Genomic DNA, 54,262 nt, shown 5'->3' with positions numbered 1-54,262 from the left:
TCGATGTGAGTAGTGGCGTTGAAGTCGAGCAAGGAATAAAAAGTTCTGATAGAATCTCGTTCTTCGTTGCTGCGGCACATGACGCAGACACGAAGTTGAAGGGTAGTTAGTAGTAGTTAGAATTAGTGCCAGGCTTGCGAGGCATGCGGAATTAATCTTCCAAATGCGTTGTGCAAGGGTGAAAAGACTTTAGCGAAACTAGGCTAAACCAATCCCCAAAGCGCATAAAACCGGCAATAAAAAATGCAAAAAATCTTCCAAGACGATTTGCATAGTTTAAAAAAGCACTATATAATTCTTCTTCTTTGCAGGCGGTTAGCTCAGCTGGTTAGAGCGCCACGTTGACATCGTGGAGGTCGTTGGTTCGATTCCAATACCGCCTACCAAATTCCTGCAAAGGTGTGTTCGATAGAGCTAGTCGGACACAGACCTGAAAAGCCGCGTAAGTCATATGACTTCGCGGCTTTTTGCATTTCTTCCCGATTTTCGCGCAGTATCTGGATCGGGTGGCGCATTTTTTGCCGCGTCCATTTTGCCGCGTCGGTGGCGGCTAACTGATTCGCGGTATGCAGGTTGATTACAAAAATGCCGCTTCAGAGGCGCGAAGATAATGCGCTACGGTTTGCTCCCTTATCAGCCAAACCAACAGGCATCATCGGCACCCCATCCCATACTGCCGGTATATTCCGTCCTTCCCCCATCAAAGCCCGCCCATGCATTCCACTCTGAAGGCGATACTTCTGGCCCATTTGCTGTGGCTGCCGGCCTGCGCAATCAAGGCACCGGCGCCAGCGCAGGCGCGTCCCGAGGAAGCGCCGATGTATGCCGGCGGCGATCGCCGCGCGGCTGCGGCGTTGCGGGCGGGCGACGAGCAGCAGGCCGTGGAGGCGACGAAAAAGTTCGGATCTCCGAGCGCGGCCGCGCAGGCGAAGATTGAGCAGGGATACCGCCTGCATCGCGAAAACCAGTCTGGCCTGGCCATGCGGCGCTTCAATCAGGCCTGGTTGCTGAACCCGGACAATCCCGAGGTGTATGCGGGCTTTGCGGCGTTGCTCGAAGACCAGCGCAAGGTATGCCAGGCGATGAGCATGATGGATCGGGCAATGAGCTTGAACCCGCCGACGTTTCGGGGCCTTTATGCGGATGCCGGCCGGATCGCGGCGCGTTGCGCGGCGGAGGACAAGACGCTGCCGCCCGAGGCCCGCATTGCGGCCACGGCGCGTTCGGACGAGTGGTATCGCAAAGGCGAGGCCGTGGAGCCGGACAAGGGCTATCTGTATGCCTCGTGGGCGACCGCCTACTACTCGCGCGGCCAGTTCGGCGAAGCGTGGGCCATGGTCCATAAATCGCGCGCGGCCGGGGGCAGCCCCAGCGCGGATTTCGTGCGGATGCTGCGCGCCAGGATGCCGGAGCCTGCCTCGTCGTGAGTCCAGCGCCGCGCCCGCGCGGGGCGGCAACGTGACCGGGCAATTGCGATATCCTGCACACCATCATGATGAGAGCACTTTGGTTATGCCTGGGCTGTCTGATGCTGGCCCTGGGCGTCATCGGCGCCTTCCTGCCGGTGATGCCGACGACGATCTTCCTGATCCTGGCAGTGGCCTGCTTTTCCCGCTCGTCGCCACGGCTCGAGAAATGGCTGCTGGATAGTCCGACGTACGGCCCGTCGTTGCGCGCGTGGCGCGAGCAGGGCGCCGTGTCGCGCAAGGGGAAGGCGTACGCTTGCGTGGGGATGGCGGCGGGCTATCTGCTGTTTTACTGGAGCGCGCATCCCTCGTTGGCGCTCGCCATCGGCGTGGGCATCTTCTTTCTGGCCAGCGCGGCGTATGTCGTCAGCCGGCCGAGCCCGAAGATCGACGGGTCGGCCGGCACGCGGCCAGGCGAGTAGCCTGCGCCCGTCGACCGACCCGGCATCCTCTTTCAATGTGAATGCCGCGGATCGCCGCGCGTCTCCACCACCTTCAAATAAAGGGTTGCAGCCTCCAGGCAGCCGCCCGTCGACAACTGCCCCACGGTCTGCCGGTACAGTTCCTGCCAGGGCGTCTGCGAGGGCGGCGCTTCGTACGGCGGATCCTGGCGACGCTTGTCCAATTCCGCTTCGTCCACCAGCAAGGTGACCGACCGCTGGTTCAAATCGACCCGGATCCTGTCGCCCGTGCGCAGCAGCGCCAATCCGCCGCCCACCGCGGCTTCGGGCGACATGTTCAGGATCGACGGACTAGCTGAGGTGCCGCTCTGGCGCCCGTCTCCCATGCAGGGCAGCGAGTCGATGCCGCGCTTGAGCAGGTGCGAAGGGGGCGCCATGTTCACGACTTCCGCGCTTCCCGGGTAGCCGACCGTGCCGGCGCCGCGGATCACCAGGATGCAATGCTCGTCGATATTCAGGGCAGGGTCCTCGATGCGGGCGTGATAGTCCTCCGGTCCCTCGAACACGATGGCCCGCGCCTCGAATGCGTTCTCCGAACCGGGTTCGGACAGGTAGGCGCGGCGGAATGCCTCGCCCACGACCGACATCTTGATGATGGCGCTGTCAAAGAAATTGCCCGACAGCACGATGAAGCCCGCGCGGTGCTTGAGCGGCGCGTCGCAAGTACGGATCACGTCGGCGTTGTGGGTCTTGGACGCGGCGGCGATCTCGCCGATGGTCTTGCCGGACACGGTCCGGCAGTCCGGATGCAGGCGGCCGGCGGCCTGCAGTTCATGCAAGACGGCCGGCACCCCGCCCGCGCGGTGAAATCCTTCGCCGAGGTGTTCGCCCGCTGGCACGCAATTGACCAGCAAGGGCACGTCTTCGCCCAGCCGCTGCCAGTCGTCCAGGCTCAGGTCGATGCCCGCGTGGCGGGCCATGGCGATCAGGTGGGGCGGGCAGTTGGTGGACGCGCCCAGGGCCGACGCGACGACGATGGCGTTCTCGAACGCCTGGCGGGTCATGATGTGGGACGGACGCAGGTCCTCGCGCACCAGGTCGCAGATGCGCATGCCGGTGGCATAGGCCATCTGGCCGCGCTCGCGGTAGGGCGCGGGGATGCTGGCGCAGGTGGGCAGGGACATGCCCAGCGCTTCGGCCAGCGAGTTCATGGACAGGGCGGTGCCCATGGTGTTGCAGTGGCCGATCGACGGCGACGAGGCGGTCGCCAGCGTCATGAAGCCTTCGTAGTCCAGCTTGCCCGCGGCCATCAGGTTGCGCGCGTGCCAGATGACGGTGCCCGATCCCACGCGCTGGCCTTCATGCCAGCCATCCAGCATGGGACCGCCGGACAGCACGATGGCCGGGATGTCCACCGTGGCCGCGGCCATGAGACAGGCAGGGGTGGTCTTGTCGCAGCCCGTGGTCAGGACCACGCCGTCCAGCGGATAGCCATGCAGGATCTCCACCAGGCCCAGGTAAGCCAGGTTCCGGTCCAGCGCGGCGGTGGGCCGGCGGCCTTGCTCGGCAAGGGGGTGCACCGGGAATTCCATGGGGATGCCGCCCGCGTCCCGGATGCCGGCCTTGATGCGTTCGGCCAGCGCCAGATGATGGCGGTTGCAGGGCGCCAGGTCGCTGCCGGTCTGGGCGATGCCGATGATGGGCCGCCCCGATTGCAGTTCCTGGCGCGTCAGGCCGTAGTTGAGATAGCGCTCGACGTAGATCGCCGTCATATCGGCGTGCGAGGGATCGTCGAACCATTTCTGGCTGCGCAGTCTGCGCGGTGTCTGGGACATGGCTGTCTCGCTTGCTTCGGTTGCATACAGGCCCGGACCGGCGTCCGGGCCGCCAGGGCTAGTTGCGCGCCTTCTGGATTTCGTCGTTCAACTGCTTGACCAGTTCCGGCCCGAGTTCCTGGGTGTACTTGTCGACCACGGGCTGCACCTTCTGGCGCATGCGGGCGACTTCCTCAGGCGAAACCGTGTTGATCTTCATGCCGTTCTTTTCCAGCGTGCCCATGGCCTTGGTGGAATCGGCGCGGCTGTCCTTGCGTTCGAAATCGCGCGACGCCGCCGCGGCCTGGCGGATGAGCTTCTGTTCGTCCGGCGACAAGGTGTCCCACCATTTCTTGGAAGCCATCACCACCCACGGCGTGTAGACGTGGCGCGTAATGGTCAGGTAGGGCTGCACTTCATAGAACTTGCTGCTCTGGATCGTGGTGATGGGATTTTCCTGGCCGTCCACCGTGCGGGTTTCCAGCGCGGTGAAGAGTTCCGAGAACGGCATCGGCACGGCATTGGCGCCCAGCGTGTTGAAGACGCCCAGCGCGATCTGGTTCTGCATGACGCGCAGCTTGATCCCCTCCAGATCTTCGGCGCGCGTGATCGGGCGCTTGGAATTGGTCATGTTGCGAAAGCCGTTTTCCCAGTAGACCAGGCCGACCAGCCCCTTGGCTTCGAGCTTTTTCAGGAGGTCCTGGCCGAGCTGCCCGTCCAGCACCGCATCGGCTTCCTTTTCGCTGTTGAACAGAAACGGCAGGTCGAACACGCCAAATTCCTTGACCATGCCGGCCAGGGGGGCGGTCGAACCCACCATCATTTCCTGCGCGCCGCCCACCAGCGCGCTTTGCATCTGCTCGTCGGAGCCCAGGTTGGCCGATCCGAAGGTCCTCATCTTGAGCTTGCCGCCGCTCGCTTTTTCGAGTTCCTGCGCCAGGTAGCGGGCCGCGCGGCCCTGCACGCTTTCCTCGTTCAGCCCGTAGCCGAAGCGGATGAGGCGCGGTTTGACGTCCGCGGCCGCGGCCACGCCGGCGACTGTGCAGGACAGCACCGTGGCCAGGACAAGAATGCGGGTCTTGAAATGCTTGATCATGGTGTTCCTCCTTGGGGTTTCAGGTGCCGCTAGTGCAGCCAGCGTGCGGGTACGGTGATCAGTTCGGGAAAGATCACCAGCAGGATCAACAGCAGGGTGTAGGCCACGACGTAGCGCCACACCCCTTTGCAGATGGTTTCCATATTGATGCGGGCGACGCCGCAGACGACGTTGAGCACCGTGCCCACCGGGGGCGTCAGCAGGCCGACGCTGCCGACCATGACGAACATGACGCCGAAGTACACGGGGTCGATGCCTGCCTTGGTGACCACGGGCATCAGCACGGGACCGAGGATCAGGATGGTCGGGGTCAGGTCCATCACCGTGCCCACCAGCGTCAGCAGGATCAGCAGCGCGAACATCAGCAGCTTGGGCTGGTCCATGACGGGCTCGAGCAGCGCGATCAGATCCTGCGGCAAATCGGCCAGGGTGATCATGTACGACGAGACCATGGCGGCGGCCACCAGAAACATGACGACGGCAGTGGTGCGCGCGGCGTTGATGAAAAGGCGGCCCAGGTCGCGCAGCCCGATCTCCCGATAGACGAAAAGGCTGACCAGAAGCGCATACACGGCCGCGACGACGGCGGCTTCCGTCGGCGTGAAGATGCCGCCCCGCAGGCCGCCAATGATGATGACCGGCAGCATGAGCGCCCAGAGGGAGCCGCGCAGCGCCTTCCAACGGTTGCTCCAGGGCTCGCGTGGCGAAGGCGTGATGCTGCCGTGCTTGCGCGCCACCCAGGTCCAGACGGTCACCAGCGTCAGGCCCATCATCAGGCCGGGCGCAATGCCGGCGAAGAACAGCTTGGTGATCGACACGTTGGTGGCGACCCCGAAAATGATGAATGAGATCGACGGCGGGATGATGGGGGCGATGATGCCGCCGGCCGCGATCAGGCCCGACGCCTGGCCGGCGTCATAGCCCTTGTCGCGCAGCATGGGGATCAGCAGCGAGCCCAATGCCGCCGCGTCGGCCACGGCCGACCCCGACAGCGAGGCGAGCAATACGCTGGCGAAGATGGCGACATAGCCCAGGCCGCCCTGGATGTGGCCCACGAAGGTGTTGGCCAGGTGAACGATGCGGCGCGAAATGCCGCCGGCGTTCATGACTTCGCCGGCCAGCATGAAGAGCGGCACCGCCATCAGCGTGAAGCTGTTGGCGCCCGACAACATGTTCTGGGCAAGGAGCTGGGTGTCGAAGAAATCCAGCTGGAACATCATGACGATCGCACTGATGATCAACGCGAACGCGATCGGCATGCCCAGGGCAATCAGCCCCAGCAGCACAACGAGGAAAATGGTCAGGATCATTGCAGGTATCCGGGCGGATGGTTGGAGGCGCGCGGGGAGGGCCGGGTCAGACGGCCGGGTCTTCCGGGCTGGACTCGGCCGGCAGCGGGCCGCCCGCGATCACGCGGACCAGATCGATGAGCGTCAGGATGCTCATGGCCACGGCGGCGTACAGCCCGGCCGCGCTGAACACCGCTACGGGCATGCCGGTGACCGGCAGCACGGTGTCCAGGCCAATGGCCGTCTGGACCCAGCTTCCCTCGGCCATCAGCCACAGCACCCACAGGATCAGCAACTGGCAGGCGATGTGCGTCACCCGGCGGGCGGCCGGGCCGAAGCGTTCCACCAGCATGGTCACGCCGATGTGCTGGTGTTCCCGCAGCGCGATCACCGCGCCCAGGAAAATCATCCAGACGAAGGCCAGGCGGGAGATCTCGTCGGAGACGTTGATGCCGGAGTTAAAGAGATAGCGCAGCGCCACGTTGCCGAACAGCAGCACGACCATGGCGCTCAGACAGACGACCATCAGCCAGGTCTGCAGCGCAAAGCACCAGTCCGCGGCGCGGGATAGCGGCGAACGGCCGGGACGCGTGGGTCCCGGCCGCCCCGAGGGGGAAGCTTGCATGTTTGTCTCCTTCCGTTTCCCGGATTTTTCTGGATTATGCTGGCAGGAATGTTAGCGCTAACATTTTCGCTTTGGCAACCCCTAATTTTTGCGTCAGACTACGCGCTTCCCACCCACCGCGAGGGTCCATGTCCGTCCGTAAACCCCGAAGCTCGCGCGCCGGCCGCGTCACCATGCAGGATGTCGCGCGCCGCGTGGGTGTCAGCGCGATCACGGTGTCGCGCGCCTTGCGCACACCGGACAAGGTGGCCGAAGACCTGCGCCAGCACATCGCTCGGGTCTGCCAGGAACTGGGCTACGTGCCGAACCACGCGGCCAGCGCGCTCGCCTCGGCGCGGTCGCAGACCATCGTGGTGCTGATCCCGTCGCTGAGCAACGTGGTGTTCGTGGACATCATCACGGGCATCAAAGAGGTGCTGGACACGCACGGCTACCACATGCTGATCGGCGTGACCGGCTACTCGCCCGACGAGGAAGAGGCCCTGCTGCGCAAGTACCTGCAGCATTCGCCCGACGGAGTGGTGCTGACGGGCATCGACCACAATCCGGGCGTCTGGAAACTGCTGCGTACGCAGGCGATTCCGACCGTGCACACGATCGAGACGCTGGACGGCGCCGAGGACATGAGCGTCGGGTTCTCGCAGTTCGACTCGGGCTACGCCGCGGGCCGCCACCTGGTCGAGCGCGGCTATCGCCGCATCGGCATCGTCGGCGCGCAACTGGACCCGCGCTCGCTGCGCCGTTGCGAGGGTTGCCGCCAGGCGCTGCGCGACGCCGGCCTGTACGACGCAACGCTGGAGATCATGACGCCGGAAAAGTCCTCCATCAGCCTGGGGGCGGCATTGATGGAAGACCTGCACACGCGCCATCCCGATTGCGACGCCGTGTTCTTCTGCAACGACGACCTGGCGCAGGGCGCGGTGTTTCAGTGCGGCCGCCAGGGGCTGCGCGTGCCCGAACAGATGGCGATCATCGGTTTCCACGACCTCGCGGGCACGGCCTGGACCACGCCGCCGCTGTCCACGATCGCGACTCCGCGCTACCGGATCGGCCTGTCGGCCGCGCAATTGCTGATGCGGCATCTGGCGGGAGAGACGGTGCTGGAACGGCACGTGGACCTGGGCTTCACGCTGGTCCAGCGCGAAACGAGCTGAGCCCGGCGGTCGGGCTCGAGGGCTCGTCACCCCGCCCGGCGCAGCGCCAGGAACACCCCCGATGCCATGATCAGCCCCATGCCCGCCAACGCCAGCGCGTCGGGCGGGCGCTGGAACCAGAACGTGCTGAAGCCCACGGCCAGCAGAAGCTGGAAGTAATTCAGCGGGGCAAGCGTCGCGGCCGATACGCGCTGGAAGGCGGCGATCAGCAGGATCTGCGCCAGTCCGCTGCAGGCGCCCAGGGCGATGATGATGGCCGTGTCGGCCGGTCCGGGCCACGGATCGGGCAGGAAGAACGGCGCCGGCAGCGCGGTCACGATCAGGCAGATGAAGGCCGTGTACGCGTACTGCACCGGCCCGGGCACCTTGTTGGACAGCTTGCGCGTCAGCACCTGGAAGATGGCGTAGCTGACGGCCGACACGGCCATCAGTAGCGTCCCCAGCAGCGGCAGGTCGGCGCCCGGCCGCACGATCAGCAGCATGCCGGCAAAGCCGGCGGCGACGGCGCCCCATTGCGCCGGGCGCACGCGTTCGCCCAGCAGCCACGGCGACAGCGCGACCATGATGAGCGGGGCCGTGAAATAGATGGCGGTGGCTTCGGACAGCGGCATCCAGATCAGGGCCGTCATGAAGCAGGTGGCCACGGTGGCCAGCATGACGCCGCGCAGCACCAGCAACGGCTTTTCCGGCGCGTCGCGCAGGCGCAGGCCGCGCCCATGGCGCCACAGCATTGCGATCGCCAACGTCACCACCGCCAGGTAGCGCATCACGTTCAGAAAGGGCGCCGGATAGCGCTCCAGCATCTGCTTGGCCCCCGCGTCGAAGGTGGCAAAGGCCACCAGCGCCGCGAAGAACAGCAGAATGCCAGTCTGGCGCGTGGCGCTGCGGGCGGGCAGCGAGCCGGGCAGGGCGCTCATGCGGCGCGCGCGCGGTCAGGCGCCGCCACGGCCGTAACCCTGGAGAAACGCATCCAGCGCCGGCCCGATCGCTTCGACCATGTAGCCGCCTTCCTGCACCACCACGGTCGGCACGCGCAGGCTGGCGACACGCGCGCCGATGTCGCGGTAGGCGTCGATGTCCAGCTTGAGCACGCTGATGGGATCGTCCTTGTAGGTGTCGAATCCCAGCGCCAGCACCAGCGCCTGCGGCGCGTAGCCCGTCAGCGCGTCCAGGGCGGTGTCCAGCGCCCGCAGGAATTCGGGGTTGCCGCTGCCGTGCGCAAGCGGCAGGTTCATGTTGAATCCTTCGCCCGCGCCATGCCCGCGCTCGTGCGCGTAGCCGGTGTAGAAGGGGTAGTAGCCCGCCGGGTCGGCGTGCAGCGATACCGTCATCACGTCCGCGCGCTGGTAGAAGATGTTCTGCGTGCCGTCGCCGTGATGCGCGTCCACGTCCAGCACCGCTACTTTCGACCACGTCTGCAGCAGCCGGCTGGCCGCGGTGGCGCTGCTGTTCAGGTAGCAGAACCCGCCGGCACGGTCGCGGTGGGCGTGGTGGCCCGATGGCCGGCACAGCGCGTACGCCACGCTGCCCGCGCCCGCGACGTGGTCCGCCGCCGCCACCGCGCTATGGGTGGACCGCAGGGCCGACCGCCAGGTCTGCGGCCCGATGGGGCAGGACAGGTCGCTCAGGTAGTAGCCGGTCTGCGCCACGATGGACGGGGATGGGCAGGGGCCTCGCCCGGCCTGGTCGATACGCCCGTTGTAATAGGGCGAGAGGTTGGGCAGCACCTCCGGACCCGGATCGACGCCGGGCGCCTTCAAGGCCTGCCAACGCGCATAGGCGGTTTCCAGGTAGTCCAGGTAATCCGTGCTGTGGACATGCTCGAGCGGCTTGCGGCCGTAGTCGGCGGGCGCTTCGACCGGGATGCCCCGGGCCGCCAGCGCGCCTTGCAGGCTTTCCGCGCGGGACGGCAGGTCGGTCGGCGCGGTAATGCGCCCCAGCCGCATGAACTGGCGGGGGGAATGGAGCAACTGTTCTTCGGAGAAAAACGCCTTCATGGATATCCTCGTGGCGGCCGTCGCGGTGGGAGCCGGATGCGCGGGCTCAGGCCCGCTTGAGTTCGATTTCGACGAACACGAATTCCGTGTCGCTCGGGTTGATGACGTTGTGCTCGACGCCCACCGGCCGGTAGTACGCCACGCCGGTGGTGAGCTGGCTGGTGACCTGGCCGTTGGGGGTGTCCAGCAGCAGGGGGCCGGTGGTTTGCGGCACGACCACGTAGTTCATGCCGTGGCGATGCCAGCCCGTCTCTCCGCCCGGGGGAAAGCGCCACTCGGTGACGGTGACCAGCTCGTTGTCGATCTGCACGGTGGGAACGGCGGCGGGGCGTTGCATGGAAGTTCTCCTGGTAGTCGGTGAATGGTTGCCGCCGGGTCAGGCGGCCTGCGCCTTGGTGGGATCCCAGTGCTGGCCCGGCACGGCCGCGATCAACTGGCGCGTGTAGGCGTGCTGCGGGTTGTCGAAGATCTGCGCGGGCGATCCGTACTCCACCACCTTGCCCCGGTGCATGACCAGCACCGAATTGCAGATCTGCGCCGCCACGCGCAGGTCATGGGTGATGAACACCAGCGCGATCTTCAGCCGCTGCTGCAGGTCGTGCAGCAGTTGCAGCACCTGTGCCTGCACCGAGACGTCCAGCGCCGACACCGATTCGTCGGCGACCAACACCTTGGGCTCAAGCGCCAGGGCGCGTGCGATGCCGATACGCTGGCGCTGGCCGCCCGAAAACTGGTTCGGGTAGCGGTCGAAGGCGGACGGGTCCAGTCCCACCAGCGACAGCAGCTCGCGCACCCGGGCCTCGGCTTGCGCGCGGGGTACTCCATTGGCGACGGGGCCGTCGCTGATGATGCGGCCCACGGTGTGGCGGGGGTTGAGCGAGGCGAACGGGTCCTGGAAGATCATCTGGATCTGATGCCGCATCGGCCGAAAGCGCGATTCGGACAGGGCGGCGATGTCCTGGCCGTTGAACAGCAACTGGCCGCCATTGATGCCCACCAGTTTCAGCAGGCATTTGCCGATGGTGGACTTGCCCGATCCGGATTCGCCCACGATGCCCAGCGTCTCGCCGCGCCGCACGGCAAAGCTCACGCCGTCCACCGCATGCACCTCGCGCTTGCCGCCCAGCCAGCCGTGGCCGATCACGTAGGTCTTCTTCAGGTCCTTGACTTCCAGCACCGGCCGGTCGTTGGCGCTTTCGGCGCGTTCCTCGCCACGGCGGTGCGGCACCGCCGCGATCAGGCGCTGGGTGTAAGGGTGGCGGGGCCGGTTGAGCACCTCGCTGGCGGGGCCTTGCTCGACCAGCACGCCTTTCTCCATGACCGCGACGCGGTGGGCGATCTCGGCCACCACCCCGAAGTCGTGGGTGACGAACATCACGCCCATGCCTTTTTCTTTCTGGATGCGAGCGATCAGCGCCAGGATCTGCGCCTGCGTGGTGACGTCCAGCGCGGTCGTGGGCTCGTCGGCGATCAGGAGCGCCGGCTCCAGCGCCAGCGCCATGGCGATCATGACCCGCTGCCGCTGGCCGCCGGACAGCCGGAACGGATACACGTGATACAGCGTGGCCGGATCGGGTAGCCCCACGAATTCAAGCAGTTCCAGCGTGCGTTTCAGGCGCGCCGCGCCCGGATAGGCGTCGTGCACGCGCATCACCTCGCTGATCTGCTCGCCGACGGTCATCAGCGGGTTCAGGGCCGACAGCGGCTCCTGGAAGATCATCGCCATGTCCTTGCCGCGCATGGCCTGCAGGGCGGGCTCGTCGAGCCGCAGCAGGTCCTGGCCGCGGAACAGGATGCGGCCCTGCTGCGGCGTCAGGTAGTCGGGCAGCAGTCCCATGATGGCGTTGGCGCTCATGGACTTGCCCGAGCCGGATTCGCCGACGATGCACAGGATCTCGCCGGCGCGGATGTCGTACGACACGTCCTGCACCGCGTAGGGGCGGTCGCCGCCCCGGGGCAGCGCGATGGTCAGGTTCTGAATGGACAGCAGCGGCGCGGTTTCTGGATTTGCACTCATGCCGGTCTCCTATTCGCCGCGCTTGCGCAGTTGCGGGTTGAGGGCATCGTTCAGGCCTTCCCCGATCAGGTTGATGGCCAGCACGGTCAGCAGGATGGCCACGCCGGGCCACACGCTCATCCACCAGGCCTCGCGGATCATGGTGCGCGCCGCGCCGATCATGAAACCCCAGCTCATCAGGTTGCGGTCGCCCAGTCCCAAAAAGGACAGCGACGATTCCGTCAGGATGGCGGTCGCCACCATGAACGAGGCCGACACGATGATGGGCGACATGGCGTTGGGCAGGATCTGCGTCCCCACGATGCGCGCCGGCGTCTGTCCGATCACGATGGCCGCCTGCACGAATTCGCGCTGCTTGAGCGTCATGAACTCCGAGCGGACCAGCCGTGCCGCGGGCGGCCAGGACACCACCGCGATCGCGCCCATGATCGAATACACCGACGGGCTCAGGATGGCGACCAGCACGACTGCCATCGCCAATTGCGGAATGGTCTGGAAGAACTCGGTGAAGCGCATCAGCGCGTCGTCCACGCGGCCGCCGCAATAGCCGGCCACCGATCCGACCAGAATGCCGAACAGCAGCGCCACGGCGGTCGACAGCAGGCCCACCATCAGGGACACCCGCGCGCCCCAGACCAGGCCGGCGGTGATGTCGCGGCCCAGCATGTCGGTGCCAAACGGATAGTCCGCGTTGGTGAAGGGCGGGATCAGCGGGTCGGCCACCATCATCCAGGGCGATTCTTCGTAGAGCAGGGGCGCCGCCAGGGCCACGGCCACCACGACCAGCATGATGACCAGGCCGGCCACCGCTCCGTAGTTGCGCAGGTAACGTCGGGCAAATGACTTCATGCGGAGGCTCCTTGCTGCGCGCCCGCGCCGATGCGCGGATCGATCAGGCGGTAAAGCACGTCGGTCAGCAGGTTGAACACCACGACCATGATGGAGGTGACCAGGAAGATCCCCAGCAAGAGCTGGTAGTCTCGTTGCAGCAGGGCGTCGAACATCAGGCGTCCGATGCCGGGCCACGCGAACACGGTTTCCGTCAGGACCGCGCCGCCCGCCATCTGCCCGAGCTGGATGCCCGCGAACGTAATCACCGGCAGCAGCGCGTTGCGCAGCACGTGCGCGCGGATCACGCGGCTGGGGCTCACGCCCTTGGCGCGCGCCGTCTTCACGAAATCCATGCCGATCACTTCCAGCATCGACGCGCGGGTCAGCCGCACATAGACCGCCATGAAAAAGCAGCCCAGCGTCACGGTGGGCAGGACCAGGTGCTGCGCAATGTCAGCTGCGCGCGCCCAGCCCGTCAGGTTCGCGCCCACGGTTTCCATGCCAAACGCGGGCAGCCAGCCCAGCACCACGGAGAACAGCAGGATGCCCATCAGCGACAGCCAGAACAGCGGCGTGGCGTACAGCAGCAGCGCGCCGGTCATCACCGAGCTGTCGATCCAGCGGCGCTTGTTGCGGTAACGCGCCTTGGCGGCCACGACGCCCAGCAGCACGCCCAGCACGATGGAGAAGACAAAGGCGCAGGACATGAGCAGGAACGTGGCCGGCAGGCGTTCGACGATCAGGTCCAGCACCGGCACATGGTTGCGGTAGGAAAATCCCAGGTCGAGCTGGACCACGCCCTTCAGGTAGAGAAACAGCTGCGTCAGGACCGGCTTGTCCAGGCCGAAGGCCACGCGCAACTGCTCTACATAGGCCGCGTCGCCCGCGCCGGCCTGGCCCGCCAGCACGGCGGCGGGATCGCCGGGCGCGAGCCGGATCAGGAAAAAGTTGATGATCACCACGCCCAGCACGACCACCAGGGCCTTGCCGATGCGGGACAACAGGAAAGACAGGAATCTCATGCTTCGGGTCCTTTCAGGACGGGCGCGCCAGCGACAAGCATGCCCGTCGCGCGGCCAGGCTCCACCGCCGCGGGAAGCCCCGCGGCGGCGTCTCGGGGGCGCTTACTTCTTTTCGATGTAGACGTCGTCGAACGACTCATTCAGGCCGATGGCGGTCTTCACCAGGTTCTTCACGTTGGCGCGATACAGGGTGGGAAACTCCATATCCACCAGGAAGCCGTTGGCGACCTCGTTGACCAGCGTCGTCTGGATCTGCGTGTAGAGCGCCTGGCGCTTGGCCGGGTCGACCTCGGAAGCGGCGGCCTCCCACAGCTTGTCGGTCTCGGGGTTGCTGTAGCCCTGCACGTTGGCAAAGGGCGAGCCCTTGACGATGTTCGACGAGACATACAGCCGCTGCACGCCCAGCGCGGGGTCGCCGTACTGGTAGGTGAAGGTGGTGGTCAGGTCGAAGTCCCAGTTGCCGGTGCGGCTGGCCCAGCCGCCCGCATCGGTGGACTCCACATTCACCTTGAAGCCAAGCTGCTCCAGCGCCTGTTTGGTGTATTCGCCCAGGCGGTCCCAGGTGGAGCCGTACGGAAAGCTCAGCTGGCGGATCGTGTAATCGCCCGGCTTGATACCCGACTCCTTGATCAGCGCGCGCGCCTTCTTCATGTCGAACGGCATCGGCGGCATGTTCTTGTCATAGAACATCTCCGTGGTCACGAAGGGGCTCGTCGAGACCTTGCCCAGGCCGAAGAAGATGTTGTTGACCACCATGTTGCGGTTCATCGCCGCCATGACGGCCTGGCGCACCTTCAGGTTGTCGAAGGGCGGCTTGCGCATGTTGAAGATCAGGTACGCCTGCGGCGAGAACATCTCCCAGCCGGCGGTGGTGTATTCCACATTGGGCAGGCCGCGCAGGCGCTTGATGTCGACGTTGTCCACATCGCCACCGCGCAGCACATCGACGCTGCCGCGTTCGAAGGCCACGGCGCGCGAGGCCGAATCGGGAATCACGTTGAACACCAGTTCGTCCAGGTAGGGCTTGCCGGGCTTCCAGTAGTCGGGGTTGCGCGCCAGCTTGATGTATTCGCCGCGCTTCCATTCCTTGAACACGAAGGGGCCGGTGCCCACGGGCTTCTGGTTGGCCGGATTGGTCATGTAGTCGGTGCCCGCATACAGATGCTTGGGCATCATCGGGGCAAAGCCCGGCTCGAACATCAGCATGAACGCCGGGAACGGCGTCTTCAGCTTGATGACCACCGTCTTGGCGTCGGGCGCCTGCACCGACTCCACGAACTTGTTCAGGATGACGCGGGCGCGCGCGTGGGTCTTGGGCAGCATTTCCGACAGCGAGAACACGACGTCCTCGGACGTAAAGGGCTTGCCGTCATGCCACTTCACGTTGTCCTGCAGATGGAAGGTATACGTCAGCCCGTCCGCGGCGGCTTCCCAGGACTTGGCCAGCCCGGGCTGCGGCTTGAGGTCGGTGGAGTAGGTCAGCAGGCTCTCGTAGATCTTGCCCGCGACGAACTGCGTCGGCCCCTGCTGATTGATGGCCGTGACGATCACCGGCGGTTCCGGCTGGACGATCATGTTCAGCGTGCCGCCCTTGGTCTGGGCCAATGCCTGCGTGGCGGGGAGCGCGGCCGCAAGGACCAGTGCGCCGATGCTTAGGGAAAACCATTTTTTCGATTTCACTGCGAGCCTCCGGGCTGGAAAGGGTCTGACAGGCGGCCGCTCGGGCGCGGCGGATGCCGTGCCGAATCAAGCAAACCTCATGCCACCTGCGCTTCTCGGGTACTGCGGGTGGAGCTGCTGCAACAATGCTTCTTTCAGGTGCTGGATACATGCTGGACAAGGCGCCGCGCACCAAAGCGGCGAATTCAGCGGTGCGGGGAGAGGGCGGCGGGCCCGCTGCCGCGGCGCCCCGGGCGGGCGCCGGGCGGCGCCGCGCTGGGCGCGCGGATGGCCAAGGCGGCAGGCGGCGCCCGGTCGGGGCAAAGCCCCCGGGCTTCGATGGCGGCAACGGTGCGGTGAGTGTCCGGCTGCAAGTTTTTTCCCCTTTGCATTTTTGTTGGACAAATCAGGCGTGCTGGCTACGGCTTGGTCGGTCTATCCCGGCGTTCCATCCGTGAGTTCTGTAAAGGCGTGCTATCCGGAGGGTTCATCGGGCAGGCCCTGCGGTGGCGGTCTGGGTGTGGGCATGGCGATGGTCCGCGTCATGAGCGCGCGTGCGCGCCGTTGGCCCGCGCCACCATGGCGTCGAGCAACACATTGCAGCCGGCCTCCAGGTGGTCCGGCCGGGCATCCTCGATTTCGTTGTGGCTGACGCCGTCCTTGCAGGGCACGAAGATCATCGCCGTGGGCGCGACGGCGGCCATATAAACGGCATCGTGTCCGGCGCCGGTGACGATGTTCATGGCGGGCAGGCCGCGGTCCGCGGCGCCCTTGCGCACCTTGTCGACCAGATCCGGATCGAACGGCGTCGGCGGGAAATACTGCACGTCCTTCACGTCGACGCGCACCCCGTGGGCAACCGCGATGTCATCGCACACGCGCCGCCATTCCCGGTCCATGCGTTCCAGCGTGGCTTCGTCCTCATGGCGCAGGTCCGTGGTGAAGCGGACCTGCCCGGGAATCACATTGCGCGAGCCCGGATGCGCATGAATCTCTCCCACGGTGCCGCGCCCATGGGGCTGGTGCGTATTCGCGATGTTCACGACGGCCTGCAGCAGGAAGCTCGTGGCAAACAGGGCGTCGCGCCGGATCGCCATGGGCGTCGGGCCGGCATGCATTTCCATGCCCGTCACCGTGACGTCGTACCAGCGCAGGCCGAGCGACCCGGTCACCACGCCGATGGTATTTTCCTCGTGCTCGAGGATCGGGCCTTGTTCGATATGCGCCTCGAAATAGGCGTCCACCGGGCGTCCGCCCACGGGGTCGGCGCCCGCGTAGCCGATGGCCTGGAGTTCGTCGCGCACACTGATGCCCTGCGCGTCCCGGGCGGACAGGGCGGTTTCAAGCGGGAATTTCCCGGCGAAGACGCCCGAGCCCATCATGACGGGCACGAAGCGCGAACCTTCTTCGTTGGTCCAGATGGCCACTTCCAGCGGCGCTTCGGTCTGCACGCCCGCGTCATTGAGCGTGCGCATGACCTCAAGCCCGGCCAGCACCCCATAGCAGCCATCGAACTTGCCGCCGGTGGGCTGGGTGTCGATGTGGCTGCCCGTCATGACCGGCGGCAGGCTGTCATTGCGCCCGGCGCGCCGGGCGAAGATGTTGCCGACCTGGTCCACGCGCACCGTCAGTCCGGCGTCGCGCATCCAGCCGGTGACCAGGTCGCGGCCCTGTCCGTCCAGCGCGGTCAGGGCCAGGCGGCAGTTGCCGCCCTTGGGGGTGGCGCCGATCCGCGCCAGGTCCATCAAGGACTGCCACAGCCGGTTGCCGTCGATGGACAGGGGGGGAGTCGTCATAGGTCGCCTCGGTGATGGGAAAGGTCGGCAAAGTCCTCGCGCAACCGCGCCAGGATGCCAAGCAGGTGCGCGTGCATCGCATGGCGCGCGCGGATGGGGTCGCGCGCCACGATGGCGGCCAGGATGCGCTGGTGTTCGGCGTGGGCCACGGCCCACACCTTGGTGTCGACGAAATAGTCCTGCATCCGGCGGTACACCGAGCTGGACTGCGTCAGGTTCCACAGATGGGCCACCGACGCGGCCAGCGCGGCGTTGCCGCATGCGGCCGCGATGGCGCTATGAAACTCCCGGTCGTGGCGTCCCGGCGCGTCGGTCAGCGACATGCCCTCGTGGGCCTCGCGGATCGCGGCAAGCTGGGCCGGCGTGGCGTGCTGCGCGGCCATGCCGGCGCATTCGGGTTCGATGATGAGGCGGGCTTCCAGCAGGTCGAACGGGCCGATGTCGTCGGCGCTGTGCGCCGCGTCGGCGATCGGGCCGCCGCCGGAGGCCGCGAAGCTGCCTTCCTTGTCGGCGACGAACACGCCGGTGCCGACGCGGACCTCTACGTAACCCTCGATCTCAAGCGCGATCAGCGCTTCGCGGATCGACGCGCGGCTGACCTGCAACTGTTCGGCCAGGTCTCTTTCCGAAGGCAGCCGCCGACCCCGGGGGAAATCGCCAGCCCTGATCCGCCCGGCGATCTGGTCGGCGATCATGCGGTACAGGCGAGTGACTGCGACGGCTTGGAAGGTGCTCATCGGGCGGTCTGCACGAAACGTTGGTCTGGTGGTCAGGCCACCAATATAGGCACCTCGCTATTGAAATAAAAGGAAAAACCACGCGTTTCAGGGAAAACGATGTGAGGGATACCACCGCTGTTCGTCTGGTGGTCAGGCCAGTTTGGGCCTAATTTTGGGCGTAGTAGAAGATGGGATAGGGGCGGCAGCACGTTGGCGGCGACGTGGGGGCCGACAGGCTGCCGGCGAAAGGGCACGGGCGATGTCCGGGCCGTCGCCGCCCGGCCAGGCGCGACATTACTGCGCGTCTTCGTCGGGGTCGGGGGTCTGGGTGAAGGCCCGTACCAGGCGGGCGATGCCGTCGAGCTCATCGTGCGCGCCCACCACCCACTCGGGCTTTTCAAACGGGCTGTCCGCCGGCGTCCTGTCCAGGTTGGCCTTCAGGTCGTCCAGCAGTTCCAGCGCCATGTCGGTGGCCTGGGGGCTGCTGCGGGTGGAGAGGGCGATGGCGATCGCCAGCGCCTGGCGCATGGCCAGCAGGCGGCCTTCCAGTTCGGTTTCCATTGTCGCGTCCTTGTTTTGCGGCTTGAATCGCCGCATTTTAGGGCCGCGCCGGGCTGGCCGCGCCTGGCCGGCCGCGCCGCATGGCCGCTTGCCCGGCGGCAGGGTAGGCACCCGGGGTTTGCGCAAGATCAAGTCGCGGGCGTGCGCACAGGCGAATAATCCAGGCTATGCAAGCCGTCCTACGCCCACAACCTTCGGAATCGCCGGCGCCCGCCAACGCCGAGCCGTTTTTTCCCCCGCAACTGCTGGCCCGGTTGGATAAGAACGGCCCGCGGTACACCTCGTACCCGACGGCGGACCGGTATCACGCAGGCTTCGGGGACCAGGACTATCGCCTCGCGCTGCAGCAGCGGCGCGCCATCAGTCCGGACGAGCCGCTGTCGCTGTACGTCCACGTCCCGTTCTGTGAATCCGTCTGCTATTACTGCGCCTGTAACAAGGTGGTGACGCGCCACCACGACCGGGCGGCGCGCTACCTCGATGCGTTGGCCCGGGAAATCGCCTTGCACGTGCAGGAACTGGGCTCGGGAGTGCCGGTGTCTCAAGTGCACTTCGGAGGAGGAACGCCGACGTTCCTGTCCGACGAAGAACTGGCCCGGCTGATGACGGACCTGCGCGGCGCCTTTCGCTTCGAGCCGGACGCCGAGATCTCCATCGAAGTCGATCCCCGCACGGCAACGCCCGAACGCCTGGCTTACCTGCAGATGCTGGGCTTCAACCGGCTCAGCTTCGGGGTGCAGGATTTTGACAAGCGGGTCCAGGTGGCGGTGCATCGTGTCCAGTCGTACGAGGACGTGGCCGCGTTGATGCGCAGCGCCCGTGCGCTGGGCTACGCCTCGGTCAACGTGGACCTGATCTACGGCCTGCCGCTGCAGACGACAGAATCCTTCGCCCGGACCATCGAGCAGGTCATCGCGCTGCGCCCGGACCGCATCGCGCTCTACGCCTACGCGCACCTGCCCGAGCGCTTCAAGCCCCAGCGCCGCATTCATGAAGCAGACCTTCCCGACCGCGCCACGCGCGTGGGACTGCTCAGTTCGGCCATCCAGGGTTTTCTGGCGCAGGGCTATACCTACATCGGGATGGACCATTTCGCGCTGAATACCGACGCGCTGGCGATCGCCAAGCAACGCGGCGAGCTGCACCGCAACTTCCAGGGCTACAGCACGCAGCCCGACCGTGATCTCGTCGCGCTTGGCGTGTCGGCCATCGGACGCATCGGCAACACCTACAGCCAGAACGCCAAGGTGCTCGACGACTATTACGCGGCCATCGAAGGCGGCAGGTTCGCGGTCGAACGCGGTCTGGCGCTCAGTCCCGACGACCTGGTCCGCCGCGACGTCATCATGGACATCATGTGCCAGGGGCGCGTGGACTACGCCCGGGTCGAGGCGCGCCATGGACTGAAATTCGGCGACTACTTCAGCCGAGAGCTGTCGCAGATGGCCAGCCTGGCCGAACTCGGCCTGGTGAACCTGCATCTGGGCGAATTGCGGGTGACCGGCCTGGGCTGGTACTTCGTGCGCGCGGTGGCCATGGCGTTCGACGGCTACCTGCGCACCGCCGCCACGGGCGCCACCTACTCGCGCATCATCTGATTTCAGGTCCGCCAAGGCGCCGCTCCGCTCACTCGGCGAACTTGTCGCGCAGATAAAGCGCCAGCGACAGGTCGTCCGAGAGCTGCAGCTTGCGCATGGCCCGGCGCTTGTGGGTGCTGACGGTCTTCTTGCTGCGGACCAGCCGTTCGGCGATCTGCGTGACCGACAGCCCCTGCCGGATGTGGCGCAGGATCTCCACTTCGGACGTCGTCAGCAGCGCGTGCGGCGCAGGCGGAGGCGAACTGCGGATCTTGCCGTCCTGAACCGACAGGAACGGGGCCTTGGCGCCCACGACGCCGCGGATCATGTCCGGCAACAGGATCATGCCTGACTGCTTGGCCAGGTAGCCATTGGCGCCCGCTCGATAGGCGGCGTACTCGGTCTCAAGCCGGTTGCCCGCCGAGAACGTGATGATCGCCATGTTGGGGTGGTAGCGCCGCACCCGGCGCAGGTAGTTGACGCCGTCCCAAGGTTCCAGGGGCAGGTAAAAGTCGATCAGCGCCACGTCGCAGGGGGCCTCTGCCAGCTTTTCCAGCAGCGCGCGCGATGAGGTCTCGCGATGCAGGACCTGAAAGCCCGGGCGGCTTTCCAGAAAGGCGCCGACACCCAGCGCCACCACGGGATGGTCGTCCAGGATGGCCACGCGTATGAGCGGGGGCGGCCGCGACAGCAGCAGATGGCGACGCGTGCCGGGGCCGTTTGCCGGCGTGTCCGGGCGTTCGTGGGGCGAGGGGCGGGGCGCCTGGCTTGCTGACTCTGAAACCGGATTCATCGTTGCTCCACGCTCGGAAAATGGGTCGCCGGCAAGCCCGTGCGCAGGGGGGCGGGAGGGCGGCGCGGGTCCCAGCGGGCCCTAGAATTTCGTGGGCAGATTACGTTCTCGATGGGCGGTTCGGACGAGAGAGGGGGCAAAATCAGACCGATGCACCATCGGTCTGGCGGAAATTCGGGACACATATACCAGCAAGATCCAGAGAGGGTCGAAAAACGGCAAACGTGGCGTTATAAAGCCCGCTGCCAGACGATGCAGTCCCCTGGCTGTCCGCCGTCGCGTTTTCGCCACGAACGAGCCGCAAACGGTGCTACAATCGGCAACGATCCATGCAGCTTTCAAGGCTGCATTTGTTTTGCTGTATGTGCTGCGCGCCGCCCGGCGGCGCCTACCAACCGGTCCCAAAAGACATGTTTTTCCCGCCCGCACGAACTACGACCCGGAACTTTCGCCCTATGTCGCGTTAGTTTTTTCGTGCGTCGGGTTTCACCGTGTCAGGTCAGCGGTAGGACTCATCAAGACAATCAAATGAACGCGGCTTTGAAGCCGCGTTTTTCGTTTCTGTTTTTCGATTTTTCAGTTCCAAGAACCCCAGGAAGCACTCCCGATGGTACAGATCACATTGCCCGATGGTTCGCAGCGCCAATTTCCGGGGCCGGTAACGGTCGCCGAAGTGGCGCAATCGATCGGTACGGGCCTGGCGAAGGCGGCCTTGGGCGGCCGCGTGACGGTTGACGGCGCCGAATCCCGCCTCGTCGACACCAGTTTCCGCATCGAGGGCGACGCCCGCCTGGCCATCGTGACCGCCAAGGACGCCGATGGCCTCGATCTGATCCGCCATTCCACGGCGCACCTGCTGGCCTACGCGGTCAAGGAACTGTTCCCGGATGCGCAGGTCACCATCGGCCCCGTGATCGATAACGGCTTCTACTACGATTTCTCGTACAAGCGCCCCTTTACGCCCGAAGACCTGGCCGCCATCGAAAAGAAGATGGCCGAACTGGCCAAGAAGGACGAAGTCGTCACGCGCGAAGAATGGTCGCGCGACGACGCCGTCGAGTTCTTCAAGAGCATCGGCGAAAAGTACAAGGCGGAGATCATCGCGTCGATCCCCTCCAACGAGACGCTCAGCCTGTACCGTGAAGGCGACTTCATCGACCTGTGCCGCGGCCCGCACGTGCCGTCCACGGGCAAGCTCAAGGTCTTCAAGCTGATGAAGGTGGCCGGCGCCTACTGGCGCGGCGACAGCAAGAACGAGATGCTCCAGCGCATCTACGGCACCGCCTGGGCGACCAAGGAAGAGCAGGAGGCCTACCTGCACATGCTGGAAGAAGCCGAGCGCCGCGATCACCGCAAGATCGGCCGCGAACTCGACCTGTTCCACTTCCAGGACGAAGCGCCCGGCCTGATCTTCTGGCATCCCAAGGGTTGGACCCTGTGGCAGCAGGTCGAGCAGTACATGCGCAGCGTGTATCGCGACAACGGCTACCAGGAAGTCAAGGCGCCGCAGATCCTGGACATTTCGCTCTGGAAAAAGACCGGCCACTGGGACAACTATCGTGAAAACATGTTCACGACCGAGTCCGAAAACCGCGTCTATGGCCTGAAGCCGATGAACTGCCCGGGCCACGTGCAGATCTTCAACGCCGGCCTGCATTCCTACCGCGAGCTGCCCCTGCGCTACGGTGAATTCGGCCAGTGCCATCGCAACGAACCCTCGGGCTCGCTGCACGGCATGATGCGCGTGCGCGGCTTTACCCAGGACGACGGCCACATCTTCTGTACCGAAGACCAGCTCCAGGACGAGTGCGCCGATTTCACGGCCCTGCTGCAAAAGGTCTACCGCGACTTCGGCTTCACCGAAGTCCTGTACAAGGTCGCCACGCGCCCTGAAAAGCGCATCGGCTCGGACGAGGTCTGGGATACGGCCGAATCCGCCCTGATGGAAAGCCTGCGCCGCACTGGCTGCGAGTTCGAAATTTCCCCGGGCGAGGGCGCGTTCTACGGTCCCAAGGTGGAATACACGCTCAAGGATGCCATCGGCCGTCACTGGCAATGCGGTACGATCCAGGTGGATTTCTCCATGCCCGTGCGCCTGGGCGCCGAGTACGTGGACCAGAACGACCAGCGCCGTCCCCCGGTCATGCTGCACCGCGCGATCCTCGGTTCGCTCGAGCGTTTCATCGGCATGTTGATCGAAAACCACGCCGGCGCCATGCCGCCCTGGCTGGCTCCGGTGCAGGCCGTGGTGTGTTGCATTTCCGAACCTTCGGCCGATTACGCGGCCCAAATTACGCAAAGCCTGAAAAAACAAGGCTTTAGAGTAGAGTCCGATTTGCGCGGTGAAAAAATCACTCGTAAAATTCGGGAGCACAGCCTGCAAAAGGTGCCGTACATTCTTGTCGTCGGCGACAAGGAAAAACAAAACGGCACTGTCGCCGTACGTGGACTGGGCGGCCTGGACCTTGGCGCCATCGCTTACGACGACTTCGTCGCGCGGTTGGCCGAGGACGTGGCCACCCGCCGCGACGTCAATCAACCTGATAGCAGCGCTGCTTAACATTTCTAGGAGCTTTCAACATCGCCACTGAAAAAGCCAATCGCATCAACGGTGAAATCCGCGTCCCCGAGGTGCGCCTGATAGGTCTGGACGGAGAACAGCTGGGCATCGTCAAGATTGCCGAGGCATTCCGCCTTTCCGAGCAAAGCGACGTGGATCTGGTGGAAATCGCGCCGAACGCCGAGCCCCCGGTCTGCCGTTTGATGGACTACGGCAAGTTCAAGTACCAAGAGCAAAAGCGCCAAGCCGAAGCCCGTTCCAAGCAGAAGGTCATCCAGGTCAAGGAAGTGAAGTTCCGTCCGGCGACCGACGAGGGTGACTATCAGGTCAAGCTGCGCAACCTGCGCCGCTTCCTCGAGGAAGGCGACAAGGCCAAGGTGACGCTGCGTTTCCGTGGCCGCGAAATGGCTCACCAGGAACTCGGTATGCGAGTGCTTGAACGTGTGCGCGACGATCTGCTGGAACTTGCCCAGGTCGAAGCCATGCCCAAGCTCGAAGGCCGTCAGATGGTCATGGTGCTGGCGCCGAAGAAGAAGGCCGTGCCTGCGGGCAAGCCTGAATCGGCGGCCTGAGCGCCGGCCGTACCCGTTTAGGCAAGGCCCAGCCTTCCATTCCTGCAACCCGCCGTGTCCGTCTCGTGACCGGCGGGTTCGCTTATTGGGCGGCTCTGGGCTACGATGTCACAAAGCATAGCCGCCTTCCCGCGAGGGGAGGCGGCGTCCGTTCAGGGTGTCGCGATGCACGTTTTGTTCGTTTTGGATCCCTTGCCGCTGCTCAAAGCGTACAAGGACAGTTCTGTCGCCATGATGCGGGCCCTCGTGGCGCGCGGTCACACGCTCAGCGTGGCCATGCAGGGCGACCTCTATATCGAGGCGGGCATCGTCAAGGCGTCCACCACCCCGATCGAGCTGGTCGGAGATGCCGACCTGCACGGCAACGACTGGTGGCGCGAATCCGCCGCGCGGGATCTGCCGCTGGCTGATTTCGGCGCGGTCGTGATGCGCAAGGACCCGCCTTTCGACATGGAATACGTGTATTCCACGCACCTGCTCGAATACGCCGAAGCCCAGGGCGCGCGCGTGTTCAACGGTGGTGCGGCCATCCGCAACCACCCCGAAAAGCTGGCCATCACCGAGATCAGCGAGTTCGCCGCGCCCACGCTGGTGACGCGCAACATGGCCCGCCTGAAAGCCTTTCACGACAAGCACCAGGACGTCATCGTCAAGCCGCTGGACGGCATGGGCGGCACCGGCGTGTTCCGCCTGCAGCCCAAGGATCCCAACCTGAACGCCATCCTGGAAACGCTGACCGACAACGGCGCGCGCACCATCATGGCGCAGCGCTACATTCCCGACATCGTCAAGGGCGACAAGCGCATCCTGCTGATCGGCGGCGAACCTGTGCCGTATTCGCTTGCCCGCATCCCTCTGGCGGGCGAGACGCGCGGCAATCTGGCTGCCGGCGGCCGTGGCGTGGCGCAAGAGCTGTCCCCGCGCGACCGCGAGATCGCCGAGGCCGTGGCGCCCAAGCTGGCGGCCCGTGGCCTGCTGCTGGTCGGCCTGGACGTCATCGGCGACTACGTCACCGAAGTCAACGTCACCAGTCCCACCTGTTTCGTGGAAATCGCCGAACAGACCGGCTTCGACGTCGCCGGCATGTTCGTGCAGGCGCTGGAAAAGGCGGTGGCCGGTGCCGCCGCGCCCGGCGCCGCCGCAGCCTGATTCCCCGGAACCAACATGACAACGGGTATTGTGATCGTCGTGCATGCGCCCCTGGGCGCCGCCATGCGCGAGTGCGCGAGCCACGTCATGGGCAATCTGGACGGCATGCTCGCAATCCATGACATCCAGCCGGAAGACCTGCCGGACGACCTGGCGCCGGATGTCCTGAAAGACATCCTCGAACAGGACCATGGGGGCGGCGTGCTGGTGCTGACCGACCTGATCGGCGCCACGCCCGCCAATATTTCCAAGCGCGCCGTCGCCGATGCCCAGGCCCAGGGCATCCAGTGCTGTGTGCTGGCGGGGCTCAACACGCCGATGCTGCTGCGTGCGTTGACTTACCGCAACCTGCCGCTGGCCGAGACGCGCGAAAAGGCGCTCGCCGGCGGGGTGCAGGGCGTCTTGCGTGTAGACTGACGGGCGGAAAATTGCCCTATTATGTCGGCTATTATTTCTAGCCGAAGATCGGTTCGACGATTGGCTGCGATCAACACCGCGGCGTAGCCCGCGGTCATCCTCTTTCCTATGCCTAATACTGACATTGTCATCAGCAACAAACTGGGATTGCACGCTCGGGCCGCCGCCAAGCTGACGCAGCTTGCAAGCAAGTTCTCCAGCGAAATCTTCATCTCCCGGGGGGCGCAGCGTGTGAACGCCAAAAGCATCATGGGCGTCATGATGCTCGCAGCCGGGCTCGGCGTGACGGTCAAGCTGGAGGCTTCCGGCAGCGATGCCGAGCAGGCCCTTTCCGAAATCGAAACCTTGTTCGACAGCAAATTCGGTGAGCAGGAATAGAATGCCTTCTGAAGCAACCGGCCGGGGCCCCGCTTCGGCCGGTTCGTCCGCGTCCCCCTCCGACGCTCGCAACGGGGCTGGCTCTGCCAGCCCCGTTGTGTGTCTGTACGGAAAAGGCGTCGCCAAGGGATACGCCATCGGCCGCGCCGTCGTCATGGGCGCCGCCGCGCTGGAAGTCGCGCACTACCGCATCGCGCCGGAAGACGTGCCCGCCGAAAGCAGCCGCCTGACCCAAGCCCTGGCATCGGCGCAGCAGGAACTGCTGCAACTGGCCGACACGCTGCCGGCCGACGCGCCGCGCGAACTGGGTGCGATGCTCAATGTCCACAGCCTGTTGCTGGGCGATCCCCTGTTGGCCGAACAGACGCTTGCCCTGATCGCCGAGCGCCACTACAACGCCGAATGGGCGTTGACGACGCAGGGCCAGATCCTGGGGCAGCAGTTCGACGCCATGGAGGACGAATACCTGCGCGAGCGCGGGGCGGACGTGCGCCAGGTGATCGAACGTGTGCTGCACGTCCTGGCGGGCACGTCGGCCATCCTGCCCGACATGTCCCACATGGGCGGCGACGACGCCTTGGTCGTGGTGGCCCACGATATCTCTCCCGCGGACATGCTGCGTCTGCGCGGCGGCCGGTTCGCCGCCTTCGTCACCGACCTGGGCGGCCCGACCTCGCACACGGCGATCGTCGCGCGCAGCATGGGCGTGCCCGCGGTGGTCGCAATGGGCAATGTGCGCGAACTGGTCCGCGACGGCGACATGCTGATCATCGACGGTTCGGTCGGCGCGGTGGTGGTCAATCCATCGGACCGCATCCTCGAAGAATACCGCCGCCGGCAAGCCGTCTACGCGGACGAGCGCGCGGAGCTCAGCCTCTTGCGCGACGAGCCCTCCATCACCCTGGACGGGATCGACATCGTCCTGCATGCCAACATCGAGCTGCCGGACGAAGCCGCAATTGCGCTGGCGTCCGGCGCGCATGGCATCGGGCTCTTTCGCAGCGAATTCCTCTTCATGGGGCGGCCAGACCTGCCCGGCGAAGAAGAACAGTACGAGGCCTATGCCTCTGTCGTGAAGGTCATGGCCGGCCGGCCCGTCACGATCCGCACGCTGGACATCGGTTCGGACAAGACCCTGGACGGCGAGGCCACCGTCGCCACCAACCCCGCGCTGGGCCAGCGCGCCATCCGCTATTGCCTCGCGCGTCCGGAAATGTTCGCGACCCAGTTGCGGGCGATCCTGCGCGCCTCGGCCCATGGGCCGGTGCGGCTGCTGATCCCGATGATCTCCCATATGCATGAGGTCGTGGCCACCAAGGCCGCGATCGAGGCTGCCCGGCGCGAGCTCGATGCCCGGGGCCAGGCCTATGCGCCGCACATGGAAGTGGGCGCCATGGTCGAGGTTCCCGCGATCGCCATTGCGATCGAACCCTTCGCCCAGGCGCTGGACTTCCTGTCCATCGGCACCAACGACCTGATTCAATACACGCTCGCCATCGACCGGGGCGACCACGATGTGGCGGCGCTGTACGACCCGCTGCACCCAGCGGTCCTGCGCCTGGTGGCCAACACCATCAACGCCGGCGAACGTGCGGGCAAGCCGGTCGCCGTCTGCGGCGAAATGGCGGGCGACTCGCGCATGACGCGGCTGCTGCTGGGACTGGGCCTGACCGAGTTCTCGATGCACCCCCAGCAGCTCCTGGACGTCAAACGCGAAATCCGCCGTGCGCATTCCAACGCGCTGCGCATCAAGGTGGCGGCGGCGCTGAATCGGGCGCTGCCCGTCGACCTGGATGCCCTCGGTCCAGTCTGATTTTTTGCGGCGTAGCAAATAAAAAAGAGCCCTTCGTGATGAAGGGCTCTTTTCTTGATACCTACCCCGCTGCGAGGCGCAGCGGGGTGTTGCAGCGATTAGCTGTGGTAGGCGGATTCGCCGTGGCTGGTGACGTCCAGGCCTTCGCGTTCCTGGTCTTCCGGCACGCGCAGGCCGCACAGGGCGTTGGCGATCTTGTACGCAATCCATGCCACCACGCCGGACCAGACGATGGTCAGCAGCACGCCTTCGAGCTGGACCCACACCTGGTGGGCGATCATGCCGGGTTCGGCCAGGCCGGGGCCGCCGAAGACCTGGGCATTGAACACGCCGGTCAGCAGGGCGCCGACAATGCCGCCCACGCCGTGGATGCCGAACACGTCCAGCGCATCGTCGGCACGCAGCAGGCGCTTCAGGCCGTTCACGCCCCAGACGCAGACCACGCCGGCAATCACGCCGATGATCAAGGCGCCCACCGGGCCGACCAGGCCAGCGGCGGGAGTGATGCCGACCAGGCCGGCGATGGCGCCGGAAGCGGCACCCAGCATCGAGGGCTTGCCCTTGATGGCCCATTCCGTGAACAGCCAGGCCAGGACGGCGCCCGCGGTGGCGATCATCGTATTGAAGAAGGCCAGGGTGGAGTTTTCATTGGCGGCCAGCGCGGAGCCGGCGTTGAAGCCGAACCAGCCCACCCACAGCAGGGCAGCGCCCACGAAGGTCATCGGCAGGTTGTGCGGCTGCATGGCTTCGCGGCCATACCCCACGCGCTTGCCGACCACGTAGGCGCCCACCAGGCCGGCCACGCCGGCGTTGATGTGCACCACCGTGCCGCCTGCGAAGTCCAGCGCGCCCTGGGCGTTCAGCAGGCCCGGCGCGGTTTCGGAGGCGAACCACACCATGTGCGCAATGGGAACGTAGGCAAACGTGAACCAGATCACCGTGAACACCAGCACCGCCGAAAAGCGGGCGCGTTCGGCGAAGCTGCCGACGACCAGCGCGCACGTGATGCCGGCGAACGTGGCCTGGAACGAGGCGAACAGCAGCTCGGTCAGGCTATTCGACATGGCATACGTGCCGTCGGCCGGGTTGAACATGCCCGAGAAGAAGGCGCGCGACAGGCCGCCGAAGAAGGCATTGCCTTCCGTGAACGCGAGGGAATATCCATAGATGAACCAGAGGACCAGGCCCAGCACGAACGTGCACAACACTTGCAGCAGTACGGACAACACGTTCTTGCTGCGTACCAGGCCGCCATAGAACATCGCCAGACCGGGTACGGCCATCATCAATACAAGCAGGGTAGAGACGAGCAACCAGGAGATATCTGCTTTATCCATTTTCAGGCTCCATTGAGTCTTTATTTATTTACAGCGCAGCTTCGCCGGCTTCGCCAGTTCTGATACGGATCACTTGTTCAAGGGGGGCGGCGAAGATCTTGCCGTCGCCGATCTTGCCGGTGCGGGCGGCTTGTTCGATTGCCTCGATGACCTGATCGACCAGGTGATCGGGCACGGCGGCCTCGACTCGCAGCTTGGGCAGGAAGTCGACGGCGTATTCGGCGCCGCGATAGAGTTCGGTGTGGCCTTTCTGGCGGCCGAAGCCCTTGACCTCGGTGACGGTCAGGCCTTGGACCCCGATTCCGGACAGAGCCACCCGCACTTCGTCGAGCTTGAAGGGCTTGATGATGGCGATGATGAGTTTCATGGCATTTCCTCTCATGGTTGCACGCTACCTGGGTAAAGCAATATCCGTGCCATGTCCGGGCGAGGCTGCAAGGCCCGCGAAGGCGCGGAAATTGTGCGCAATAGCACCATAATGGTGCGTAATGCACGGCATGGTGGCCTCAGTTTGGTGCGCGGCCGGGCGAATGGGGTCATGCAACCGGATGTGTTCGGCAAGGCTGATTTGTAGCGATTTAATGCACGCCCCGTCTGCGCGCTGGCCAGCCCGCGCCCCAACCCGTGCACCGGCCGATGGTGCGTGGCCGGGCGCTGAGCGTTGCGGGCCGGGGCTTTCGGGCCAGGCGTGCGCGCGGCCGTCCTGCTGGTTTCCGGACGGCGGAGCCTAAATTGGGGAGCGATCGTGATACGAGGGTTTACACGGGCCGGCTTGTTGCCTGCGCGGGGCTCGAGAAGAATCCAAATCAGGATGCGCATCGGACATAGGGACGATGCACGGCGCGGCCGGAGCGATCGGCGGCGCGGCTAGCGGTGTTGGTAGGGGGTTGCCGTCAGGCAGCCCGGTTTTCTCCTGTGCTTTGAAGGGCGGTCACCGCATGCGGCCCGCCCCTTTTTTTGGGCGAACACAAATCGGCGCACCTGAAACCCGTCATCCGACGCACTACACTTGAGGCATCGAGAACTCAGAGAGGCCCCGTATGAACAATCGCACCCAGTGGATGGAAGACCTTCAGAAGAACATCTCCGACCTGATCGCCCGCAGTCCGGCGGCGGACGTGGAGCGCAACGTTCGCGCCATGATGACGCAGGCATTTTCCAAGCTGGACCTGGTCACCCGCGAAGAGTTCGACGTCCAGGCCGACCTGCTTGCCCGCACACGCGCACGAGTTGATCAACTGGCGGCGCAGGTCCAGCAGATGGAACAGCGCCTGTCTGGTCTGGACAAGGGGCCGGGCGCGGGCCTGGACAAGTAAACAAGTCAGCAAGGCTTCTCGCTGCCCGCCCGCAGGCGGTTCCGAGCGAGATGGTTTTGTCACGGCCGCCTGCGCGGCCGTTTGTGTTTTTGCAGATACTTGGCGGCCCCGCACCCACAGGAGACCGCCATGACGCTTGCCGTACTCGCCAGCAGAGCCCTTTGCGGCATGCACGCCCACGCGGTCCGCGTCGAGACGCACCTGGGGCCCGGGTTGCCGGGATTCAATGTAGTCGGCCTGGCCGACACCGAGGTCCGCGAAAGCCGCGAGCGCGTGAGGGCGGCCATCCTCAGCAGCGGCTTCGAGTTTCCCGCCGGGCGCATCACGGTCAGCCTGTCGCCGGCGGACATGCCTAAGGAGTCCGGCCGCTTCGACCTGCCCATCGCGCTGGGGCTGCTGCTTGCCTCCGGGCAACTGGCCGCTCCCCCCAGCGACGGCGCGCAACCTGCCGCGCCCGATCCCGCGCTGGCGCACCTGGTGCTTGCCGGCGAGCTCTCCCTGACCGGGGCGCTCGTGCCGGTCGCCGCGCCGCTGGTCATCGCGTTGAGCGTGGCGCGGGACGCGCCGGACGCCACGCTGATCCTGCCTGCCGGCAGCGCCGAGCAGGCGGCCTGGGTGCCCGGATTGCGGGTGCTGTCGGCCCGCTGCCTGGCGGACGTGGCGGCGCATGCGGCGGGGGCCTGCCTGCTGCCCAATGCCGCTCCAAATCCCTGGCCGACCCCCGCGCCAGTGCCTTGCCTGTCGGACGTCCGCGGGCAGCCCGGTGCCCGGCGGGCGCTGGAGGTCGCGGCGGCGGGCGGCCACAGCCTCCTCATGCTGGGGCCGCCGGGGGCGGGCAAGAGCATGTTGGCCGCTCGCCTGCCGGGCCTGCTGCCCCCGCTTGACCGCAGCCAGGCGCTGGAAGCCGCCGCCGTGGCGGCGATGGCCGGATTGCCGGACACGCTCAGCGGGCAGCCGCCGTTCAGGGCGCCGCATCATTCCACGTCGGTCGCGGCGCTGGTTGGCGGGGGCAGCCGGCCGCGCCCCGGCGAAATCAGCCTGGCCCACCACGGCGTGCTCTTCCTGGATGAACTGCCCGAGTTCAGTCGCCGTTCACTGGAGGCGCTGCGCGAACCGCTGGAGGCGGGCAGGGTGGTCATTGCACGGGCCCTGTACGCGGCGCAATTTCCGGCCCGGTTCCAGCTCGTCGCCGCCATGAATCCCTGCCCGTGCGGCTGGCGCGGTCATCCGGTGCGCACATGCTCGTGCACGCCGGATCAGGTGGCGCGGTACGCGGGCAAGATCTCCGGTCCGCTGCTGGACCGCATCGACCTGCACGTGGTTTTGCCGCCCTCCGATCCGGTCTGGATGGCCGCACCGCCTGGCGAGCCTTCCGCCGCCGTCCGGGAGCGCGTAATGCGTTGCCGCGAGCGCCAGTACGCCCGCCAAGGCAAGGCCAACGCAGACCTCGCGGGGGCCGAGCTGGACGAGTTCTGCCTCCTGGCCCCCGATGCGCAGTCGCTGCTGCAGGAGGCCATGCGCCGCCTTGCGGGGTCCGGCCGGGCGCTGCACCGGGCACTTCGGGTCGCCCGCACGATCGCCGATCTGGATGGCCACGACATACTGGCGGCCAGCCACGTCGCCCAGGCGGTGCAATACCGGCGTCCCGGCGTATGATCGCTGCGGGCCGGGCGTCGCCCGGGTTCGCGGTGTGCTCCCGACTCGACAAAGCGCAGGAAATCACCATATAATCAAAGGCTTTCCCGGATCTGGGCCGCCTTTTTTGCCTGGCTCTGGGAAGAAACGCGTAAATGAACGCGGTGCAGTTGGCCGCAGCAATTTGCGCGTTACCTCCAGAAGTGGCAACAGGTCTACAAGTTTTGCCGCAGGAATGGTAGTAGCCCTTGAAAAGGTAACTCCTAAGGTAACCCCTGAAAAGGGGCCCCGTAGGCGTTAAGCCTTCAGGCTCGAACCTTCCTCGTCAAGCACCTGGCGTCATGTAAATCAACAATGCGTGTTTTAGTTTAGGGAATCATCATGCCCAAGATGAAAACCAAGAAAAGCGCCTCGAAGCGCTTTAAGGTGCGCGGCAGCGGCTCCATCAAGCGTGGTCAGGCGTTCAAGCGTCACATCCTGACCAAGAAGACCACCAAGAACAAGCGCCAACTGCGCGGTTCGGCGGCGGTTCATGAAACCAACGTGGCCTCCGTCAAGGCCATGATGCCTTTCGCTTGATCTAAGGGAGATCTACTATGCCTCGCGTCAAACGCGGCGTTACCGCCCGCGCACGTCACAAGAAAGTCATTGCCGCCGCCAAGGGTTACCGTGGCCGCCGCGGTAATGTGTTCCGCATTGCCAAGCAAGCGGTCATGCGCGCTGGCCAATACGCCTACCGCGACCGCCGCAACAAGAAGCGCACGTTCCGCGCTCTCTGGATCACGCGTATCAACGCCGCCGTCCGTGAGCATGGCGTGAGCTACAGCGTGTTCATCGCTGGCCTGAAGAAGGCTTCGATCGAACTCGACCGCAAGGTCCTGGCCGATCTGGCCGTGCGCGACAAGGCCGGCTTTGCCGCCATCGTGCAGCAAGCCAAGGCTGCCTTGGCTGCCTGATCGCGCGCTTTAACTCATCGCGCATCGCTGCAAACGGGGCTGTAATGGCCCCGTTTGCGTTTTGAAGGCTGGATTTCATGACTCGATTGGTTGACGACCTGGTAGACCAGGCGCAAGAACGGTTCGCCGCGGCAACGGATGCCGCCGCGCTCGAGAACGCAAAAGCTCGTTTCCTGGGCAAGGAAGGCGCCCTGACGGTGCTGCTCAAGGGGCTGGGCAAGCTCGATCCCGAGCAGAAGCGAGAGGCGGGCGCTCGGATCAACCAGGCCAAGCAGAAGATCGAAGAGCTTCTGAACTCGCGCCGCGCCGCGCTGGCGCAGGCGGAGCTGGATGCCCGTCTGGCATCCGAAACCATTGACGTCACCCTGCCGGGCCGTGGTCGCGCGCCGGGCGGCATCCATCCGGTGATCCGGACCTGGGAGCGCGTGGAAGAGATCTTCCGCTCCATCGGCTTCGACGTGGCCGACGGCCCCGAAGTGGAAAACGACTGGACCAATTTCACCGCATTGAACAACCCGCTGGATCATCCGGCGCGTTCCATGCAGGACACGTTCTACGTCGACATGAACGACGCGGACGGCCTGCCGCTGTTGCTGCGCACGCACACCAGCCCCATGCAGGTGCGCTACGCCCGCATGAACAAGCCGCCCATCAAGGTCATCGCGCCCGGGCGCACCTATCGCGTCGACAGCGACGCCACGCACTCGCCCATGTTCCACCAGGTGGAAGGGCTCTGGATCGCCGAGGACATCTCGTTTGCCGACCTGAAGGGCGTGTACACCGATTTCCTGCGTTGCTTCTTTGAAAGCGACGACCTGGTCGTGCGTTTCCGGCCGTCGTTCTTCCCGTTCACGGAGCCATCCGCCGAGATCGACATGATGTTCACCTCGGGTCCCAATCGCGGCCGCTGGCTGGAAATCTCCGGATCCGGTCAGGTGCATCCGCAGGTCGTGCGCAACTTCGGGCTGGATCCCGAGCGCTACATCGGCTTTGCCTTCGGTTCCGGACTCGAGCGCCTGACGATGTTGCGCTACGGCGTCAACGATCTGCGCCAGTTCTACGAAGGCGATTTGCGCTTCCTGCGCCAGTTCAACGAATAACAGACGGCTGATCATGCAATTTCCCGAATCCTGGCTGCGTACGCTGGTCAATCCTCCGATCGCAACCGATGAACTCGCGCACCGGCTCACCATGGCCGGCCTGGAAGTCGAAGAGACCGCGCCCGCCGCACCGGCGTTCACGGGCGTGGTCGTGGCGCACATCGTCGAAATCGCCCCACACCCTGACGCCGACAAGCTGCGCGTCTGCCAGGTGGACGACGGCTCGGGCGAGCGTCTGCAGATCGTGTGCGGCGCGCCGAACGCCGCGGCCGGCCTTAAGGTGCCGCTCGCCCGCGTGGGCGCGGAACTGCCCGGCGGCATGAAGATCGGCGTTGCCAAGATGCGCGGCGTCCAGTCGTCCGGCATGCTGTGCTCGGCCCGCGAGCTGGGCCTGTCGCAGGACCATGCAGGCCTGCTGGAATTGCCGGCGGACATGGTTCCGGGCCAGTCCATCCGGGAAGCCCTGGACCTGGACGACACGCTCTTCACGCTCAAGCTCACGCCCAATCGCGCCGACTGCCTGTCGATCCTGGGCGTGGCGCGCGAAGTGGCCGCGTTGACCGGCGTGCCGCTGTCGGTTCCCACCGCAGCCGCCGTGCCCGTCACCCTGGATGAGCGCCTGCCCGTCAAGATCGAGGCCCCTGACCTCTGCGGCCGCTTTGGCGGCCGCGTCATCCGCGGCGTCAACGCCCGCGCCGCGACGCCCGGGTGGATGAAGACGCGCCTGGAGCGCGCCGGCCAACGCTCGCTGTCGGCGCTGGTGGACATCTCCAACTATGTGATGCTCGAACTGGGCCGCCCGTCGCACGTCTTCGATCTGGACAAGATCGGCGGCGACATCAGCGTGCGCTGGGCGCGCGAAGGCGAAACGCTCGAACTGCTCAACGGCCAGACCGTCACGCTGGACCCGAAGGTCGGCGTGGTCGTTGCTGGCGAGCAGGTCGAAAGCCTGGCCGGCATCATGGGCGGCGAAGCCACCTCCGTGACGCTGGACACGCAGAACATCTATCTCGAAGCCGCGTTCTGGTGGCCGCAAGCCATTGCCGGCCGCGCGCGCCGCTTCAAGTTCAGCTCGGAAGCCAGCCACCGCTTCGAGCGCGGCGTGGACTACGCCAGCATTCCCGAGCATCTGGAATTCATCACCCGCCTCATCGTCGACATTTGCGGCGGACAGGTGGGGCCCATCGACGATCAGATCGTCAATCTGCCCCAGCGTCCGCCGGTGCGCATGCGCCTGGCGCGCTGCCATCGCGTTCTGGGCGTGCCGGTCACGCGCGAACAGGTCGCCACGATCTTCGGCAGCCTGGGCCTGGAGTACGCGGTCGAGGGAGACGATTTCATCGTCAACCCGCCGTCGTACCGCTTCGATCTGGAAATCGAGGAAGACCTGATCGAAGAAGTGGCGCGCATCTACGGCTTCGAAAGCATCCCCGACGTGCCGCCCATGGCGCGCGCCAAGATGTTCTCGCAACCCGAGGTGCGCCGCGGCGCGCATGCGCTGCGTCGCCTGACTGCCGCGCAGGACTACCAGGAAGTCGTCAACTACAGCTTCGTGGAAGCGGATTGGGAACGCGACTACGCCGGCAACGACAATCCGGTGCGCCTGGTCAACCCCATCGCCAGCCATCTGTCGGTCATGCGTTCCAGCCTGATCGGCGGGCTGGTGGCCAATATCCGCCACAACGCCAACCGCAAGCAATCGCGCGTGCGCCTGTTCGAGCTGGGCCGCGTGTTCATGCGCGACGCGTCGGCCCAGGATGGTCCGCTGGAAGTGGCGGGCGTGCGCCAGCCCATGAAGCTCGCAGGCGCGGCCTGGGGCCCGGCGGCTGAAGAGCAGTGGGGCGTGCCCACGCGCCAGGTGGACTTCTTTGACGTGAAGATGGACGTGGAGTCGCTGTTCGGCGCCCGTGGCCGTCGCCTGCGTTTCGAAGCGGCTTCGCATCCGGCGCTGCACCCCGGTCGTGGCGCGCGCGTCATGCTGGACGGCAAGGAAGTCGGCTGGATCGGCGAACTCCATCCGCGCTGGGCGCAGCAGGCCGACCTGGCGCATGCGCCGGTGGTCTTCGAGCTGGACGTGGAGGCGCTGTCGGAAGGCGAACTGCCGCAGGTGCGCGAACTCTCGCGCCAGCCCGTGGTGGTGCGCGATCTGGCGTTGTGGGTGGACGAACACGTGACGGTCCAATCCATGCTGGACACCGTTGCCGCAGCCGTCAAGGGCGATGCGCAACTGGCGGTCGTGCAGGATGCGCGCGTGTTCGACGTGTGGCGCGACAAGGCCCAGGGCAGCGAGCCCGTCGCCGAGAAAAGCCTTGCTTTCCGTTTCTGGCTACAGGACACTGAAGTCACATTGGACGAAGCCCGCGTGGCGGATTGCCTGGCGCGCATCAAGGATGCCTTGGTCGCTGCGCACGGCGCGCGCCAGCGTGCCTGAACCAAGGGGACCAGTATGCTTGCCGAGCAACGCACCCTCACCAAGGCCGAGCTGGCCGAACTGCTCTTCGAGCGGGTCGGCCTGAACAAGCGCGAGGCCAAGGACATCGTCGATACGTTCTTCGAGGAAATCCGCGACGCCCTGGCGCGCGGAGATTCCGTGAAGCTGTCGGGTTTTGGCAATTTCCAGGTGCGCGACAAACCGCCGCGCCCAGGCCGCAATCCGAAGACCGGAGAGACCATTCCCATCGCCGCGCGGCGCGTGGTTACGTTCCACGCCAGCCAGAAACTCAAGAGCGTGGTTGAGCAGGCGGTCCCCGCAGCGCCCGACGCCGCGGAGTGATACGCTTTGTCGGTAATTGTTATCGGCGCCCCACGTTGCGCGCGCATAAAATCCGCTTATGACACGTACTGAATCCACCGTTACCTTACCGCCCATTCCCGCCAAGCGTTACTTCACCATCGGCGAAGTCAGCGACCTGTGTGGCGTCAAGCCTCATGTATTGCGGTACTGGGAACAGGAATTCACGCAGCTCAAGCCCGTGAAGCGCCGCGGCAACCGCCGCTATTACCAGCACCACGAAGTGCTGCTGATCCGCCGCATCCGCTCCTTGCTCTACGAGCAAGGCTTCACGATCAGCGGCGCGCGCAATCGCCTGGGCGACGCGCGCGACGTGCCGCACGACCAGGACGCCGCCGTGCGCCTGTCGGGCACCGAGATCCAGTCGCTGCGCAGCGAACTCACCAACGTGTCCGCGATGCTCGCCGAGGCGCTGGGCAATCCGGCGGCCGCGCCGGCGTCTGCCGCAACCGCAACGCAAGCGGCTCCCGCCGCGTGACGCGCGCGCAGCGCAAGCGCGTCATTTGATATTCCAAGATTGATCGCAGTATCCGCAACGCGCGCTGGCCCTTATGGCGGCGCGCGTTGCCATCTTTAGTACCTATCGTCTCGCGCGCGCTGGTTCGCCAGGAATGGCTCGGCATGCGGCGAGGCGAAGCAAAAAAATTTCGAGTATTCAGCTTTTTTTTGCACCAATGCGTGCAAACATTTTTTAGTTCTGCTATACTCTTTTTCTTTCGGGGCGTAGCGCAGCCTGGTAGCGCACTTGCATGGGGTGCAAGGGGTCGCGAGTTCGAATCCCGCCGTCCCGACCAGCAGTTCCAAGGCCGTTAGTGAGTGATCTCACTAACGGCCTTTCTCATTTCCGGGCCTTTCTCATTTCCGTGCCAATCTCATTCTGGCACCGCGCATGCATGACCCATGCAGCCGAGCGCGTTAATCCACCGATTGCTGCAGCACTCTGCGTCGATGCAATTCAGCAAGCCGCGCGGCGGTTTCTTCGCGCCAGCCGGCTTCCCAGGAGGCCAGCCTGGCGCGCCATGTGGGTAGGGGTTCGCCGGTGTGGTCCGGCATGTTCATCGCCTTCATGAGGGGACAAGCCGAAAGCGGTACGCCATATCTGGCGGCTTCCTGGCCGGCTCTGTGGATTGGGTCATCCATTTCGCGCCTCCTGGGGGGATAGGTCCTAAGCCAAAAGATGAGCGCGATCGCCATCCAAGTCCAGAAAAGTTACGCGAAGAAATAGCGGGATGGATCAGTCCGGATCAGTCCGATCCGTTCCATCAGGCGCGTCATGCCTGCCTTACAGCGCCCTCACGCCTGCCCGATGCTTGCCTCATCCTTCGCAAGTTCGAAAGTTTCTGATGGAGGTCGATGACTGCCCCGCCTAAGCTGGCAGCCTCTGCGCGACAACGCGCCGCTGGTAACGGGGTCGGGATGATAGGACTGCTGTGGAGATGGATCCGGGAAGGCACGCATCAGGTGGACGGCGGCTTCTACTTGCGGGAGTACCCCGACGTCGCCCGTTCGCCGATATCGCCGGATCATCATTACGTGCGCCACGGTGCGCTGGAAGGGCGCGTGCCGAATGAGCGGGTCAAGGTCGTGCGTCTGTACGGATTCTGGAGAGGGCGCTGGAAGCGACTGACGGGTGGCCGCGATCACGCGCTGACGGGGTGTTTCGGGGAGCACGCATGCCGCGGTATGCAATGCGCTGTGCAAGCGAAAGGTCCCATGGCGCACGGCGGCCTTGGCGAGCGCACCGCGCGGACCACGGGCGGCATTCTGCGGGAAGAATGAGTCGGCCGGTGGTTCAATTGCACAGGCGCGCCAAGGCGCGCGATTCGTAGCGGCACCGGCCCTCCGGCAACGGCTTGCCGGCGCCGCAGGCCTCACGCCATCCGGCTTCCCACGCTTGAACCTTGTTATGCCATTCGGCGATCGATTCGCCTGTGTGGCCAGGCATGGCGGCCGCGCGATAGTACGGGCAGTCCCAACAGGTCAGTCCGTCGCGGGCCGCTTGGGCGCCCAGCTTTTGAATGTCTTCGCGTTGCATCGCAATCTCCTCCAAAGTGGAGGCTCGGGACGCAAAGTATTCCGCAGACCCCTGCGGTTTTCAATAGTGACGGCGCACCACATGCTCCAGTGCCGGCGTCACTTCTGGGCGCTCGCCGGCTTCGGCGTGCGCCGTGGCGCGCGAGGCGCTTCGCACTTCAACGCCGTCGCATAGGCTGTTATGCGCGAAATTTCTCGCGACTGTGCCTGTTGCGCGCATGCCGCGACACGCACAATCTTCGCTCCCCGCCCGGACCGGGCGGATCTGGAGGACGCCTGTATGCGCTACCGCTATGTCACCGCCGATGTGTTCACTGGCCATGCTTATCTTGGCAACCCGCTGGCCGTCGTGCTCGATGCCCAGGGGCTCGATGCAAGCCAGATGCAGCGGATCGCACGTGAATTCAATTATTCGGAAACCAGTTTTGTAATGCCCGCTCGCGATCCGGCCCATACGGCGCGGGTGCGCATCTTTACGCCGGATCGCGAGGTGCCGTTTGCCGGTCATCCGAACGTCGGCACGGCCGTGGTGCTGGCGCGCGAGCAGATTGCGGCGGGGCGGCCAGCGCCGCAAGCGTTCGTGTTCGAAGAGGAGGCCGGCCTGGTGCGTATTGCGCTGGTTTACGGCGAGCGCGGTCTGCAGGGCGCGCAACTGCTTGCGCCGCAGCCGTTGTCCCGCGTCAGCGAGGCGCCGGTGGATGCGGTGGCGCGCGCGCTACGGCTGGCGCCCGCCGACATCGCGGTGTCCGAACACGCGCCCATGGTGGTATCGGTCGGCTTGCCGTTTCTCGTCGTGCAGCTTGCCAGCCGCGAGGCCTTGCGGCGGGCGGCGCCGGATTCTGGCGGCTATGCAGCCTTGATGCCGCAGCTCGGCGCCAAGTCGATTTATGCGTACACGACCGATACGGCCGGCGACACGACGGACGCGCCCACCGATATCCAGGCGCGCATGTTGACCGGCCGGATGACCGAGGATCCCGCCACGGGCAGTGCGACGGCTGCGGTCACGGCGCTGCGGGCATTGATCGCGGGCAAGGGCGACTTGCGCTTGCGTGTGGGGCAGGGCGTGGACATGGGGCGCGCCAGCCTGTTGCTGGCCGAGGCGCAGCCGCGGGACGACGGTGTATGGGCCAAGGTGGCGGGGCAGGCGGTGGTGGTGATGGAAGGCACGCTGCCCGCGCCGGCCGGTCATTGACGGGCACACCGCCGCCACACGCGACGTAGCGTGCCGGCTGGCGTCTCGTGTATGCTCTGACGCATGAACGCATCGCCAGCCGCTGCCGCATGCCGCGCAGATTTTCGACGAATCACTCGACGTCTACGTTGAGTGGTCAGTCGCGTTCGGGCGCCGTTCTTGCGGCGCTCTTCCCAGAAGGCCACGATATCCTCGTGGCCTTTTGTTTGCAGGGTCGACCCCCGCCCGAGGCGTATCGCAAGGTCTTCGCTTTTCCAGAGAAAGGAATCAAGCATGACCCTTCAAGACCTCGCCATCCGGCCTTTCCATCCGTCCGACGAGACGGCGATCATTGCGTTGTGGCACGCCTGCGGATTGACGCGGCCGTGGAACGATCCTCGCAAGGACGTTGCGCGCAAGCTTTCGGTCCAGTCCGATCTGTTCCTGGTCGGCACGGTGGATGGCGTCATCGTCGCAACGCTGATGGGCGGCTATGACGGTCATCGTGGGTGGATCAACTATCTGGCGGTGTCGCCCGCGCATCGGCGGCGCAATTACGCCACGGCGCTGATGCGCGCGGTGGAGCGCAAGTTGTTGGCGATGGGGTGTCCGAAGATCAATCTGCTGATCCGCTCGGAGAATGTGGCGGTCAAACGTTTCTACGACAGCCTGGGCTTTGAGCAGGATGCGGTGATCAGCATGGGAAAGCGTTTGATTCCGGATCGTTGAACGCCGTGGCGGACGCACCGGCGCGGCGCCGATGGAGGTCCGCTTCGGGACGCGGCTGCGGTCGCGCTCCTTGATGGAGCGCCACCGCGCCGCGTCCCTGGGAATGCGTCAGATCGCTTGCGTCAAATACACGGCCTCGCGGCCGACGATGGGCATGCGCGTGGGCATGAAGATCGTGCACTGGTCGCACGGCGAGCGGATTTCCTCGGCGCCGTTCATGGCGATCAGTTCGCCCTTGTCGAACGTTTCGAAGCCGATGACGGGGCGCGTGAAGGCGAAGTCTTCAGACTTCACCATGTGGACCTCCAGCAGGCGATAGCGCTGCGGGATGGGCGGCGGCGCGGCGTCGGCCGGCGTATCGATGAGACCCAGGTGTGCCAGGAACCGCATCGTCACGTCGGTCGCCAGTTCGGCTGCGGAGCGGGCGAAATGCTGCCCGCATTCCACGACGAGCGCGCCGCCGCTGTCCGACATGGGGTCGCCGTGGTGGCCATAGCCCATGACGCCGGTGCCGGGAAACTTGTCCTGCGGCATGACCAGATGCACCTGTGGCGCGCCCACTGCGGCGGCCAGGGCGGTGTTGCGATCCATTTCGTTGTAGACCCAGAATGGCTGCACGGGCGCGCGGGTGGAGTGGATATCCAGCACGAAGTCGGCGGCGTCCAGCACGGGGCGCATTTCGCGGGCGCGGCGCAATTCCGGGCTGTCTTCTGGGCCGTCGAGCATGGCTGCGGACCAGATGCGGTTCAGGTTGTGGACGAGCTGGCGATTGTCGTACGGCCTGTCGATGTCGAAGGCCTCGTAGGCTTCCACATGCGCAAAGCTGACCGTCAGCGTGCCGATCTTCGGACGCACGCCGGTGTCCAGCAAATGCGTGGCGGCCACCATGCCGCAGATCTCGTTGCCATGGGTGATGGCGTTGATCAGCACATGCGGGCCGGGCTTGCCGGAATCGAAGCGATGGACGTACGGTATGCCGGTGTTGCCCTCGCGGTAGGCGGACAGGTCGCGAGGCAGGATCTCCAAGGGAGCGGTGTCAGGTTCGAAGGCGGATTTGTTCATGGGTGTCATGGGCTGTTTAAGCGTGGGCCGACGCGATCGCCTGTCAGGAAAATGGGGCGGGCGCCCGGACATTATGGCCGCGATCCGCTGGTTCGTCCGGACGGCTGGAAAAAAACGATAAGCATTGCCATGCGTTGACGATTGCGCCGAGCGTCGATTGCCCAGGTTGCGACGCCAGAATAATCGCCAGAAAAAAATGTGCGGCACCCCTGAAAATAGCCTTGTTTTCAGACTATTTTGCAGTATTCAAGATGCGACGATACTACCCCCATTAGTATGGTTTAACCCCTTGAAAACAGTGCTTTGCAAGCCAGTTTGTTTTTGGCATATTGCGGCCGGGCAAGCAGATTTTCACAGGTGCAGAATGGGCGGGTGGCCGCAGCGTCATATCAACGGGTTTCAAGTGGAGTGCGAAGTCGTCAACCTGAATCCCGGTGTATTGGCCATTGAAATAACCGTCAGCCGCAATGGCGACGGAGCGGGTCGGCAGCGTTGGTCGTTGCCGCGGTTCGTGACGTTCAATGATCCCGCGGTCGCGCGCCGGCACGCGGAACTGGTGCTGTCGGGCATCGTGTCGGTGGACGAATTTACTGGCGAGCCTCGCTACGGCATTCTGTAGAGCCGCATATCCGCCGCTAGTTTTTTGTTTCGTTTATCACATTCGTGTGTCTTGTCGGATGAGGAATGACCGGTAAAGTTGTCACTGGACGACAACAAAGGAGAGTTCCATGTTCGACACTTTTCCTGCTCTGCGCCGTACCGGCATGGCAATCACGCTGGGCGCCGCGGGCCTGCTGTTTGCGGGATGTACAACGACCACGCCGTCCAAGTCGCCGGCCGCCTCGACGGCCGAGCAGCGGCAGTCGCTGAACAGCGCGGCCAATGCGACCCTCACCAAACTGTATGAAGCTTCGCCGCAGTCCAAGGATCTGGTGGCCCGGGCCAAGGGTGTGCTGGTGTTCCCGGATGTCTTGAGCGGCAGCTTTATTGTCGGGGCTGAGCATGGCAAGGGTGTGCTGCGCGTGAATGGCGCGAACGCGGGCTACTACAGCACGACCGCGGGCTCGATCGGCTTCCAGGCCGGCGCGCAGTCCAAGGCGATGGTCCTGCTGTTCATGACGGACGACGCGCTGAACAAATTCCGCAACAGCAGCGGCTGGACGGTTGGCGCCGATGCCACGGTGGCGGTGGTCAATATTGGCGCTAACGGCCGTATCGACACCAACACGGCGCAGCAGCCGGTGGTCGGATTCGTGATGAACAATGGCGGCCTGATGGCGGGCGTGTCGCTGGCGGGCACCAAGATCTCGAAGCTCGAACCCTGATCGGCCCAGTGCCAGTAAAAACGCCGCGGACGATTATGTCCGCGGCGTTTTTTTTTGCGAGGCAGGAGGGCACTGCCTCGCCGGATTGTGCCGGCCGGTCAGCCGATCACGCCGTCGCTGCTTTTGCGGATGGCTGCTTCGCGATCGATCTCGGCTTGTTCGATCTTCGGATCCAGGCCGCGCCAGCGAACGATGTGGCCGCGCTCTTCCTCGGGCTCCCAGCCCAGCATGCCGTAGCGCGTGATTTCAGTTTCGCCCGTGGCGAACTCCACTTCAAAGTAACCCTGACGATCGGGTAGCGTACTGCCGGGGAACCATTCGGTTTCGGGCATGGTTTGCTCCTTGCTAAGCGATGGGAGGGATGCTGGCGCCGATCAGGACAAGCCGGCGCCAGGCGCATTCATTGTGGGCTTGCGGCCGCGATCCCGCAAGTGCTGGATGGGCGCCGATGCGGTGTCAGGCAAGCGGTACGGCAGTGGTGTAGAGAACCTGCTTGAGCGCAAAGCTGGAGCGTATGCTTGCCACGCCCGGGATGCGCGTAATGTGCTCGACGATCAGGCGTTCGAGCGCGTCGACGTCCGGCACCAGGGCGCGGATCAGGTAGTCCGCGTCGCCCGACATCAGGTAGCACTCCATGATCTCGGGCAGCACTGCGATTTCGCGTTCAAACACGTCCAGCGCCGCCTTGCGTTGTTTGTCGAGCGAGATCTGGATGAAGACGTTGACTTTGAGGCCCAACTTGCGGGCGTTCAGCAGCGTGACGCGCCGATGGATGAGGCCCTCGGTCTCCAGGCGCCGCACGCGCGCCAGGCAGGGGGAGGCGGACAGGTTCACGCGCGCGGCCAGCTCCACGTTCGTGAGCCGGGCGTCGCGTTGAAGTTCATTCAGGATGCGGATGTCGGTGGCATCCAGGTTGATTTCCGGCATAAGTCACCTAGCGATGGCGGGTTTGCAGTGTATCTGTGCTGAGTATGCCGTCTCTTGGGCTGGAAAGCAGTGAAAAATGCTGGGGTTTACCCTATAGACTTTGCTGTCGTTCGGCCATGGGGCCGAAATGCAGAATAAGTAGCGGTAGGTCCAGTCGGTATGAGTCAGCCAAGCAGTCTTCGCACGTTCTTGCCGCTTGCCGGCGCGGTTGCCATCTGGGGTGGAAACTGGCCCGTCATGAAATTGGGCCTGGCGCACATGAGTCCGCTGTGGCTGGCCGCCAGCCGGTTCGGATCAGCCGCGCTGATCAGCGTGCTGGTGCTCGGGATGCTGGGACGCCTGCGCCTGCCGACACGCCAGGAATGGCCGTTGGTGGCTGGCGTTGCGTTGCTGCAGATGGGCGCCTTCACGGCGCTGGCGTTGTGGGCGCTGCAGTATGTGGCGCCGGGACGCGCATCGGTCATTGCCTATGCGACGTCCATCTGGGTGATTCCGCTGTCGTCGTTGGTCCTGAAGGAGCGCTTGTCGATCGGACAATGGCTTGCGACGGCGCTGAGCTATGCGGGTATCGGCGTCATCGTGGCGCCGGCCTTCAGTCCTTGGCAGGCGCATACCGTCATCGGTCTGGCCATGTTGCTGGGCGCCTCGTTTGCGTGGGCCTGCAACATCATCCAGTTGCGCGCCAACCGCCACGTTCGGCTGGGTGCGGACATGATTCCGTGGCAGACCGCGATGGCCACGATACCGCTGGCCGCGCTGGCATGGATGCGCGACGGTGCGCCCACGTTTCTGGGCGACGCGCAGGCCTGGCCGCTGATCCTGTATACCGGACCGCTAGCCACCGCGTTGACGTTCATCGTCGTGCTGGGCATGACGCAAAAACTCGCGCCGGCCGCGACGTCCATCGCGATGCTTTGTGTGCCGGTGATCGGATTGATCGTGTCGTCCGTCGTTTTCCACGAGCGCATCTCGCCCGATCTGGCCCTTGGCCTTGCGCTGATCGCGGCGAGCGTGGCGGCTTCGGCATTGGCCGCGCGGCTGCGGCGTCCGCTGGCGCTGCGGGTTTCGTAGAAGGCTCTAGAATGGCGTGCGCCGCAATGGTGCCGGCACTTCACGCGCAAAGCGCAGCGGATATGGATTCCTTATACATTGTGGTCGCGGTGGGCGCCATGGCGGCCGGCTTTGTTCAGGGCTTGTCGGGCTTCGGCTTCGGCATGGTGGCCATGTCGTTCTGGGCCTGGACCATTGACCCGCGGCTCGCGGCGGCGATGGCCGTCTTCGGCGCGCTGACCGGCCAGTTGCTGGCGGCGTTCACCGTGCGCCGCGGTTTTGCGGCGGCCCACCTGCTGCCGTTCGTCGTGGGGGGATTGCTGGGCATTCCGCTGGGCGTGAAGGTGCTGCCGCATCTGGATCCATTGGTGTTCAAAGCCTTTATCGGCGGGCTGCTCGCAATCTGGTGTCCGATCATGCTGTTTGCGGCGCGCATCCCGCGCATCACGGTGGGCGGCAAGGTGGCCGATGGCGTCGCGGGCGCGATCGGCGGGGTCATGGGCGGGCTTGGTGGTTTCACGGGCGTCATCCCGACCTTGTGGTGCACCTTGCGCGGGTTCGATCGAGACGTGCAGCGCGCGGTGATCCAGAACTTCAATTTGTCGATGCTGATGGTGACGATGGCGGGCTATGTGCTGACCGGCGTGGTGACGCGCGACATGCTGCCCCTGTTTGCGTTGATCGTTCCCGCGATGCTGTTGCCCACGTTGTGGGGCACGCGTGTCTATGTCGGCATCAGCGACGTCACCTTTCGCCGCGTCGTGCTCGGCCTGTTGACGTTGTCGGGCGTTGCGCTGCTCGCCGCTTCCGTGCCGAAGCTGCTGGCCTGACGGCGAGCCCTATGCCGGCGGGCGGTGGCGGCCGGCATGCTATCGTTGAGCCATTCAAGAGAGAACCACGCATGGCATTGCATCGTTTCGAAAAGGGCGAACTTGGACACTGGCTGCGCGTCGTGGCCGACAACAACGAGCCCGGCGCGGTCCAGACCGACGTGCCCGCGCACGTCGCCCAGGCGCTGGAAACCCTGCGCTGCATCGAATCCGGCGCCGACGGGCGTTGGGTCATCACGGACAAAGGCAGGCTGTCGCTGCGCATGGAAGAGCCCGGCGCCATCCATTTGCGCTAGGCCATTTTTTTCGTCGCGCGCCCCGATCAGACCAGGCTTGCGCCATTCGCGTTGATTCCCTCGGCCGAGGGGACGCCGATGATTACGGCATAGTTGCGAATGTTTTCGCGGTATTTCGCCCGACATGCCGTCTTCCCGAGGTCACCGGGAAATTCTTGAGACGGAATGTGCGAATTGACATCTTTCGGACGTATCCGGCCCCGCGCCGCGCCGGTAAGATGAACTTGCGTGACGGTTGCGGGTCTATTCATTTGCGCGGGAACATTTGTTCTGGCGCAGCGTCACGCGTGGTTCGCGCGTATAAGTAACCGACTGGGAGGTAGCACATGCAGCATCGTGACCAGGAAGTACTGATCGACGTTTCCACAGCGGCCATGGACACCGGCGGATATGGCGTATTGCTGACGGTAACGGCCGAGGGCGGCACCGAAGTGGATGCCGCATTTTCCCACTTGGGTAACTGCGCTTCGTTGGACGAAGCACGTGATCGCGCGGAAATCTTCGCGCAAAACTGGGTAGAGGAAAATATCTTCCGATAGGGCTTCGGCCCTGGAAGGAGCTGGCCGGCACAACCGGTCTGTGCGCGCATGAAACCTTGGTGGACTCTCAGAGAATGGCGACGACGATTTCGGTTATCGTTGCTGCTCCAAAACATGGGGCCCGCACCGGGTTCGCGACGTTCCAAAATGGCTGCCGCACAGACCAACTCCTCACTAGCGGACGATATCCGCGCGCTGCGCGAGCATTATGATGCGGTGGTGTTGCCCATGTGGCTGGACCGCGGTTTCAACGACATGCTCGGCCTGCCTTTCGAATCATTGGATGGCGCTGGCGGTCAGCCATTGGCGCCGGTGCGTTATCGCGCGATGGCCTGTGCGCGCCAGTTGTATGTCTTTTCGCAGGCCCCGGGCATGGCGGCCGCGCAGCATGCCGACCGCCTCTTTGAATCCTTGACGTGCGTGTTTCACGATACGCATGGCGGCTGGCGCTACAGCGTGGACGCGCAGGCGCGTCCGCTGGACGACACGCAGGATCTCTATACGCACGCGTTCATCGTGCTGGCGTGCGCGGCGTATTTTCAACGCAGCCGCAATGCGCAGGCGCGCAAGCTCATGCTTGCGACGGCGCACACGATCGAAGCGCGATTCAAGACCGCCGATTCGCTGTACCACGCGGCGCTCAGTGCGGACTTTTCCCGGCCGCTGAAACCCCCCGCGCAAAATCCCATGATGCATCTGACCGAAGCCTACCTGGCGGCGGCGCAGGTCGCCGAGCCGGCGTTGTTCGCGCAACATCTGCGCGAGCTGGCGCAGGGCATCAGCCAGCGCTTCGTGCATGCGCCGACGCAGTGCGTGGCCGAATCGTTGCAGGGCAGCGTGGATAACCGTCTTGAGCCGGGCCATCAGTTCGAATGGCTGTCGCTCGTGCAGGACGCCGCGCAGGTGTTCGAAGGCCTGGATCTGGCCGAATCGCTGCCGCGCGCCGTGCAATGGTCCAGGGATCATGGCGTGGATGGTGGCGGCGTGAAGGCGGCGCTGGACGAGTCCGGCGCGGTGGTGGACGACACGCGTCGCATCTGGGCGCAGACCGAGTATCTGCGGGTGTTGGCCGTCATGGGCGACTTGGGCGCGTTGCAGCCGGCCCTGGCCGCGTTTCGCGCCCGGTTCCTGCACCCCGGCGGGTGGTACGAGTGTCTGGACGCCAAGGGCGCGGTGACGCGGACCGACATGCCGTCGACGTCCCCCTACCATCTGGCAACCTGCCTGGCGGCGTTACAAAACGTTGTATCTTGATCACGTTAACAATTTTTGTTCGCCTGTGAAGTGTTTTTAATAGAAAGACATTGGTGAAATCCCTTACAATTTGCTAACACTGTTTGTGGGGAAGCATCAATGAGCGTTATGTGCTTGGCTTGCCAACGCATTAACCCGGGACTTGCAGGCGTCGCGCCGCATTCGCACCTGGGACATCAAGGATTTACCAACCCAACGCAGAAGGGACGGGAGGAAAGCCGCGAAGACCACTTCCGCTGCCTGAACTGCGGCGCCAAATGGCTGCGCGAAACCGACAAATGGGGCGTGGACCTGGGCTTCAAGCTCGCGCCCTGAACGTTCCCACTGCCACTCGCACGACACGGGCCCCAATCGGGGCCCGTTGCATTTTGGGCGATCCGCGCGTGGTGACCGGGGCCAGCGCCACCGGTTGGGGCGACCCCGGCCCGCCCCTCAGGCGGGCGCGCCGGCCGCCACGACGTCGGGATCGAGGCTGGCGGTTTCCAGCAGCCATTGCCGAAAACAGGCGAGCGCATAGTGATCGCGCCGCTGCGCTGGCGCGCACAGGTGGTAGCCGCGGTCGATGCGGATGGCCAGTTCGGGGAAGGGTGCGGCGACCCGGCCGGCCAGCAGTTCGTCGCGCACCAGGCAGCGCTGCAGCACCGCAATGCCCATGTCGGCCATGACGGCGCGTATCAGGATGGACACCTGGTCAAACCCGTTCGACAACGCGACGTTGCCGCGCGGAACGCCGGCCGCGGCGAACCATTGCGCCCAGTTGTCCATGCCGTTGGTGTGGTACAGCAGCGGCTCGCCCAGCAGGCCTTGCGGCGTGGCCCACTGGCCCCGCGCCTGACGCGCCGCCAGGCGGCCTGGATGGCAGATCACCACCATCTCGCGTCCGATCACGTAATCGGCCTGCCAGCCGGGCCATTGGGCCGGCGTGCCCGACAGGATGCTTGCGTCCGGCGTGGCGCCGGAGAAGTCCTCGTTGCGGCGGTAGGCGGAGAAACCGAGCTGGATGTCCGGGTGGCGCTGGTGGAAGTCCGGCAGGCGCGGGACGAGCCAGGCGCTGGCCAGCGTGGGCACGGACGACAGGGTCAGGCGCAGGCGCCGGTCGTCGGCGCGCAGCCCGGCGCTCAGCGCCTCGATGGCTTGCAAGGGCGATTGCGCGCCGTCGTAGAGCTTGCGGCCGGTCTCGGTCAGGGTGAGACCGTGGGCGTTGCGGTGCATGAGGGGCTGGCCGAAATGCGCTTCCAGACGGGAGATGGCGCGGCTGATGGCGCCCTGCGTCACGCACAGCACCTGGGCCGCCTGGGTGAAGCTGCCCAGCCGCGCCGCCGTCACGAAGGCGTGCAGCTCGGACATGGACGGCGAGTGCAGCCGCATTGAGCATGACCTTTGGTAATGAAGGAGTGCAATATAGTCGTTTGAAAGGGGATCGTAAAGTTCGGACACTGGCGGCCTTCAGAACAACAACCTCAGGAGTCGCCACATGTCACGCCGTCTTTTTGGCCGGTCCGCGCGCTTTGCGCTCGCCGGCATGTTTGCCACGCTGTCCTTCGCCGGTATCGCGCAGGCCGCCGATTACCCCGCCCGTCCCATCAAGCTGGTGGTGCCGTTCGCCGCCGGCGGCTCGACGGACATCGTCGCGCGCCTGGTGGCCGAATACGCCGGCCGCGACCTGAAGCAGACCATCGTGGTCGAGAACAAGGCCGGCGCCGGCGGTTCGCTGGGCATGGAACAAGTTGCCCGCGCGACGCCGGACGGCTACACGATCGGCATGGCGACCATGAGCACGCACGGCTCGAATCCGGCCGTGTTCCGCAAGATGAACTACGACCCAGTCAAGGACTTCGTGCCGGTGGCCAATGTGCTGGCCGTCCCGAGCATCTTCGCGATCAATCCGAACGTGCCGGCCAAGAACATGGCGGAGTTTGTCGCGCTGGCCAAGAGCGCGCCGGAACGCTACAGCTTTGCGTCGCCGGGCGTGGGATCGCTGGGCCATGTGAATATCGAGAACTTTATGATGCTGTCCGGCATCAAGCTGCTGCACGTGCCTTATCGCGGCGCCGGCCCGGCCTTGAACGACGTGATGGGCGGGCAGGTGGACGCGATCACGGACAACCTGTCGTCGACGCTGCCGCAGGTGCTGGGCGGCAAGCTGCGTCCGCTGGCGGTGCTGGGCGCCGAGCGCTCGCCGCTGCTGCCCGACGTGCCGACCTATATCGAGCTGGGGTATCCCGACATGGGCACCGGCGGCTGGTTCGGCCTGGTGGCGCCGGCCGGCACGCCGCAAGCCGTGGTGGAGCGCCTGAACAAGGCCGTGCGCGCGGCGATGGACAATCCGGAGTTCCGCAAGAAGGCCGAGGAGGTGGGTGGTACGCTGATGCCCACGACGCCTCAGGAATTCCAGGTGCAGATCGACCAGGCCCTGGCCCGCTACGCAAAAGTGGCCAAGGCCGCCGACATCAAGGCTGACTGACGATGACGACCGCCGACTTCCCCGCAGTTTCCGTGCATGAACCGACTGGACCGGCGTTGCCGCTGGTCTGCGACTCGCCGCATAGCGGCGAGCGCTATCCCGAGGATTTCGGGGCGGCGGCGACGCTTGCGCAATTGCGCCAGGGCGAGGACACGCACGTGGACGCGTTGTGGTCGGCGGCGCCGGCGCTGGGCGCCACGCTGATCGCGGCAAATTTCCCGCGGGTCTACATCGATCCGAACCGCACCCTGCAGGACCTGGATCCGGAACTGCTGGCCGAACCCTGGCCCGAGCCGCTGGATCCCGGCGAGAAGACGCGCCTGGGCAAGGGCCTGATCTGGCGCCGCATGGACAAGGCGACGCCGATCTACGACCGCCGGCTCACGCTGGCGCAGGTGCGCCACCGCATCCAGGCGTACTACGAGCCCTATCACGCCGCGCTGGCGGGGGCGATCCGGCAGGTCGAGCAGCGCTTTGGCGCGGTCTGGCACTTGAACCTGCATTCCATGCCCAATGACGCCTACGAGCGGCTGGGCCGCCAGAGCGAACACCCGCTGGCCGATTTCGTGCTGGGCGATCGCGACGGCACCACGTGCGAGCCGGAGTTCATCGCGCTGATCGAGACGGCGCTGCGCGACAAGGGCTACACCGTGGCCCGCAACGATCCCTACAAAGGCGTGCAACTGATCGCGCAGATCGGCCAGCCGGCGCGCAACCGGCACAGCCTGCAGGTCGAGATCCGCCGTCCGCTTTACATGGACGAGGCGACGCGCGAACGCAATGCGGGCTTCGAGTCGCTGCGCGCGGACCTGTCGCAGGTGCTGGAGCAGGTGGCGGCCTACGTGCGCGTGCGCGCGCAGGCCGCAGCGTCGACAAAATAGAATCGACTGCGCACCGGCGCGTGGGCCGGATGGGTTTCCCCGTTTAAGTTTTCTGGCGGCGGGCCGTTGTGGATCGTGTCGGTGCGTCCGCACGTATGCGCCCAAGGAAACCGGAATGTCCGAGAAGATCATCAGTGGATTTTCAGTGGTCGCGTACGCGACGCAACCTGAGGGGCGCATCCCGCCGCGCGCGTTTCTCGAAACGCGTCGCCTGCCCGTGAAAGGCGCCGCGGCGGCTGACGCAACGGCCGAAGGCGCGGAACCGGACGCGGCACAGGCCCCGCCGGAGCCCCAGAGCCAGGCTTTCGAGATCTTTCTTAGCCGGCGCTTTCGCAGCACGATCGAAGCCATGTCCGCGGCGCGCAACGCGCTGGACCGCGTGAAGTCCGTCGATGCGGATGGCGTGCCGGACCCGCTGCCCGAGTAGCGGCCGTCGCGCCAGGACAGCGGCGCGCAGGCGAGCCGGGCCGGTGTCTGTGCCTCAGGCCAGGGCGCTTCAGACCAGGCGCCTCAGACCAGGGTGCTGCGCATCAGGATCTCCGTCAGCGCGCGCGTCGGTTTGTTGGGCGCCGGGGCCGAGATCACGATGAGTTCGACCTGGGGGAGGGCGGGCAGGTGCGCCGCGCCCGCCGGCGCCGACAGGCCGGCCGTCGACAGGTGCGAAGGTTGCACGGTGATGCCCAGGCCCGCGCGCGCGGCGGCCTGGCAGCCCGCGTAGCTGGTGCTGGTGCACACGATCTGCCAGCTCCGGCCGGCGCGGGCCAGCGCATCGAGCGTCAGCGTGCGGGTCACGCTGGGCTCGCGCAGCAGGATCAGCGGCAGGGGCTCGTCGGGCACGACCCGCAGGCCTTCCTTGGCCCGCCACAGCAGCGCCTCCTTGTGCAGCGTCTGGCCGCGGCGGTCGCCGCGCCGGCGCTTGCCGATCATCACGTCCAGGCGGTTGTCGTCCAGCAGCTTGTAGAGTTCGCTGGTGACGCCGATGGTCAAGTCCAGTTCGACCTCGGGATGCGCGATCCGGAACGCGGCCAGGACATCGGGCAGCGGGCCCATCGCCAGGTCGTCTGACGTGCCCAGCCGGATGCGGCCGCGCAGGCGCGGGGCGTCGAACAGGCGCTCGGCCTTTTCGTGGGCGGCCAGGATGATCTCGGCATGCACCAGCAGGCTGCGGCCATCGCTGGTCAGGGCGAGCGAATGCGTGTCGCGCTGGAAGAGGCGCCGGTTCACGGCCTGTTCGAGCTGCCGGATGTGTTCGCTGACGGTGGGCTGGGTCAGGCCGAGGCGCCGGGCGGCCTCGGTGAAGCTCGGCGCGCCGGCGGCCGCGGCAAAGGTCTGGAGCCACAGGGGATTGAGCATGGGCAGGGGCTTGTCATAGGAAATGCCGATGACAGTTAAAGTACCCAGTGGCCTTCACGATGGCAAGAGGCGCACCTATAGTGGGCGCAACTTTCTGGACATTCTCTTGCCATGCGCCGCTTCCTGCCTGACCAATTCACGCTCATCCTGATCGCCACCGTCGTATTCGCCAGTTTCTTCCCCGCCGTGGGCAAGGGCGCGACCTTCATGATGGTGGCGAGCAACGTGGCCATTTCGCTGCTGTTCTTTCTGCATGGGGCGCGGCTGTCCACGGACGCCATCGTGGCCGGCGTAAAGGACGTGCGGCTGCATGCGCTGATCCTGGCGTGCACCTTCCTGCTGTTTCCCGCGCTGGGGCTGGCCCTGCGGGCCCTGTTCCCCGGCTTGCTGGTGCCGTCGCTGTGGCTGGGCGTGCTGTTCGTCTGCACGCTGTCCTCGACCGTGCAGTCCTCGATTGCGTTCACCTCCATGGCGCGCGGCAATGTGCCGGGTGCCATCTGCGCGGCGACCGCCTCCAATCTGCTGGGCACCGTGGTGACGCCGCTGCTCGTCGCGCTGCTGCTGCATCGCCAGGGCGGCGGCCATGGGTTGGCCGATGCCGGCCGCATCCTGCTGCAACTGCTGTTGCCGTTCGCGGTGGGCAGCCTGCTGCGGCCGTGGATCGGCGCATGGGCGCAGCGCAACAGCCGCACGCTGGCCAAGGTGGATCGCAGTTCGATCCTGCTGGCGGTCTATACCGCGTTCAGCGAGGCGGTTGCGCAAGGGATCTGGCACGCGTTCCCGGCCATCGACCTGGCGACCATGGTGCTGGTGAATGCGCTGTTGCTGGGATCGGTGCTGCTGATCACGACCTGGGGCAGCCGCAAGCTGGGGCTATCCAAGGAAAACGAAATCACGCTGGTCTTCTGCGGATCGAAGAAGTCGCTGGCGTCCGGCATTCCGCTCGCCACCGTGCTGTTCGGCACGTCGCAGATGGGGGTGGTGTTGCTGCCGCTGATGCTCTATCACCAGATGCAGCTCATGGTCTGCGCGGTGCTGGCGCGGCGCTATGCCGAACGCGCCGAACCGGCGCAGGCCGCGGCGGTGGCCCGGGCGTAGGCCGCGCGCCGCCATGCGGGGTCAACCGTTGTCCGCCTCCAGGGGGCGGATCTTGCCTGCGGGCAGCCAGAACACGCTGCCGTCGCGCTCCTGCACGGCCAGGGCGGTCAGGCGCCCGTTCTTGCAGGGACCGCCCACGCACAGGCCGGTGTCGGGCTGATAGGTGGCGCCGTGGCGCGCGCACATGATGAGGTCGCCCGCGCGCGTGAAGAAGCTGCCTTCCCAATCCAGTTCGACGCCGACATGGGCGCAGCGGTTCAGGTAGCCGTGCACGCGGTCCTGGTAGCGCACGAAGAAGGCGGTGGTGCGGCCCGCGCCGTCGGTGACGGGCACCTTGACGCCCAGGCCGCCGTTGACCAGGTCGGCCGCGGCGCAGACGCGCACTTCGGGTAGGGAGGGAGATTC

The 54,262-nt window shown here is 65.4% G+C and carries 59 protein-coding genes and 2 tRNA genes (2 of these 61 running past the window's edge); 36 read left to right on the top strand and 25 right to left on the bottom strand.

Translation table 11 applies throughout. The features are described 5' to 3' along the window. The 4 genes from ACZ50Q_RS19260 to ACZ50Q_RS19245 all read left to right on the top strand — a co-directional run. Window positions 1-110, top strand: partial view of a phosphoribosylanthranilate isomerase gene (locus ACZ50Q_RS19260; RefSeq protein ID WP_092582103.1) — the 3' end only. It extends 553 nt beyond the left edge of the window; the window shows 110 of its 663 coding nt (coding positions 554-663); its start codon lies beyond the left edge, outside the window; its stop codon occupies window positions 108-110. Between the two features lie 199 nt (window positions 111-309). After that, a tRNA-Val gene (locus tag ACZ50Q_RS19255) sits at window positions 310-386 on the top strand. Between the two features lie 327 nt (window positions 387-713). Further along, entirely contained in the window at window positions 714-1,427 is a 714-nt protein-coding gene (locus tag ACZ50Q_RS19250; RefSeq protein ID WP_464079304.1) for a tetratricopeptide repeat protein, read from the top strand. A 65-nt stretch (window positions 1,428-1,492) separates the two neighbouring features. Beyond that, window positions 1,493-1,888 (top strand): YbaN family protein, encoded by a 396-nt coding sequence (locus ACZ50Q_RS19245; protein WP_464079303.1) that lies wholly within the window; start codon window positions 1,493-1,495, stop codon window positions 1,886-1,888. 32 nt (window positions 1,889-1,920) lie between these two features. Here ACZ50Q_RS19245 and ACZ50Q_RS19240 read toward each other — a convergent pair whose 3' ends face one another. Genes ACZ50Q_RS19240 through ACZ50Q_RS19225 form a run of 4 tightly spaced genes read right to left on the bottom strand, consistent with a single transcriptional unit; the run spans window position 1,921 to window position 6,691 of the window. Further along, window positions 1,921-3,702, bottom strand: coding sequence for an IlvD/Edd family dehydratase (locus ACZ50Q_RS19240; protein WP_464079302.1), 1,782 nt, complete (start codon window positions 3,700-3,702; stop codon window positions 1,921-1,923). 58 nt (window positions 3,703-3,760) lie between these two features. Then, window positions 3,761-4,777, bottom strand: coding sequence for a TRAP transporter substrate-binding protein (locus ACZ50Q_RS19235; protein ID WP_092582107.1), 1,017 nt, complete (start codon window positions 4,775-4,777; stop codon window positions 3,761-3,763). A gap of 29 nt (window positions 4,778-4,806) precedes the next feature. After that, window positions 4,807-6,087, bottom strand: coding sequence for a TRAP transporter large permease (locus ACZ50Q_RS19230; protein ID WP_076521666.1), 1,281 nt, complete (start codon window positions 6,085-6,087; stop codon window positions 4,807-4,809). 46 nt (window positions 6,088-6,133) lie between these two features. Beyond that, complete coding sequence (locus ACZ50Q_RS19225) at window positions 6,134-6,691, bottom strand: TRAP transporter small permease (protein WP_464079301.1); 558 nt, start codon at window positions 6,689-6,691, stop codon at window positions 6,134-6,136. A 128-nt stretch (window positions 6,692-6,819) separates the two neighbouring features. On the opposite strand from ACZ50Q_RS19225, the gene gntR reads away from it, so the two are divergent. Beyond that, window positions 6,820-7,845 carry an HTH-type transcriptional regulator GntR gene (gene gntR / locus ACZ50Q_RS19220; protein WP_464079300.1) on the top strand — a complete coding sequence of 342 codons (1,026 nt, stop codon included), beginning with the start codon at window positions 6,820-6,822 and terminating at the stop codon, window positions 7,843-7,845. A gap of 26 nt (window positions 7,846-7,871) precedes the next feature. Here the strand turns inward: gntR and ACZ50Q_RS19215 are convergent, their stop codons facing one another. The 10 genes from ACZ50Q_RS19215 to ACZ50Q_RS19170 form a co-directional block, all read right to left on the bottom strand. After that, entirely contained in the window at window positions 7,872-8,762 is an 891-nt protein-coding gene (locus ACZ50Q_RS19215) for a DMT family transporter (RefSeq protein WP_464079299.1), read from the bottom strand. A gap of 15 nt (window positions 8,763-8,777) precedes the next feature. Then, window positions 8,778-9,842, bottom strand: coding sequence for a histone deacetylase family protein (locus ACZ50Q_RS19210; RefSeq protein WP_464079298.1), 1,065 nt, complete (start codon window positions 9,840-9,842; stop codon window positions 8,778-8,780). Between the two features lie 46 nt (window positions 9,843-9,888). Then, on the bottom strand, window positions 9,889-10,179 hold the full coding sequence (locus tag ACZ50Q_RS19205; RefSeq protein WP_092582112.1) for a cupin domain-containing protein: 291 nt from the start codon (window positions 10,177-10,179) through the stop codon (window positions 9,889-9,891). A 39-nt stretch (window positions 10,180-10,218) separates the two neighbouring features. Further along, complete coding sequence (locus ACZ50Q_RS19200; protein WP_464079297.1) at window positions 10,219-11,859, bottom strand: ABC transporter ATP-binding protein; 1,641 nt, start codon at window positions 11,857-11,859, stop codon at window positions 10,219-10,221. A gap of 9 nt (window positions 11,860-11,868) precedes the next feature. Next, window positions 11,869-12,708 (bottom strand): ABC transporter permease, encoded by an 840-nt coding sequence (locus tag ACZ50Q_RS19195; RefSeq protein ID WP_464079296.1) that lies wholly within the window; start codon window positions 12,706-12,708, stop codon window positions 11,869-11,871. Then, window positions 12,705-13,712: an ABC transporter permease gene (locus tag ACZ50Q_RS19190; RefSeq protein WP_076521658.1), complete on the bottom strand. Its 1,008-nt coding sequence runs from the start codon at window positions 13,710-13,712 to the stop codon at window positions 12,705-12,707. Before ACZ50Q_RS19190 ends, ACZ50Q_RS19195 begins: the two co-directional genes overlap by 4 nt. Window positions 13,713-13,814: 102 nt before the next feature. Then, a complete protein-coding gene (locus ACZ50Q_RS19185; RefSeq protein WP_464079295.1) occupies window positions 13,815-15,392 on the bottom strand; it encodes an ABC transporter substrate-binding protein in 1,578 nt (525 codons plus the stop codon). A 521-nt stretch (window positions 15,393-15,913) separates the two neighbouring features. Continuing rightward, on the bottom strand, window positions 15,914-17,167 hold the full coding sequence (locus ACZ50Q_RS19180; RefSeq protein WP_464079294.1) for a Zn-dependent hydrolase: 1,254 nt from the start codon (window positions 17,165-17,167) through the stop codon (window positions 15,914-15,916). After that, window positions 17,164-17,904 (bottom strand): FadR/GntR family transcriptional regulator, encoded by a 741-nt coding sequence (locus ACZ50Q_RS19175; RefSeq protein ID WP_464079293.1) that lies wholly within the window; start codon window positions 17,902-17,904, stop codon window positions 17,164-17,166. Before ACZ50Q_RS19175 ends, ACZ50Q_RS19180 begins: the two co-directional genes overlap by 4 nt. Window positions 17,905-18,180: 276 nt before the next feature. Continuing rightward, complete coding sequence (locus ACZ50Q_RS19170) at window positions 18,181-18,447, bottom strand: hypothetical protein (RefSeq protein ID WP_076522159.1); 267 nt, start codon at window positions 18,445-18,447, stop codon at window positions 18,181-18,183. Between the two features lie 167 nt (window positions 18,448-18,614). On the opposite strand from ACZ50Q_RS19170, the gene hemN reads away from it, so the two are divergent. Then, on the top strand, window positions 18,615-20,045 hold the full coding sequence (gene hemN / locus ACZ50Q_RS19165) for an oxygen-independent coproporphyrinogen III oxidase (RefSeq protein WP_464079292.1): 1,431 nt from the start codon (window positions 18,615-18,617) through the stop codon (window positions 20,043-20,045). Between the two features lie 28 nt (window positions 20,046-20,073). Here the strand turns inward: hemN and ACZ50Q_RS19160 are convergent, their stop codons facing one another. After that, window positions 20,074-20,817: a response regulator gene (locus tag ACZ50Q_RS19160; RefSeq protein ID WP_076521654.1), complete on the bottom strand. Its 744-nt coding sequence runs from the start codon at window positions 20,815-20,817 to the stop codon at window positions 20,074-20,076. 607 nt (window positions 20,818-21,424) lie between these two features. Between ACZ50Q_RS19160 and thrS the strand changes: the two genes are divergently transcribed. From thrS to ptsP, 6 genes are all read left to right on the top strand, one after another. After that, the gene (gene thrS, locus ACZ50Q_RS19155) at window positions 21,425-23,377 is read left to right on the top strand and encodes a threonine--tRNA ligase (RefSeq protein ID WP_076521653.1); all 1,953 of its coding nucleotides are present in this window, start codon (window positions 21,425-21,427) and stop codon (window positions 23,375-23,377) included. Window positions 23,378-23,397: 20 nt separating this feature from the next. Continuing rightward, complete coding sequence (gene infC, locus ACZ50Q_RS19150) at window positions 23,398-23,949, top strand: translation initiation factor IF-3 (protein ID WP_076521652.1); 552 nt, start codon at window positions 23,398-23,400, stop codon at window positions 23,947-23,949. Between the two features lie 165 nt (window positions 23,950-24,114). Then, entirely contained in the window at window positions 24,115-25,098 is a 984-nt protein-coding gene (gene gshB / locus ACZ50Q_RS19145) for a glutathione synthase (RefSeq protein WP_092582119.1), read from the top strand. Window positions 25,099-25,113: 15 nt separating this feature from the next. After that, window positions 25,114-25,515, top strand: a complete 402-nt coding sequence (locus ACZ50Q_RS19140; RefSeq protein WP_076521650.1) for a PTS sugar transporter subunit IIA — start codon at window positions 25,114-25,116, stop codon at window positions 25,513-25,515. A gap of 108 nt (window positions 25,516-25,623) precedes the next feature. After that, on the top strand, window positions 25,624-25,893 hold the full coding sequence (locus ACZ50Q_RS19135; RefSeq protein WP_006387993.1) for an HPr family phosphocarrier protein: 270 nt from the start codon (window positions 25,624-25,626) through the stop codon (window positions 25,891-25,893). Window positions 25,894-26,047: 154 nt separating this feature from the next. Further along, window positions 26,048-27,706, top strand: coding sequence for a phosphoenolpyruvate--protein phosphotransferase (ptsP, locus tag ACZ50Q_RS19130; RefSeq protein WP_464082016.1), 1,659 nt, complete (start codon window positions 26,048-26,050; stop codon window positions 27,704-27,706). Window positions 27,707-27,804: 98 nt separating this feature from the next. Here the strand turns inward: ptsP and amt are convergent, their stop codons facing one another. After that, window positions 27,805-29,043: an ammonium transporter gene (amt, locus tag ACZ50Q_RS19125; protein ID WP_076521649.1), complete on the bottom strand. Its 1,239-nt coding sequence runs from the start codon at window positions 29,041-29,043 to the stop codon at window positions 27,805-27,807. Between the two features lie 28 nt (window positions 29,044-29,071). Further along, window positions 29,072-29,410: a P-II family nitrogen regulator gene (locus ACZ50Q_RS19120; protein ID WP_006218735.1), complete on the bottom strand. Its 339-nt coding sequence runs from the start codon at window positions 29,408-29,410 to the stop codon at window positions 29,072-29,074. 673 nt (window positions 29,411-30,083) lie between these two features. Between ACZ50Q_RS19120 and ACZ50Q_RS19115 the strand changes: the two genes are divergently transcribed. From ACZ50Q_RS19115 to ACZ50Q_RS19075, 9 genes are all read left to right on the top strand, one after another. Further along, entirely contained in the window at window positions 30,084-30,359 is a 276-nt protein-coding gene (locus tag ACZ50Q_RS19115; protein ID WP_464079291.1) for an accessory factor UbiK family protein, read from the top strand. Window positions 30,360-30,488: 129 nt separating this feature from the next. Continuing rightward, on the top strand, window positions 30,489-32,015 hold the full coding sequence (locus tag ACZ50Q_RS19110; RefSeq protein ID WP_464079290.1) for a YifB family Mg chelatase-like AAA ATPase: 1,527 nt from the start codon (window positions 30,489-30,491) through the stop codon (window positions 32,013-32,015). A 360-nt stretch (window positions 32,016-32,375) separates the two neighbouring features. Continuing rightward, entirely contained in the window at window positions 32,376-32,573 is a 198-nt protein-coding gene (rpmI, locus tag ACZ50Q_RS19105) for a 50S ribosomal protein L35 (RefSeq protein WP_066659711.1), read from the top strand. A 17-nt stretch (window positions 32,574-32,590) separates the two neighbouring features. Further along, entirely contained in the window at window positions 32,591-32,950 is a 360-nt protein-coding gene (rplT, locus tag ACZ50Q_RS19100) for a 50S ribosomal protein L20 (RefSeq protein WP_006218741.1), read from the top strand. 77 nt (window positions 32,951-33,027) lie between these two features. Next, window positions 33,028-34,050: a phenylalanine--tRNA ligase subunit alpha gene (pheS, locus tag ACZ50Q_RS19095; protein WP_092582122.1), complete on the top strand. Its 1,023-nt coding sequence runs from the start codon at window positions 33,028-33,030 to the stop codon at window positions 34,048-34,050. A gap of 13 nt (window positions 34,051-34,063) precedes the next feature. Next, window positions 34,064-36,481 carry a phenylalanine--tRNA ligase subunit beta gene (gene pheT, locus ACZ50Q_RS19090; protein ID WP_464079289.1) on the top strand — a complete coding sequence of 806 codons (2,418 nt, stop codon included), beginning with the start codon at window positions 34,064-34,066 and terminating at the stop codon, window positions 36,479-36,481. 15 nt (window positions 36,482-36,496) lie between these two features. Beyond that, a complete protein-coding gene (locus ACZ50Q_RS19085) occupies window positions 36,497-36,823 on the top strand; it encodes an integration host factor subunit alpha (RefSeq protein WP_008159916.1) in 327 nt (108 codons plus the stop codon). 58 nt (window positions 36,824-36,881) lie between these two features. Then, complete coding sequence (locus ACZ50Q_RS19080) at window positions 36,882-37,319, top strand: MerR family transcriptional regulator (RefSeq protein WP_092582124.1); 438 nt, start codon at window positions 36,882-36,884, stop codon at window positions 37,317-37,319. A 239-nt stretch (window positions 37,320-37,558) separates the two neighbouring features. Then, a tRNA-Pro gene (locus tag ACZ50Q_RS19075) sits at window positions 37,559-37,635 on the top strand. A 121-nt stretch (window positions 37,636-37,756) separates the two neighbouring features. Here ACZ50Q_RS19075 and ACZ50Q_RS19070 read toward each other — a convergent pair. Continuing rightward, a complete protein-coding gene (locus ACZ50Q_RS19070; RefSeq protein ID WP_076522156.1) occupies window positions 37,757-37,981 on the bottom strand; it encodes a CrpP-related protein in 225 nt (74 codons plus the stop codon). 276 nt (window positions 37,982-38,257) lie between these two features. On the opposite strand from ACZ50Q_RS19070, the gene ACZ50Q_RS19065 reads away from it, so the two are divergent. Next, complete coding sequence (locus tag ACZ50Q_RS19065; protein WP_464079288.1) at window positions 38,258-38,620, top strand: hypothetical protein; 363 nt, start codon at window positions 38,258-38,260, stop codon at window positions 38,618-38,620. Between the two features lie 13 nt (window positions 38,621-38,633). On the opposite strand, the gene ACZ50Q_RS19060 is transcribed toward ACZ50Q_RS19065, so the two are convergent. After that, window positions 38,634-38,876 (bottom strand): CrpP-related protein, encoded by a 243-nt coding sequence (locus ACZ50Q_RS19060; RefSeq protein ID WP_092582126.1) that lies wholly within the window; start codon window positions 38,874-38,876, stop codon window positions 38,634-38,636. A 279-nt stretch (window positions 38,877-39,155) separates the two neighbouring features. Between ACZ50Q_RS19060 and ACZ50Q_RS19055 the strand changes: the two genes are divergently transcribed. Further along, window positions 39,156-40,070 (top strand): PhzF family phenazine biosynthesis protein, encoded by a 915-nt coding sequence (locus ACZ50Q_RS19055; protein ID WP_464079287.1) that lies wholly within the window; start codon window positions 39,156-39,158, stop codon window positions 40,068-40,070. A gap of 273 nt (window positions 40,071-40,343) precedes the next feature. Then, window positions 40,344-40,778, top strand: coding sequence for a GNAT family acetyltransferase (locus ACZ50Q_RS19050; protein ID WP_464079286.1), 435 nt, complete (start codon window positions 40,344-40,346; stop codon window positions 40,776-40,778). A gap of 108 nt (window positions 40,779-40,886) precedes the next feature. Here ACZ50Q_RS19050 and ACZ50Q_RS19045 read toward each other — a convergent pair whose 3' ends face one another. Continuing rightward, a complete protein-coding gene (locus ACZ50Q_RS19045; protein ID WP_092582129.1) occupies window positions 40,887-41,840 on the bottom strand; it encodes a M14 family metallopeptidase in 954 nt (317 codons plus the stop codon). A gap of 298 nt (window positions 41,841-42,138) precedes the next feature. Between ACZ50Q_RS19045 and ACZ50Q_RS19040 the strand changes: the two genes are divergently transcribed. Further along, on the top strand, window positions 42,139-42,459 hold the full coding sequence (locus ACZ50Q_RS19040) for a hypothetical protein (protein WP_464082015.1): 321 nt from the start codon (window positions 42,139-42,141) through the stop codon (window positions 42,457-42,459). A gap of 109 nt (window positions 42,460-42,568) precedes the next feature. Continuing rightward, window positions 42,569-43,165 carry a BPSL1445 family SYLF domain-containing lipoprotein gene (locus ACZ50Q_RS19035; protein WP_076521638.1) on the top strand — a complete coding sequence of 199 codons (597 nt, stop codon included), beginning with the start codon at window positions 42,569-42,571 and terminating at the stop codon, window positions 43,163-43,165. 98 nt (window positions 43,166-43,263) lie between these two features. Here ACZ50Q_RS19035 and ACZ50Q_RS19030 read toward each other — a convergent pair whose 3' ends face one another. After that, window positions 43,264-43,497, bottom strand: coding sequence for a hypothetical protein (locus ACZ50Q_RS19030; protein WP_092582132.1), 234 nt, complete (start codon window positions 43,495-43,497; stop codon window positions 43,264-43,266). Window positions 43,498-43,621: 124 nt separating this feature from the next. Then, a complete protein-coding gene (locus ACZ50Q_RS19025) occupies window positions 43,622-44,092 on the bottom strand; it encodes an Lrp/AsnC family transcriptional regulator (protein ID WP_076521636.1) in 471 nt (156 codons plus the stop codon). A gap of 159 nt (window positions 44,093-44,251) precedes the next feature. Between ACZ50Q_RS19025 and ACZ50Q_RS19020 the strand changes: the two genes are divergently transcribed. The 6 genes from ACZ50Q_RS19020 to ACZ50Q_RS18995 all read left to right on the top strand — a co-directional run bounded on the left by ACZ50Q_RS19020 (window position 44,252) and on the right by ACZ50Q_RS18995 (window position 48,376). After that, window positions 44,252-45,163, top strand: a complete 912-nt coding sequence (locus tag ACZ50Q_RS19020) for a DMT family transporter (RefSeq protein WP_464079285.1) — start codon at window positions 44,252-44,254, stop codon at window positions 45,161-45,163. Window positions 45,164-45,225: 62 nt separating this feature from the next. Continuing rightward, a complete protein-coding gene (locus ACZ50Q_RS19015; RefSeq protein WP_092582134.1) occupies window positions 45,226-45,972 on the top strand; it encodes a sulfite exporter TauE/SafE family protein in 747 nt (248 codons plus the stop codon). A 71-nt stretch (window positions 45,973-46,043) separates the two neighbouring features. Then, entirely contained in the window at window positions 46,044-46,268 is a 225-nt protein-coding gene (locus ACZ50Q_RS19010) for a hypothetical protein (RefSeq protein WP_092582135.1), read from the top strand. A 326-nt stretch (window positions 46,269-46,594) separates the two neighbouring features. Then, window positions 46,595-46,807: a hypothetical protein gene (locus ACZ50Q_RS19005; RefSeq protein ID WP_006218759.1), complete on the top strand. Its 213-nt coding sequence runs from the start codon at window positions 46,595-46,597 to the stop codon at window positions 46,805-46,807. 147 nt (window positions 46,808-46,954) lie between these two features. Continuing rightward, the gene (locus ACZ50Q_RS19000) at window positions 46,955-48,061 is read left to right on the top strand and encodes an AGE family epimerase/isomerase (RefSeq protein WP_464079284.1); all 1,107 of its coding nucleotides are present in this window, start codon (window positions 46,955-46,957) and stop codon (window positions 48,059-48,061) included. A 99-nt stretch (window positions 48,062-48,160) separates the two neighbouring features. Beyond that, window positions 48,161-48,376, top strand: a complete 216-nt coding sequence (locus tag ACZ50Q_RS18995) for a hypothetical protein (protein WP_006388022.1) — start codon at window positions 48,161-48,163, stop codon at window positions 48,374-48,376. Between the two features lie 117 nt (window positions 48,377-48,493). On the opposite strand, the gene ACZ50Q_RS18990 is transcribed toward ACZ50Q_RS18995, so the two are convergent. Continuing rightward, window positions 48,494-49,429, bottom strand: coding sequence for a LysR substrate-binding domain-containing protein (locus ACZ50Q_RS18990; RefSeq protein WP_464079283.1), 936 nt, complete (start codon window positions 49,427-49,429; stop codon window positions 48,494-48,496). A gap of 106 nt (window positions 49,430-49,535) precedes the next feature. On the opposite strand from ACZ50Q_RS18990, the gene ACZ50Q_RS18985 reads away from it, so the two are divergent. From ACZ50Q_RS18985 to ACZ50Q_RS18975, 3 genes are all read left to right on the top strand, one after another. Further along, a complete protein-coding gene (locus tag ACZ50Q_RS18985; RefSeq protein WP_076521630.1) occupies window positions 49,536-50,525 on the top strand; it encodes a Bug family tripartite tricarboxylate transporter substrate binding protein in 990 nt (329 codons plus the stop codon). A 2-nt stretch (window positions 50,526-50,527) separates the two neighbouring features. After that, complete coding sequence (locus ACZ50Q_RS18980; RefSeq protein ID WP_464079282.1) at window positions 50,528-51,406, top strand: N-formylglutamate amidohydrolase; 879 nt, start codon at window positions 50,528-50,530, stop codon at window positions 51,404-51,406. Between the two features lie 115 nt (window positions 51,407-51,521). Beyond that, complete coding sequence (locus tag ACZ50Q_RS18975) at window positions 51,522-51,833, top strand: hypothetical protein (protein ID WP_464079281.1); 312 nt, start codon at window positions 51,522-51,524, stop codon at window positions 51,831-51,833. Between the two features lie 83 nt (window positions 51,834-51,916). Here ACZ50Q_RS18975 and ACZ50Q_RS18970 read toward each other — a convergent pair whose 3' ends face one another. Next, window positions 51,917-52,759 carry a LysR family transcriptional regulator gene (locus tag ACZ50Q_RS18970; protein WP_076521627.1) on the bottom strand — a complete coding sequence of 281 codons (843 nt, stop codon included), beginning with the start codon at window positions 52,757-52,759 and terminating at the stop codon, window positions 51,917-51,919. 111 nt (window positions 52,760-52,870) lie between these two features. On the opposite strand from ACZ50Q_RS18970, the gene ACZ50Q_RS18965 reads away from it, so the two are divergent. After that, complete coding sequence (locus tag ACZ50Q_RS18965) at window positions 52,871-53,857, top strand: bile acid:sodium symporter family protein (protein WP_464079280.1); 987 nt, start codon at window positions 52,871-52,873, stop codon at window positions 53,855-53,857. A 21-nt stretch (window positions 53,858-53,878) separates the two neighbouring features. On the opposite strand, the gene ACZ50Q_RS18960 is transcribed toward ACZ50Q_RS18965, so the two are convergent. Then, window positions 53,879-54,262, bottom strand: the 3' portion of a protein-coding gene (locus ACZ50Q_RS18960; RefSeq protein WP_464079279.1) for a Rieske (2Fe-2S) protein. 6 nt of this gene lie beyond the right edge of the window; the window shows 384 of its 390 coding nt (coding positions 7-390); the start codon falls outside the window, past its right edge; its stop codon occupies window positions 53,879-53,881.

This window comes from Achromobacter sp. T5-5 (genome assembly GCF_055397965.1).
Note: the sequence above shows the minus strand (reverse complement) of the source record. Positions and strands in the feature narration are given on the sequence as shown.

Coding starts and splice junctions, on each gene's coding strand:
- ACZ50Q_RS19250 (WP_464079304.1), top strand. CDS start 714: ATGCATTCCACTCTGAAGGCGATACTTCTGGCCCATTTGCTGTGGCTG.
- ACZ50Q_RS19245 (WP_464079303.1), top strand. CDS start 1,493: ATGATGAGAGCACTTTGGTTATGCCTGGGCTGTCTGATGCTGGCCCTG.
- ACZ50Q_RS19240 (WP_464079302.1), bottom strand. CDS start 3,702: ATGTCCCAGACACCGCGCAGACTGCGCAGCCAGAAATGGTTCGACGAT.
- ACZ50Q_RS19235 (WP_092582107.1), bottom strand. CDS start 4,777: ATGATCAAGCATTTCAAGACCCGCATTCTTGTCCTGGCCACGGTGCTG.
- ACZ50Q_RS19230 (WP_076521666.1), bottom strand. CDS start 6,087: ATGATCCTGACCATTTTCCTCGTTGTGCTGCTGGGGCTGATTGCCCTG.
- ACZ50Q_RS19225 (WP_464079301.1), bottom strand. CDS start 6,691: ATGCAAGCTTCCCCCTCGGGGCGGCCGGGACCCACGCGTCCCGGCCGT.
- gntR (WP_464079300.1), top strand. CDS start 6,820: ATGTCCGTCCGTAAACCCCGAAGCTCGCGCGCCGGCCGCGTCACCATG.
- ACZ50Q_RS19215 (WP_464079299.1), bottom strand. CDS start 8,762: ATGAGCGCCCTGCCCGGCTCGCTGCCCGCCCGCAGCGCCACGCGCCAG.
- ACZ50Q_RS19210 (WP_464079298.1), bottom strand. CDS start 9,842: ATGAAGGCGTTTTTCTCCGAAGAACAGTTGCTCCATTCCCCCCGCCAG.
- ACZ50Q_RS19205 (WP_092582112.1), bottom strand. CDS start 10,179: ATGCAACGCCCCGCCGCCGTTCCCACCGTGCAGATCGACAACGAGCTG.
- ACZ50Q_RS19200 (WP_464079297.1), bottom strand. CDS start 11,859: ATGAGTGCAAATCCAGAAACCGCGCCGCTGCTGTCCATTCAGAACCTG.
- ACZ50Q_RS19195 (WP_464079296.1), bottom strand. CDS start 12,708: ATGAAGTCATTTGCCCGACGTTACCTGCGCAACTACGGAGCGGTGGCC.
- ACZ50Q_RS19190 (WP_076521658.1), bottom strand. CDS start 13,712: ATGAGATTCCTGTCTTTCCTGTTGTCCCGCATCGGCAAGGCCCTGGTG.
- ACZ50Q_RS19180 (WP_464079294.1), bottom strand. CDS start 17,167: ATGACGACTCCCCCCCTGTCCATCGACGGCAACCGGCTGTGGCAGTCC.
- ACZ50Q_RS19175 (WP_464079293.1), bottom strand. CDS start 17,904: ATGAGCACCTTCCAAGCCGTCGCAGTCACTCGCCTGTACCGCATGATC.
- ACZ50Q_RS19170 (WP_076522159.1), bottom strand. CDS start 18,447: ATGGAAACCGAACTGGAAGGCCGCCTGCTGGCCATGCGCCAGGCGCTG.
- hemN (WP_464079292.1), top strand. CDS start 18,615: ATGCAAGCCGTCCTACGCCCACAACCTTCGGAATCGCCGGCGCCCGCC.
- ACZ50Q_RS19160 (WP_076521654.1), bottom strand. CDS start 20,817: ATGAATCCGGTTTCAGAGTCAGCAAGCCAGGCGCCCCGCCCCTCGCCC.
- thrS (WP_076521653.1), top strand. CDS start 21,425: ATGGTACAGATCACATTGCCCGATGGTTCGCAGCGCCAATTTCCGGGG.
- gshB (WP_092582119.1), top strand. CDS start 24,115: ATGCACGTTTTGTTCGTTTTGGATCCCTTGCCGCTGCTCAAAGCGTAC.
- ACZ50Q_RS19140 (WP_076521650.1), top strand. CDS start 25,114: ATGACAACGGGTATTGTGATCGTCGTGCATGCGCCCCTGGGCGCCGCC.
- ACZ50Q_RS19135 (WP_006387993.1), top strand. CDS start 25,624: ATGCCTAATACTGACATTGTCATCAGCAACAAACTGGGATTGCACGCT.
- ptsP (WP_464082016.1), top strand. CDS start 26,048: ATGGGCGCCGCCGCGCTGGAAGTCGCGCACTACCGCATCGCGCCGGAA.
- amt (WP_076521649.1), bottom strand. CDS start 29,043: ATGGATAAAGCAGATATCTCCTGGTTGCTCGTCTCTACCCTGCTTGTA.
- ACZ50Q_RS19120 (WP_006218735.1), bottom strand. CDS start 29,410: ATGAAACTCATCATCGCCATCATCAAGCCCTTCAAGCTCGACGAAGTG.
- ACZ50Q_RS19115 (WP_464079291.1), top strand. CDS start 30,084: ATGAACAATCGCACCCAGTGGATGGAAGACCTTCAGAAGAACATCTCC.
- ACZ50Q_RS19110 (WP_464079290.1), top strand. CDS start 30,489: ATGACGCTTGCCGTACTCGCCAGCAGAGCCCTTTGCGGCATGCACGCC.
- rpmI (WP_066659711.1), top strand. CDS start 32,376: ATGCCCAAGATGAAAACCAAGAAAAGCGCCTCGAAGCGCTTTAAGGTG.
- rplT (WP_006218741.1), top strand. CDS start 32,591: ATGCCTCGCGTCAAACGCGGCGTTACCGCCCGCGCACGTCACAAGAAA.
- pheS (WP_092582122.1), top strand. CDS start 33,028: ATGACTCGATTGGTTGACGACCTGGTAGACCAGGCGCAAGAACGGTTC.
- pheT (WP_464079289.1), top strand. CDS start 34,064: ATGCAATTTCCCGAATCCTGGCTGCGTACGCTGGTCAATCCTCCGATC.
- ACZ50Q_RS19085 (WP_008159916.1), top strand. CDS start 36,497: ATGCTTGCCGAGCAACGCACCCTCACCAAGGCCGAGCTGGCCGAACTG.
- ACZ50Q_RS19080 (WP_092582124.1), top strand. CDS start 36,882: ATGACACGTACTGAATCCACCGTTACCTTACCGCCCATTCCCGCCAAG.
- ACZ50Q_RS19070 (WP_076522156.1), bottom strand. CDS start 37,981: ATGGATGACCCAATCCACAGAGCCGGCCAGGAAGCCGCCAGATATGGC.
- ACZ50Q_RS19065 (WP_464079288.1), top strand. CDS start 38,258: ATGATAGGACTGCTGTGGAGATGGATCCGGGAAGGCACGCATCAGGTG.
- ACZ50Q_RS19060 (WP_092582126.1), bottom strand. CDS start 38,876: ATGCAACGCGAAGACATTCAAAAGCTGGGCGCCCAAGCGGCCCGCGAC.
- ACZ50Q_RS19055 (WP_464079287.1), top strand. CDS start 39,156: ATGCGCTACCGCTATGTCACCGCCGATGTGTTCACTGGCCATGCTTAT.
- ACZ50Q_RS19050 (WP_464079286.1), top strand. CDS start 40,344: ATGACCCTTCAAGACCTCGCCATCCGGCCTTTCCATCCGTCCGACGAG.
- ACZ50Q_RS19045 (WP_092582129.1), bottom strand. CDS start 41,840: ATGAACAAATCCGCCTTCGAACCTGACACCGCTCCCTTGGAGATCCTG.
- ACZ50Q_RS19035 (WP_076521638.1), top strand. CDS start 42,569: ATGTTCGACACTTTTCCTGCTCTGCGCCGTACCGGCATGGCAATCACG.
- ACZ50Q_RS19030 (WP_092582132.1), bottom strand. CDS start 43,497: ATGCCCGAAACCGAATGGTTCCCCGGCAGTACGCTACCCGATCGTCAG.
- ACZ50Q_RS19025 (WP_076521636.1), bottom strand. CDS start 44,092: ATGCCGGAAATCAACCTGGATGCCACCGACATCCGCATCCTGAATGAA.
- ACZ50Q_RS19020 (WP_464079285.1), top strand. CDS start 44,252: ATGAGTCAGCCAAGCAGTCTTCGCACGTTCTTGCCGCTTGCCGGCGCG.
- ACZ50Q_RS19015 (WP_092582134.1), top strand. CDS start 45,226: ATGGATTCCTTATACATTGTGGTCGCGGTGGGCGCCATGGCGGCCGGC.
- ACZ50Q_RS19010 (WP_092582135.1), top strand. CDS start 46,044: ATGGCATTGCATCGTTTCGAAAAGGGCGAACTTGGACACTGGCTGCGC.
- ACZ50Q_RS19005 (WP_006218759.1), top strand. CDS start 46,595: ATGCAGCATCGTGACCAGGAAGTACTGATCGACGTTTCCACAGCGGCC.
- ACZ50Q_RS19000 (WP_464079284.1), top strand. CDS start 46,955: ATGGCTGCCGCACAGACCAACTCCTCACTAGCGGACGATATCCGCGCG.
- ACZ50Q_RS18995 (WP_006388022.1), top strand. CDS start 48,161: ATGAGCGTTATGTGCTTGGCTTGCCAACGCATTAACCCGGGACTTGCA.
- ACZ50Q_RS18990 (WP_464079283.1), bottom strand. CDS start 49,429: ATGCGGCTGCACTCGCCGTCCATGTCCGAGCTGCACGCCTTCGTGACG.
- ACZ50Q_RS18985 (WP_076521630.1), top strand. CDS start 49,536: ATGTCACGCCGTCTTTTTGGCCGGTCCGCGCGCTTTGCGCTCGCCGGC.
- ACZ50Q_RS18980 (WP_464079282.1), top strand. CDS start 50,528: ATGACGACCGCCGACTTCCCCGCAGTTTCCGTGCATGAACCGACTGGA.
- ACZ50Q_RS18975 (WP_464079281.1), top strand. CDS start 51,522: ATGTCCGAGAAGATCATCAGTGGATTTTCAGTGGTCGCGTACGCGACG.
- ACZ50Q_RS18970 (WP_076521627.1), bottom strand. CDS start 52,759: ATGCTCAATCCCCTGTGGCTCCAGACCTTTGCCGCGGCCGCCGGCGCG.
- ACZ50Q_RS18965 (WP_464079280.1), top strand. CDS start 52,871: ATGCGCCGCTTCCTGCCTGACCAATTCACGCTCATCCTGATCGCCACC.